Below are 57671 nucleotides of genomic sequence, written 5' to 3' on the forward strand. Positions count from 1 at the left end.
CGGCGGAGGCTCGTCTGATAAAGATACATCGCCCAACCCCGATCAAGGTAATCGCGTGCCAACCGTTACTATTAATGGTGACAACAGCGCACAAGAATCGAGCGTTGTAACACTTAATGCTGCGGCTAGCGATAGCGATGGCTCGATCAGCAAATATGCGTGGTCTATCACATCGGGTGAGAACGTTACTTTAAACAATAGCGAACAAGCCTCAGTTGATCTAACGTTGCCAGACGTAAATGGCGACACTCAAATCACTATTAGCGTAACGGTAACCGATAATGATGGCGCAACCGCGCGCGATGAACACACACTTACTATTGTCGATAACGCAGATAACCAAGCGCCGAGTGTGGTAATTAATGGGGTTGCTGAGGTTAATGAGCAAAGCGAGCTTAACCTTACCGCCAACGCCAGCGATAACGATGGCGAAATTGTCAGTTATTTTTGGCAACTAATAAGTGGTGAAGGAGTCACGTTAAGCGATACCGATAAAGCACAAGTAACAGTCACCACAGCAGATATCGATGAAGATCAGCAAGTTACTATTGCCGTTATGGTAACCGATGATGGTGGTGCGATTGCAATGACGCAGCATCACTTGCTAGTAAAAGCCAGCGCGCAAACGCAAGTATTTACTTTGAAAGGTCGCGTTAATAATGGCGTTAATTCAGCCGTAAATTTAACGGTTGGCGATAAAACTGTTACAGCAACTACCAATGGAAGCGGTGAATTCAGCTTACCCGTTGAACTTGAAGAAAGCTATGACTCGCATTTAGTTAAGTTATCTGCGCCTAGTAATTCGGTATTTTTCCCGGAGTTTAATTTTGTTTCACAATTGCTGACATTAGGCGAGTTAAAGCAACGTGCAGGCAACGATAATATATTAACTGAGGATGAGTACTCTGGCGTTAGCGTTGGTGCTATATCAACGGCGCTATATTACATGCTTGATGATAGAGAAAACATTACAACCACAGAGCAGCTAGAAAACAATTATGGCAGGATCTATTCAGGGGAATTAGCAATCAACGCTAATGTATTGCATATGTTACTTAACGGTAACCAGGGTGAAACCTATCCCTTACCTACAGGGGTTACAACACTTGGGCAGCTGTTTGGAAATGAACTATTAATCAGTGAGTTTAGAGAGCGTATGCTGGATAGCTATCTATCAGATACGGATGATAATCAAAAGCTAATTGCTGAAACAACTACTTATCCTGCAATTAATGAAACTCAGCAGTTAGTTTTTGCACCTGGGTTTAATTTGTTCACCATAGGCCGCCACTACACGCTAAATCCAGATGGTACTGGCAGCACAGTGCTAGAAAATGGTAATAGCGGCGAACTTACATGGTCTATTGATGCGGCAGGAATATTAATTCTGGAATATAAAGTGCCTATTACCCTGCGCATGGGGGTTCACAATATCAATGAAAAAACGGACGCTTATGAAGAGCAATTATTGACGTCTGCGTTTTATACTGTTTTTCAGCGTGGTAACACTATCGAAGGGGTTCTAAATGAAAGTATTCGCCTTGTCGATAAGAGTGGCACGGTTGTAGAGGGTACTTATGACAATGTGGTGCACGGCGGTTTTACCGAAAAACAAAATGCGGCCAAATTATCTGAAGCGGATTTTCTGGGAACGTGGTTTATTGACGATGTATTTACGCCAGAGGGGCTCTATTTCACCGAACCAGCAATTGCTAATCTAATGGCTGACGGCTCTGCCAGCATTGAAGTGCCAAGTGTTGATTTTTATACTAATAATGCCAAGTGGCAAGTGACTAATGGTAATTTAGAGATAATCTCTGGTAGTGGTGATAATGAGACTCGCTTTACTTACTATGTGACACATAAAGACGAAATCGGTTATGCGTTTGTTGCAAGTGTAACCAACGGCGGCCAGCAATTCGCACGTAACGGCATTATGGTGAAGCAACAAACAACAACAGGCTTTAACGAAAATGATATTGTAGGCCATTTTAAACAGGTGACAGGACAGCGCATTCATTATACGGGAAACTTAATTATATATGATGACCTAATTGCACGAGAGGATATCGACAGGGAAGATAAGGTTGCCCGTGTAGATGAAAACGGTATTTTACAATTAGAAACGTATTTAGATAGAGATACACTTGAACTATGTCGAACAAATGACGATGGGCGTTGCTTCTTGTCGAAGCAAACGTCTTACCGTTTATTTACTAACGATACGAATCAGTATGTTGTCATGCTCACAGAGTCAGGGTTCGGTAGTAATGGTGAACGAGCTTACGGAATTAGCAGAATTACGCGCCTAGTAAAGCAAGATGGTATTAATATTACGCAGTTTGATTATGGTATGTTGAACAGCTTGCGTGTAAGAGAGCACTTACCGAATGGTCAAAAAAATGATTATTTCTTCAGTGAGCTCTATATCAGTGATGAAGAAAGCGAACCTAGGTATGCATTGAGTGTTAGCTATGCAAATGATGAGCATGAGGTAGCGCCATTCTATCTTGACAACGGCATTGCTTATTTCACATTGGCGGGCAAATCGATGCAAATGTCGCTTGAGCAGTTTGAGCGAGATACACTGACTGTTTGTTTACATGAAGCGGGCGCCACATGTACCGACGCAGATAAAAAGCAGTTAGATATGCGTTGGAATGTCGCAGAAATGCCGCCAGCACAATAAGTTAAAAGAGAAAGAAGCTAAGCTTTAAAAAATAACAAAGACACTGACTCAATCAGCGTCGTTAATTTTTTAAACTTCTCTCACTAAAAGCTAGCCGTTGGGCTAGCTTTTTTTTTTAGCCTTACTTTATTGTATTTGAACAGGCGTTTTAAATTAGGTAGTCTGCTTACTCAATGGACTGCTAAAGTAACTAGAATTATAATAATAAAGGATTGAATATTAATGAAAAAACTTGCCTTTTTAACTCTTCTTTTGCCATTTACCGCGATTGCAAACCCGTTTGACTGTAAATCTGAGTTTGAGTGGCTCAAAACCACGTTTGAAAATAATGATGCTGGCTTTGAATATGCAGTTTCCACAAAGGGTGAAAGCAGCTATAAAAGTCACAATGCTGAATACCTAAACACTGTTAAAAAGAGTGGTTCAGTAACTGAATGCCATCAACATCTAAAGGGCTGGTTGTCATTTTTTCGAGATGGCCATATTCACATTGGGTTTAATACCGATGGTGAAGAAATACAAAACAAAACGTCTAAAATTCATGAGTTTAATGAATTAGCTTTTAGCCAGTATCTTGATACCAAACCAGTTGAAGACTGGGAGGGGGTTTGGACATTTTCAGGCTATACACTTGCGTTGAAAAAAGAAGGTTCGAACTATAACGCTTACGTTATTGAGTCGAGCAACGCAAGTTGGAAAAAAGGGCAAATTAAATTCACAATTCATGATAGTGGCAACGGCACACACACAGTGAGCTACTACATGTCAGATCACTCTTTACGTTCTATCGATGCGGTAAGTAGCCTAGATAAAAACCATTTAGAGATAGGTAAAAATTGGTTAACGTTGTCACGTCAGAATGCAAAAACTGTGAGCGCACCATCCGTTACTCAATACGTGAAGCTTATGGCGGCGCGCAAACCACTATTTAAGGTGTTATCAAATAAAACTGTATTACTCAGAATTCCGTCATTTGATCATAGTTATAAAAAAGAGATTGATACGGTTATCAAAGATAACTTAGATACCATTTTGCAGACGGAAAATTTGATTATCGATATACGTGGTAACGGCGGTGGTAGTGATGTTAGCTATGAAGAGATATTGCCAATTATTTATACCAACCCTATCCGTACTATTGGCCTAGAGTTTTTGTCTACAACACTTAATAACTCGCGTATGCTGCAGTTTATGGAAGACGATAACTTTAGCGACGAAGATAAAGAGTGGGCAAAGGAAAGTTATAAAAAGTTAGAAAATCGCTTGGGTGAGTTTGTTAACTTGGAAGACGATACCGTCACTGTTAAGACATTCGATCGTGTTCATCCACTGCCTAAAAATGTTGGTGTATTAATTGATAATGGCAATGGCAGCACGGCAGAGAAATTCTTACTGGCGGCCAAACAAAGCAAGAAAGTGAAATTATTTGGTGTGACAACCCGCGGCGTTTTAGACATTTCTAATATGTATCAAGTTCAGTCGCCAAGTAAACACTTTACACTCTATTACAGCTTGTCAAAGAGCTTTAGAATTCCAGAGATGGCGATAGACAGTAAAGGCATTCAACCCGACTATTACATTGATGCGAGCGTGCCTGCTTTCCTATGGATTGATCACACACAACAGATCTTAGAAGCGCGTTAATTCATTACTGACTAAATCAAATGAGGTAAGTTCTTGCATTGTGCGCTGAACTTACCGCATTCACTCTTTATGAATTTAGGCTTTGTAGAGCCTACAAAACTTGTTTACGCAACTCTTTGACCAATTTTGCAATATCCAATGATGTATCGTTACAAAATACAATGGATGAATACTGCTTTTCAGGAATACGCTCATAATTGGTGATAGTGCCAAGCCAGCCACCGCTATGATGAATGATTTTTACACCGTCTTTTTCAGTAATAAATTGGCCATTGGCGTACTGTTTACCCTCGGCTGTAATCGTTGGATTGTTAGGACGCATAAACTGGCTAAGTAATTGCTCTGGCTTTTTACCCAAAGTAGGCTTGTAGAAATAGGCATCCCATTTTGCCATATCTTCAATGGTGGTATGCAAACCGCCATCGCCTACCCAAAATAAGTTGGTCATATTAGTGAAGTAGTTGTCTTCCTTATCTTTGCTGTAACCATCTGCACGATTTTTAACGATTTCAGTCGGTTCATCACTGAAAAAGGTATTGTTCATACCTAATGGCTTAAATATGCGTTTATCGCTATATTCACGAAGGCTTTCTCCTGATACACGTTCAACGAGCATCGACAATAAGAAATAAGCATAGTTACTGTAGCTAAAGCGTTCGTTGGGTTGGTTTCTTAACGGTACTGTTTTTACGTAATCGTAGAATTCTTGAATTGTTAAATAGTCTTCATTACCTAAACGAAAATTGCCTGCCATGGTGGATTTAAGTTTTAATGTATCTTTATCGAGCTCAGTGTTTACAAAGTCATAATCCCCTATGCCTGAATAATGGCCTAACATGGCATTGATAGAGACAGGTACCTTGTAGTCTCTTAATTCTGGTAAGTAGGTGCGAATATCTTCGTTTAAGTCAATTTTGCCTTCATCGGCAAGTAGCAGCACGGCAAAGCCCGTAAACTGCTTTGAAACCGAAGCGATACGGTGAACATGTGTGCCATCGAGTGGCACATTAAGCTCCATATTTGCTAAGCCATAACCTGCTTGATGAATAAGCTTGCCATTTTTTATAACACCGACACTACAGCCTGGATTTTGCGTTTTTATCTCGGCAAATACACTGTCAATTTGTGCTTTATTAGGTGTCGCTGCTTGTAACAAGGCACTTGTCACTAATCCTGATAACAATAATGCAGTACGTGTTTTATTTTTCATAATTACCTGAATATTTTGATATTTAATGGAACTTAATGTACCTATAATCTCTAGTTGAGCAATCGATACTTTGTAACAAAGCATTGATTTAAATATTAAAACTGGTTTTTCTAACTTTTCGTTTAGGAAAGTGAAGAATCATTGTTTGGGGTTACTCTGTGCTTTAAAAACTCACCAACGGGTTTTGATAACTAAATGGTGAATTATTTTATGTAGCACAAGGTGCTGATAACGACAGCTCATCAAGAAGTATCGCATACATATCTTTTGGCTAATGCATAAAACTTGCTCTTAACTCTATTCAGTTTAAAAATTGTATGCAATATTGGGAAGTACAAGCAAAACACCAACATGAGAAAATTATGAGAAAATGCGCTTTTCTATCTATGGATTGTTTAGATGAGTTTGAAGTTTACGATGAGTTGGTTGAACCTTATTTAAATGAATTGGGATTTTCGGTAGATACCGTTTCATGGCGCAATACTGGTGTAGATTGGAACCTGTATGAAATGGTGGTTATGCGCACCCCTTGGGATTACCAAGATGCACCAGAGGCCTTTTTATCTGTATTAGAGCAAATAGAATCCAGTCAGGCACAGCTGCAAAATACGCTGGACATCGTACGTTGGAATATCGACAAAATTTATCTTCAGGAATTAGGCGAGTTAGGTGTAAGGTTAATCCCCACCAAGTGGCATAATAGACTCGGCGATACAAATATAACAAAAGTGCAGATAGACTCATTTTTTAGTGCATTTGATACCCAAGAAATTATTGTTAAACCACGTATAAGTGCTAATGCTGATAACACCTTTTGGTTGAAAGCAGAGCAAGACGTTGACCTTGCTAGTTTAAATAACGCATTTAAAGATCGCGATTTTATGGTGCAGCCATTTGTACCAGAAGTTGTAGAGAATGGTGAGTACTCACTGTTTTATTTTAACGGTGAATATAGCCATGCCATACTCAAAACCCCCAAACATAATGACTTTAGGGTACAAGAGGAACATGGTGGTAGTTTGACCACGGTAACGCCAGATGCATCACTACTTGATGCCGCAAACACATGCATGCTAGCCATTCAAAGCGTGCATACTATGCCCCTTTATGCGCGCCTTGATTTAGTTAAATTTAATGGGGAGTTTTGCCTGATGGAGGCAGAGCTAATAGAGCCCTCATTGTATTTTAATATGGACGCACAATCGCCAAAACGATTCGCAAATGCCATTAAAGCTAGATTAACGTAAGGTGGTATTGATAGGGAGAGGTTGACATTAATTGACGCTAGGACCTGGAAGCTGAGTCATGCGGTTACAGAGAAGTTAGTTGATAGACTAGAAATCTATATGTTTGATTTTAAAAAGTTAGTTATATTCTAGCTAACCTTTTTATCCATTAGGGTCTACAACTAGGTATAGCTGACCACTAACGCTAGAGTTGAATGTGTAACTCTATGACCTTCAATATCAGATGTTGGTTTAATTCGAAAACTGTGGCCAGTATAACGTAACTTTTACATTTCAAGACAAGATAAACTAATTGAAAAGATTAAAACGAAAAGTTTATTGAGTTAGTTGAATTTATAGCTTTCCTAAACAATTATTATCTGAACATTTTAAAAGTTAAATGGAGTTAATAATGAGCAAAGCCCTACAATTAACCTGTCTTTACTTAGTTTCATTGATACTTAGTGCTTGTGGTGGAAGTTCCAACAATGACGACAGTGATATTGTCACACCAATAATTAATATTTCGCCGACAGCTAACGCGGGTCCAGATCAGCAAGTCGCTGATCTTGCCGTAGTAGTCCTTGATGGTAGTGCAAGTGCGGATTCAGACGGTTCAATAACTTCTTATAGATGGACTCAAGTGAGTGGAATGTCGGTTAGCCTAGATGACGCAGATTCAATTTCCCCTCGTTTTAATGCACCTAATATTCAAATTGATGAGACGCTAGTTTTTAAATTGGATGTGACTGATGATGATAATGCTACCAGTTCCGATAATGTGTCAATTCAAGTTAAAGATTCTAACTTGGCACCTGATATTTCGATTCAAGGTATTAGTGAAGTCAATGAGCAGGAAACTGTTGAGCTTAGTGCCGAAGTATCTGATGAAAGAATAGAGACTTTACATATCGATTGGCAGCAAATTTCAGGCCCAACTGTTGAGTTGGAATATGTGAATAGCTTAAAGGTTGGATTTAAAGCGCCAGCAACAAATAAAGATGAAGTCTTAGAATTTGAACTTAAGGTAACGGATGACGAAGGTAAGCAAGGAACGGTAATACACACCCTAAATATTGCTGACCTACCATTCACGCTTATATCTGACTCATCAAGCTCCATTAATCCGGCAGAGCGAACGCAATTCCTAAATTTAACCTTTAGTGAGAATGTCATTGCAAATGATGTGGTTGTGAACTTATTTGAGAATGAGGAACCGACTACAGCAGAGATATTGGTAAATGATGCTGAGATACTCATCTTCCCTGACGGTGGATTTAAATTTAACACAAGTTATAAAGTTTTATTATCTGAGCTCAAAAGTTTTAGTCAGTCTCAATTCGAAGGACAGGACTTTGAATTTAACACGATAGAACGCGCGGAAAAAATATTTGTGGGTGCCGTGGTTACTGATGGTGTACTGAATGCGATGAACGTTAACGATAACTCTTGGACACCTGAGTCTTTGTTTAGAATGTTTAATGATAACGGAATTGCTAATTTTCGATTAGGTATTCGCCGAGGCACTAATCCAGAGTTAGAAAATGAGCCTCTTGATAACTGGCCTAATATTTTGAGTTCTAACGATTTAGTTAATAGCTGGAGTTCACGTGAACTTGCGCGTTATACGATTGAAAAAGGAGGGCTCGGGGGTACAAATCATTCTGTATTTTTGTTTTTAAGTGACGACGCGACTCATGCATCAAAGTATTTCCCAGGAGAAGATTGGCAAAGCTTAAGTTTTGAAAACAGGTTATTACAAATTGAACTACATGCGGCCGAAGTAATGCAATATTACATCGATCATGGAATCGCAATTAGCCAAATAGAAATTGGCAATGAAGTTGATTTTGGTATTGCAGGAGTTCAAATAGGGGATAGTTTAGTTGGTTCCGACATCGATATAAACTTGAATGATAACAGTGCAGAAACAAAGTTATGGCCTTATCATTTAGCTGTGTTTGAGGCAGCTGCAAGAGGAATTCGGTCAAAAAGTAAAGATGTAAAAATAGCTGTTCATCTTGCCGGTATGGCATATAGTCAAAACAACCGTTATACAATTGGTTTTTATGACTTCTTAGTTGCAAACAATGTTGACTTTGATGTTATCGGGTTGTCTTACCCTTACTTAATTTTTCCATATAACGATGATGTAACATTTCCTTATTTCAAAGATCCTAATTTTAAACTTCTTTTAAATTCGCTATCCAAACTAGGAAAAGAAGTCCAGATTAGCGAGTTTTCTTACTTTTCTGATCCTCGTAACATTAAAGTCACTGTTAGTGACGAGTACTCGAATAATGAAGTTGGACAGGCGAATTTTTTAAGAGATTTCCTTAAAGAATTGAATAGATATCCAGCCGTTACTGGGGCTTACTATTTTTATGCGGATTATAATGACCAGATGCAAGATAACGAGGAGCTTATTGGAATTGGCCTGTTGAAAGATCAAGCAACTCCGAAAATGGCTTTATCTGAAAGCATAAGGAATTTTGTTTTAGAACAGAAATGACATAGGTGTGTTGAGGCGTTGCCAGACTATACATAAAAAAGACACCCGTTCTAATTTGATCTAGTTTGGGTGTTTTCGATGCCTAGATTATTTAACACTTCTTAAGTATGAGAAGTGACATCGTTGCACCAAAAAATTAGATTGGAGGTTGATGCCTTACGCTTGTGATTCGATTTATTTTTTCTTTTAAGGGGACTTGAAGGCTAGCTTTCTTTTCCGCAATTTCTTTCGCTGAACGTAAAACAAGTAAATAATAATCTAAGGGTTGAAGAATATTGCTACATAGTAAAACACCAAGGTAAATACCCCCGATAAATGCAAGCCCAATAATATAACCAACCCCCATTATTTGGGTTTCAATAAATTTCAGAATACTAAAATAAAGCGCTACTGCGAAAGGTATTATTCCAAGTCGCTCTACCGCTCCGACTATAATACCAATTCTAAATTTCATTCGCTTAATGTCATACGAGATTCGATTTATCGCAAGCTCAAGCTCAGTAACATGGAAGTTAACTAATTTTTCAGTTAATTGTTGTTGCTCTTTTGCAGCTTCTGCAATCGGCTCTAACATACTCTTTGTCGGATTTCTAATAACTACAAATAGATCAATAGCTTGCTTTTTCACTATTACATAAAATATGCCAATCATTAAAGATATAAAGCTTAGGTATGCAAAACTATTGATACTAAACTTAAACTCGCTTTGATAATGAAGTATGCCCAAAATATTTAAGCAGATTATTACTGCAAAAATCACAGCTTCAATTAAATGTTTTTTGAGAGATGAGCAGTAATAGCTGTTTCTATTGGTTTCAGAGTTCTGAATTAATAGTTTAAAGATGTCTTCCATTTTAATAAATTAGGAGTTTTGATTGCACAGATACATACCATAAAAGGTACAAAATAAAAAATCACAATTCCACTTACGTGAACCTCTTAAAGTCAATATATGTAACTTTCATTGAGCATAACGAGTTGCTATGGTAACCGAAATTTGCAAATCCCTTCGACTGCTAATACAAAGAAAATGGCATTCTGCCAATCTTCGCTAAGCACACTTACACTTCGTCTTCTATCTCTTTTGCCATGGTAAGAATTTCAGACAAAATGTCCCCTTTTACATTTAGTACTTCAAGAATGATAAGAAATAGGCTTGTTGGCATTAGTCGGTTAGACACCTTGTTGCGCAGGTTGCCGGCGGTAAGAACAATACCTTTTTGTTCAAGCAGCTCTGCTAGCTGTGGATACGTTACCTTTTTTTGTTTTAGCTTCATGCTTAAAAAGCGTGAAAATGCCTCACCGTAAGGGGCGAGGGCTAGATTATTTTGAATACTCGTTTGTTGATCCATAAAAAATACCTAAGTAGTTTACATTCACGCCAATGTATTAGATAAATAGCCTATATTGCGCACCGGTATTGCTACAGCGTAATACTGAATGCAAACAGGGCTAGGCATATTAAATGCTAAAAGTTACCTGTATTGATATAACACAAATACATTTTAAGTGTAACAAAATAATAATTAGTGCAATATAAAACTTGCAAGTGTTAGTTATATGTGACATTAATTTAATACCAATAGAAATATGGAGATCAAAATGGCTTTTAATACCGAACAACTGAAAACGGTGTTTTCAACACATCCAGATTGGGTTGTTGAACAAGAAGGTGACTGTGTAAGCATTTCAAACGATGAAGGAATTGACGTGTTTGTTTATGCAGGTGAAACACAGGTAGTGGCTGAAAGTGTGTTGTTTCCGGTAAGTAGCGTTACAGATGCTTCAGGACTGAATGAACTGATTTTAAAAAGTCATCAGTTGGTTCCACTTTCTACTGTAGGTATTAGTTCGATATCTGGGCAAGAATATTACGTGGCGTTTGGTGCGTTGTCTGTTGACAGTAAAGATTCAGTGCTTGTTGAGGAAATTGAGTCTTTGTTTGCCAATATTCCAGAATTCCTTGAACTGTATGAAGATTATATCAATTAGGAGCAAGTCACATGAGTCTTAAAAAGTTATGGACTGCGCTAGTAGGCGCAACAAATGAAGGGCTTGAAGCGGCCGCAGATACGCAAGCCATCCGAATTTTAGAGCAAGAACTTCGCGAAGCGAAAGAAGAGTTAAGACGTTCAGATCAAAGCCTAACTAGCATCATGGCAAAACGTAAATTAACCTCGAACAAGGTTGCTGCGTTTCAGGCAGATATCGATAAATACTCAGAGCATGCGGTGTCTGCAAGTGAATCAGGTAATATGGAACTTGCGGTAGAATGTGCAGAACGCGTTGCTGATTTAGAAAGCCAAATGGCAACTGAACAATCGATTCTTGATGGTTTCGAAAAGTCAGAGAAAACCCTGAAGGACAACATTGCTAAAGCGAAAACAAATGTACGACGCATGGAGCAGCAAATCGATCAGGTAAAAGCGACTGAGTCAGTGCAAAAGGCGCAAGCAGCAGCATCTACCCATCATGTTGGTGCTAATAGCAAAGTTAAAACTGCACTAGATAGCCTTGAACGTGTTAAGCAAAAGCAAGCGATGCGAGCAGCTGAATTAGAAGCCGCTGAAGAACGTGCGGCTGATGAATCTGGCAGCAGTCTTGACGAAAAATTAAAAGCAGCAGGTGTAACGCCAGGTGGTCAAACATCGGGTCAGGACAAACTTGCACAGCTGCTAGCGAAGAAAAACGCAGGTTAGTGAGTAACCAATTTGAAAAGAGATAACTTAGTTATCTCTTTTTTAGTTTTTAAACAGTAAACATCACTGTAGACAACTGGTTAGCCCACATGTAACGTTAGCAACCTATGAAGCAAAGTTAAGGAACATTGATGTTCAATTTCTTCAAAAAAGACAAACCAAAAGCGACCATCTCAACGCCAGAAATAATGGGCTTGCGACTCGGAGCAAGTTTTGAAATAGATAAACTCGCGATTAAGCTGATACTTGATGAGCTCGTAATAGGTGATTTTGCCGCCACCCAGATTATTCAGGCCGTTGGCAAAGTCGATATGGATGGCACCTATCTTTTTCGGTTTTACACAGATGATGAAGCATGGCTTCAAGTAATTTGTGAGGGCCAACCAACAGCCGAGAATGTGGTTGATGTGAAGTTGTTTTACTACTTTGATACCTTGGATATTCAAAACCAAGCACAGTGGGAAAAACTACTTAACCAACAAATTGGCACGCCTACCTATACATTGGATGGGCATGAATACAATCGCGTATGGACCTCAATGGGCGATTATCACAACCCTGTTCATATGGCCGAAAAAACCTTCGATGGTAAATCTCAACCCAGTGAAACAGACCAATTCACCATGCTGTTTGAACGTGAATTAAGCGATGGCACAACCGAGTCGCTATTTCTTTCAGCAGAAGAATCGCTTGAATCGTCAGGCAATCTCTCACGGTGTTTGGTAATTAGCACTGGCATAACATTAAGTTCTTCTCAAATAACAATACATGGATAAAGGAGTCCAATAATGGAAAACGGTTATGATCTGATCACCGGTGTCACTAACTTTGCAATGTCGTTTGGCATAAGCTTGGTATTACTTTTTGTGTTCAAAATACTGTTTGCTTTTGTAACGCCACACGATGAATGGAAACTCATCAAAGAAGATAAAAACGCAGCGGCTGCAATTGGCTTTGGTGGTGCGGTAGTGGGTTTTGCATTGGCACTCGCTGGCGCGGTAAGCAACTCTGGTGGCATTTTAGACTTTGCAATTTGGGGCGGTATTGCGCTAATTGCGCAATTACTCGCGTTTGCAATTGTTCGTTTTGCCTTTATGCCAAAAATCGTCAAACGTATTGAAGATAACGAAATCAGTGCTGGTGTTATTCTCGCTTCGACCAATATTGCCGTAGGCTTATTAAACGCTGCAAGCATGACATATTAATAGGGAGGTCATGATGAAAAAGACCAGACATATTGACTTATCATTGCTGCGCAAAAAAGTACGAAAATTCAGCCTTGCACCACTTTCTGTTGGTGTTGCAGCGGCGCTTGCAGGATGCTCAGGTGAACCACAGGAACGTGTTAAAGTAGTGTCATCGGTTGATGATTGTGTTAGCCAAACTGAATTGTCGGTTGAACAATGTCAAGCTGCTTACCAAGAAGCCTTGGCAGAAGCGGAGCGCACCGGGCCGCGTTACCAGCACCAATATTTATGTGAAGCTGACTTTGGTCAGTGTCAGCAATCCAGCTCAGGGTTTTTTACGCCGTTTATTACCGGTTACATTGTAGCTGAGATAGTTGATGAAGTAGGCGATGCGTTTGAGCGTAAACATCGACGCCGTTATAACCCAGTATACACCTATCAAAAAAGTGGCTCTAAACACCGTCAAAAAATAATGACAGCGGATGGCACCATTTTAGGTAGTGCTGGCAAAAGCAGCTATAAAGTGCCTAGCTCTGTAACTAAACCAAAACCGGCGGTAACACGCACGATATCGCGAGGTGGGTTCGGTGCTCAGGCTTCTGCTAAGTCTAACTGGGGCGGTGGTAAGTCTTCTTCGCGCGGTTGGGGCGGCTAATATGCTACGACTCCCAATAGCGCAACGACCAAACTGGCAGCGAAAAGCCGAAGAATTTGGCTTTAAATTTCACACCATGTATGGGGAAACCTATTGGGATGAGTCTGCTTATTATCAATTTAATCTTAAGCAAATAGAAGACGACCTGGAAAAGCCGACTGAAGAGATACATCAAATGTGCTTGGAAGTTGTTAGCCAGGTCATTAACGACGAAACGCTACTTAAGCGTTTTTGTATTCCCGAGCAGCACTGGGATTTTATTCGCCAATCATGGGTCAATGGTGACCCAAGTTTGTATTCCCGATTAGACTTTGCTTATGCAGGCAATGGTTCGGCAAAACTATACGAAAATAACGCAGATACCCCAACGTCAGTCTACGAAACCGCTTTTTGGCAGTGGTTATGGTTGGCTGATAACGTTGATAATGGCGTAATTGTAAAAAAAGCAGACCAATTTAATTCGCTGCAAGAAAAGCTCGTAAATCGTTTTAAAGAGGTTGAATATTTAACGCCCGACAGGACTTTACACTTTGCCTGCTGTAAAGATTCGGAAGAAGATCGCGGCAAAGTACAGTACATGGAAGATTGCGCAATCGCCGCCGGATTAAACACCAAATTCGTCTACATCGAAGAAATAGGTGTAGATGCAGATAACCGCTTCACAGATTCAGATGATCAGGTTATCGATTGGATGTTTAAACTGTACCCTTGGGAATTTATGTTTCAAGAAGAGTTTGGCAACCTGTTAGGCAAACAAAACATGCGCTGGATGGAACCGCCATGGAAAGCGATTTTATCTAATAAAGCATTGTTGCCAATGTTATGGCGCTTGTTCCCAAATCATCCAAATTTATTGCCCGCATTCTTTGATGATGAACTGCACTTAGCGCAAGAATGTGATGTGTTGGTTAAAAAACCAATATTCTCTCGCGAAGGCGCTAACATTTCATTTGTTGATAGTCGAGGCAATCCTATTAGCGGCTCATCAGGTTCTGATGGCCCTTACGGTGAAGAGGGGTTTATCTTTCAAGCCAAGCATGCGCTACCGAAATTCGGCCAAAACCACACACTTATTGGTAGTTGGCTGGTGTATGACCAAGCCGCTGGGATTTCAATTCGAGAAGATGACAGCGCAATTACACAGGATATGAGCCGTTACTTACCGCATGTTATTGTCGACTAATGTCCGTTTATTGCTAATAACACTGTAAACCATATTGTGGATCAATAGTTTAATTTATTGATCCTCTCCAACTTCTATTATTCAGCTTTAAGATTTTATTTGCTGTCTTATTTCCTGATAGACACTTTAGTGGTGGTCTAATTCGCGCTAACTCGTAGTCAACGGTTTATGTGTTTCGAAAACCCGTTTGAATTCCCACTCTAAGTATCTTTGTTTTATTTTTTAGTGAGTTATCTAAGTTAGTAAAATAGGGTTGTAATAATTCTGTGATTTTATATTTGCTTTAAATAAGAAAATGAACTTGAGTTAAAAGGTACTAGCAACTAATTCAAAAGGAATTTGAAATGGTTAGAATACTGCTTTTAGCGTGTTTGGTTTTTTGTGCTCACACTTACGCTACGAATCTAATACGGTTAGCTTCTGATAAGGAAAACATTGATTTAGCTAACATCGCTCCCAAACATAATCCATGGAATGCAAGCTCAGTTTATATTGCAGGTGATGTGGTTTCTCATAACGAAAATCTATTTGTTGCAATGCACTGGGTCAAAGGCATCGAACCAGTTAAAAATACTGTTAATTGGGATGGGTGGATCTGGGTGCAAAACTCAGTCATAGAAAAATGGCAACCTGCTAAGGTTTACCAGGGAGGCGATTTAGTTAAATCTGGTACCGATTATTTTCTTGCCCGTTATTGGAATGAAAATCACGAACCTAAGACTAATAATAGTTGGCAGCGCATACGTGATCTTTTTTATGTTGATCCAAAGTTACCACCAGTACATCCTGAAGACTATAAAACATTAGACGGCGTCGATCAAAACTCAAACGGTATTCGAGATGACTATGAGCGAGTTGTTTATGAAAAATTTGACTCACCAGAGCTTATCACCTTTAGTTTAGCAGCCGCACCAACCTTGCAATTAGTGATTGATGTTGAACAAAATAGATTCTCACATTTAGATGAAGATATAGGCAAAAAAATTATCTTAGATTTTGTGAATATTAGTATGTGTACCAGAGTGTTACAGACTAATTTTCCACACTTTAGAAACCCAAAATTACTCTATTTCAACACTTTAGAGAGAGCGTTTGCTAATCGAACGGGGCAAAATAAAATACATGATCTTATTCCATGGGATGATGATTTTCATTTAGCTGCTGATAAAGATTGTGTTGCTTTACAAGGAGTAAAGTAATGATACGGTTAATAGTATTTATGCTTTTTCTGAATTCAAATTGGGTATTTGCAGATATTCAATTATTAGATAGATACTGTACTAAACAAATTGATCAATTAAGACTCTTTTATGTAAATGGTATGTTTACAACATATGACGCATTTCGTAAAAATTTATTCTGGTTAGATAACTTTCAAGATATCTATTTGAATAATTTTCAAAAGGGTAGAGGGCCCACAGGCAGTTATAATAAAGATGAATTATTGCATCTGCAAATATTTGAAGTTGCGCAGCATAAATATGCAGATTTATCTCTAACATCTGAGAAGTATCGAATTATAACTGCGATTATTGGTGGCACGATAGATGCGCTTTCAGCAGATGAAACTGTATTAGTAGAGTCCGTCATTAGAGATGTATTTAATGATGTAAATTATTCAAGATTAAACGATACGGATTACAGAAATGCATATCAAAAGCTACTATTTCAAATGCATTCTTGTAATCGCATTATCTTAGTAGGTCATTCTCAAGGGAACTTCTATACAAATGCGCTGTTTGATGAGGTTATCTCTAGCTACCAATACTCAGATGGTTACTTTGCATCAGAATACCCACTTGTAAGCTTAGCGTCGATTGCAACACCAACAAGTTCTTTAGGTGGGAGCTTGGGTGATCAATACTCTCAATTAATTTCTCACTTAACATTAGATCAAGATGCAATTATGCGAGCTGTAAGAATTTTGTTTGGAAGTCTGCCATCTAATTTTTCAATGGCATCAGTGTTTGATTCTACAGGACATGGTTTAATCGACTCTTATATTCGCTCATCAAATGTAGCTGCAAAGATTAGTGAAGGAATAAACGACTCTGTTTTGAATCAAATACCATTCCCACTATTTGAGCAACATCCGGTGAGCTCCAATGCTTTCTCACACATTGGCTACTCATCTATAAATAAAGTGCTTGATTTGAAACTTGAATCTGGAGAAGTCTATCGATACTTTGATATACCTATTCTACTGTGGGACGACTTTTATTATTCAACATCAATGGGAAGGTTTTTCAATGAACATATCAGGGGACGATACTCATTTGAGAAACTAGATATTGAGAGCAATACTTATTCGATAGTTTCAGGAGATGAACCCTTAGCTCTTGTGAAAGAATAATGACGTTAATAAAAAACACCCACCTAATTATTGGTGGGTGTTTTGTTTTTAACAGTTTGAAATCAAAGTAATAGTATTGCCCTTATGATTTACTCTACAATAACGCTGTCTTCAGCTACATCATAAAAGTTTGAATTAGCAAGTAATACTGAAATAAGGTGATCACCTGCATCACTGGGTATTTGCCAAATAATCTTAGCTGTTTTGCTAGCGGTATCTTGTTCAACCGAGCAACTACCACCTGTTACTATACAAACTAATTTTACCGGACCGTCTAATTGCCATGTTGCGTCATAAGATAAATTTGAATCTGTATTAACTAGCGAATATGACTGTTTAAGCTTTATTGACTTTGTAAAGTCAACTAAAGAAAAAGTTTCTTTTAGAGGCCAAAATGTCCAATCATGATGATTTGTTCGTACTCGCTCTAAGTTGTAAACTTTTTCACTGTCAATTGCGACTTTATAGATAGAGTTGCGAGTTAAGTAGCTTGATAATTGACGTGGCTCAGTAGGATCGTTTAAGCCGTAAATAGACACTCCGCTAAAAGGGTCAATTACAAACAGTTTATTATCAATTAACTTTAATTGACTTCCCGATATGTCTGAAATTGATTTAACCGATTTAGGAGATTTTGGGTTGGAAATATCAAGAATGCGAAGGCCATAGTATTTTGCTAAAAGATACGCATAATTTTTATATATAACAACAGAGTTATATTCCCATCCATCTTCATCTGGAGCTAAGTCAAAAGAAATATTGGCAATTGATTCTAATTCGCCGCTGGAATTTAATTGAACTATTGAAGAGTTATCTTTAGTTGCTGTGATAATTGATAAGCCATCTGAATCAATATCTCCGATTGTTTGGCCTGAATTCAGAATTAATTCTGAGATTGGTTTGATAACCTCGGCTTTTGAAACATCGAGTAATTGGAGCTTACTATTACCTTCACTAATCAATACATTATTACCATGAGGGATTATTGCTGAAATAGCCTCATCAACTTGCAATTGAGATGTTAATGTTAGTTTATTTCCATCAGCCACATCGACTAGTTTCAATGAATTATCATTTGCTGCTAAGAAGAGCTGATTATCCATCAGTGTAATATTGTTTGCTTGAGAAACATCTAACGAGGCTTGTATAGCTAGGTTATTATTATTCGTTATACTCGCCGATACTAACCGGTTATCGTCACTTGAAAAAAATAACTTGTTATTACTCGCAGCAATACTACTAATTTTTGTTCCTGCGCTAGGCATGATTTCAACACCAGCTAATCCAGATAAATTAGATACATCTTGGCTAATTAATGCTGCTAAGCTGCTATCTAAATAGAATAAAGTATCATTCTGTAAGAAAAGCCCTACACCTCTAAATGCTTCAGTTTTTTTACCAATTAAAATTGGTGAATTTAAATTACTAACATCAAAAAACATGATTTCATTAAAGCTAGTACTGGCAACACTCAGCACATTCGCATTTTGAGATAGGTTGTATGCTCCTTGAGGGGCCGTAATGTTTGTTGCGATAATCGGATTACTTGTTTCAGTTATATCAACTAGCACAACACCTTTAGTTGTAGCAGCGACAGACAAGCTTGTTCCTGTTACAGCTATTTCACCAAGGGGAACCTCTAAATCTAATGTAGCTATAAGGCTAGTCGCTGTGATATTTGAGATATCAAAAATCCTTAACATTCCATCATTTGCTGCGGTGAAAAGGGTTTTACCTTTGATTGCAAGACCAGATACCCAGGCTTCGTTAGCATTAAAAACGTTGTTTATTGTCGAAATATCTAGAAAAAGGACATTGTTCAAGTTTGAAATATCTAGAGCAACAATACGGTCTGTTTGGTTAGAGCCAACATTTCTTGGAGCTGATGCTAGTAGAAGGTTTCCTGACAATTCAAAATTGTTAAATGAGGTATTTGTTCTAACTGTGCTAACCAATTGAATGTTATTTAAATCAGAAATATCAAAAAAGCGAAGCTCGTCAACACAACTTGCAACCAAAAAATTACCTTGGCTAAAACTGGATTGGCAGGTTCCTGAAGTACCTTGCCAAGTGTGAGGTTTTAAAGCAAACGGTTCTGAAACATCGACTGCAGTTAATATATTGCTATCAGAGACAAAAGCGATGCCTTTTTCAGGATTTAATGAAAGGTGATAAATACCATTTGAGTTTAATTTACTCTGTAAAATTACTTTATCTTGCCCAATTTCATTTAAATTACCTTGATATTCTCGCGCTGTAATTCTCACTGTATCTTGCGATGCTAATCCTAGTTCGTTTGTAACAGTTAACATCACATCTATTTGAGAAGGTTGGTTAGGTAAAGTAAAACTCGGATTACAGCTAGTTGCCTGTTCTATTAAAATTTCATCCCCTTGTGTTTGTTGCCAGTTATATGAAAGCTGGTAATTATTAGGATCTGAACTCAAAGAACAATCAAGGTGGATCAACTCACTTAATAAATAAGTTTTGTCAGCTCCAGCATTGGCAATTGGTGCACGACTTAAAGGATTAACGGTAACAACAATGTCATCTTCTGCTGTTAAGCCTAACTCATCTGTTACCATTACTTGGAAAACGAGTTTATCTTGCTGCTGAGATAATGGAATGCTAGGCACAACAAAGGAAAGTTTTAAACTATTAATGTCATCAATTAACGCAGGTGTTCCTGAAATTTGCTGCCATAAGATAGATTTTATTTTATTATCATCGTCACTTGCGGTAGCTGTAATTTCAACCAATTGTTTTTCATTGACTTCAATATCTTCACCTGCATTAACAATCGGTGCTTCATTTACAGCGTTGATTGTAATAGTGATATTATCGGAGGACGAAGCTCCTTGATTATCCGTTGCGGTTATTTGAAGGGTTATTTGAGTTTGCTGTTCACCTACAGCAACTGTAGGCGCGACAAAAGATGGTGTTAAGCTATTACTGTTTAATAGGTCTACTTGAAGTCCAGCGGTTTGTTGCCAATTAATTGTGGTAATCGATCCGTCAGGATCAGAAGCTGTTGCAAGTAGATTTACCTCATTGGCTTCATTAACATGAAAATCAGCACCTGCATTAACAATCGGTGAGTTATTTACCTGTGGTTTTGGTTTTTTACTACTTCCGCCACAAGCGACTAAACCGAATAGAGTTGTAAATAAGAAAAACTTAATCAAAGTCCTTTGATACATTGTAAAACCTTGTAATTGTTTTTAAAACATGTGGTTATCCATTAACCTGTTAAATTTACAGGAATCAAACTATCAGTCAATATGAAGCTGTTTTTGACACTTTTTTGATTTGTAACATTTAGTTTATCCTCTTAGCAAAACACGTAAAGGTTACAAAGTATTGGCTGGTTTTATAGTTTTTCTTTGTGATTATGTATAAAAATAAACCAGCCTCTAAGGTATTCTTTGTTCCAAAGAGAACCAATATGATTTGACACGCCATAAAAAAGTGAAAAGTGGCGGATAGACCTCTAAGACAGTACGAACAAAAATCTTAAAAATAATTCACCCCCAAATTCATCGTCGTCCGTTTATAGCGTTAAACCATCTATAAAAGAGACAGATTATGAAAACAAATAAAACCTTAATCGCATTAACAATCGGCACACTATTTATTTCTGGTTGTTCGAATCAAGAGTCGGAAACAACAATTGCAAAGCAGCCTGAAAATGAAAAACAAGCCCAAACTGCTCTAGAAAATAAAGAGGTTGAAAAAATTACTGTGACGGGTAGTCGATTGGCTGATGTGCAAACTGATGGGGGAGCTGTGGAGTACATGAAGGCCAGTCAGCCACAAGTGTTAATGGCAGCACCTGCAATAAGAAATCGTATCGCGCCACCGCCACCACCTGAATATTTTACGCAGCCTCAAAATCAAGATAACTACCTATCGAGTGATAGCAACGGTGTATTTCAAGCTGCAACCACACCGCTTTCTACGTTTTCGGTTGATGTTGATACCGGAAGTTATGCAAATGTGCGTAGCTATTTAAGCATGGGGCAAAAGCCACCAAAAGATGCCATACGCGAAGAAGCATTTATTAATTATTTTGACTACAACTACCGCGTACCAGAAGATAAATCACAACCGTTTGCTACTTATACTGAATTAGCGCCAGCACCTTGGAGTGATGAGCGCCATATTTTGCGTATTGGTTTGCAAGGTTATGATTTACCAGTGAGTGAACGCAAGCCTTCTAATTTGGTGTTTTTAGTGGATGTATCGGGCTCGATGCATGATAAAAACAAGCTGCCTTTATTGGTGCAAAGCTTAACCATGATGGTGAAACAGTTATCGGCAAGAGATACGGTGAGTTTGGTGACCTATGCAGGCAATACTGAGCTAGTACTTAGCCCAACGAAAGGCAATGAAAAGCAAACCATTATCGATGCGCTGCAAAAACTACAAGCAGGCGGCGGTACACATGGTGAAAGTGGTATCAAAATGGCTTACCAAGCCGCGAAAAAGGCGTTTATTAAAGGCGGAGTGAACCGCATAATTTTAGCGACTGATGGTGACTTTAATGTTGGCGCAACCAATATTGATGCACTCAAAGAGATGATTGCTGACAAGCGCAAACAAGGCATTTCGTTAAGCACACTTGGCTTTGGTCGCGGTAACTACAACGATGCCATGATGGAACAATTAGCAAATATTGGTGATGGCAATCACGCCTATATTGATACCCTGCACGAGGCGCAAAAAGTACTTTTAAGGCAAATGAGCGGCACACTGCAAAGTATTGCGAATGATGTCAAAATTCAGCTCGAATTTAACCCAGCAGAAGTTAAAGAGTACCGCTTGATTGGTTATCAAAATCGTTTACTGAAAGATGAAGACTTTAATAATGATAATGTCGATGCAGGCGAAATTGGCGCAGGTCATACCGTGACGGCGCTATATGAATTAACGCTTGCTGGCCATAAAGGGCAAGTTGATGCGTTGCGTTATCAGCAAAAACAAGTGGTAAGTGCTAGTAATGAACTGTTACAGGTGAAAATTCGCTATAAATTACCGGGCGATACAGAAAGTAAATTAATTAGCCAAGTGGTTAATAAACGACAGGTGTTAAATGATTTCGATAGCGCCAGTTTGGATTTTAAATTTGCGACTTCAGTCGCGGCATTTGCGCAAAAGTTAAAGCAGAGTCAGTACTTAGGCAGTATGAATTACCAAGATATCGCCACAATTGCACGAGCAAATAGGGGAGATGACCCATTTAACTATCGCGGTGAATTTGTTAACTTGGTTGAACTTGCCAGTGCTTTATAGCTGAATCACTATAGCCTATATGACTACAAACATTGAACCACACATGGAAACGGACGAGGCACTTATGCTTGATTATGGTAAAGGTAATCAAGCTGCCTTTCGTGCTCTTTATGCCCGACACAAAGGGCCCTTGTATCGTTATGTGTGTCGCCAATTAGGCACAAAGCAGAAAAATAAAGCACAAGAATTATTTCAAGAAGTGTGGCTGCGGGTAATCGATAATCGCACCCGTTATAAAGTAGAGGCAAAATTTAGCACTTGGCTTTATCGCATCGCTCATAACTTGTTGGTTGATGAACACCGAAAATTAACAGCGCGAGGTGAGCACTTGTCTTTAGTTGATGACGAACAACATGAAGGCAATCACCTTACTCTTGCCTCAAACCAAACGCATCAGGAAAACACTCTGCATAATGAATATTTACAAAAGGCCATTAAGCATTGTGTTGAGTTACTTGTACCTCAGCAACGCGAAGCGTTTTTGCTGCGTCACGAAGCAGGGTTTGAGCCCGCACAAGTGTGCGACATTGTTGAGGCAAAACCAGAAACCGTTAAAACCAGATTACGCTATGCCATGTCGCAACTTCGCGAATGTTTAAAGCGTAAAGCGGGTACAACCGAATTTGGAGGCGAAAGGCAGGTATGAGTAAGCAATTCAACGATGAAGAGATCATTAAGCTTTATCAACAAGATAATGACGAGATGCCGCCAAAAGCCCTGGATGAGGCCATTTTAGCCCACGCGTCCGATGCAATTAGCAAAGAGCAGCCCGTTATCATAAAGCCAAACCGCTGGTGGCATTATTCAGGCATCGCAGCTGCAATGGTTGCTATCGCCGTGTTTGCACCTTGGCAGTATTATCAAGAACCAGATTTTGAGTCAGAATTAAAGTCTGTAGAATCAATTGATAAGCCTGCGTTACCGCAAGCCAAGAAAACAGCCAAACGTGAACCGCAAGTTGAAATGATGGAACTATTAGCAGATGACGTGCAGTTAGAAAAAATAGAAGTAACGGGCTCAAGAGTTGAACAAGTAGCCTCAGGGCAAAAAGCGCGCTCCGTTCCAGCGCCACCGCCCGCGATGCCGAATTTAAAAGGCATTGAACCACGTTCAGAGTTCAACGTTGTTTTAGCAAAACTTGAAGAAGGTGACAAAAATGGCGCAGAACAAGCGCTAATTGAATTGCTGAAAGCAAAACCAAAACTTCACGATAAGGTCCCTATACCTCTGAAGGGGTTATATCAAGAACTACTTAAAAATGGCAAATTGACCAAATCAGAGTAGTTAGAGGGTGTAAGTGCGGGCTTAAATCACACATTAGTGAAAAAGTAGCATCGTGTTAAACGCAAGGTTGGGACAAAACGTAACTCAATTTCCTCATTCGCTTTTAAACGTTAATGGCGTGCTGCAGCTCTATTTATAACTGATGTTTTGAAAGTTATGCATAAAACGCAGTCAATAGGCTGCGTTTTACACTTTTATTGATAATGCTTTTGATAGGTTATTCTGGTTTTAACGCTCGCATATCTTTTATTAGCTCTTCTAATTTTTTAAATTGTCGTCCGTAGATCATATTTAAGTCTAGGCGATAGAGCGCTGCTGAATATTTTATCACCACTAGTAATAGCACAGTGATTACAGCCCAAACATAACCAGGAATACCTAGAAAAATATAGTCAGTTGGGTAAGCTTTTAGGAGCCGTGCCATTACGCGAGTACCTGCTTCACTGGCAAGCCCTTGTGACACCATTCCGACGTAAAATAATGGGTAGAAAAACTTGTAGTAAATAGCGTATCGCGTGATTGAGTCATGAAGCCACGCATTAAAGCTTTCTAAATACTCTAAACTACTTTGCCCTTTCGATAAGTTGTACGATTTATCTAACTCTTTTCTCGCCATCAGCACCAACGGAGCCAGTAATACACAAATATATAGGCCAAGCCAAGGTGCGCCGATTATGCTCATCACTACGAGTAACAGCAAAGCCCCAATCACGATTGCTTTAATGTTCACAGCAAACATATGTTGCAGTTTATCAACTAAGTTTTGAGACTTTCTGTTATATAAGTCGTTAACTTTAGGCACTACTAGTTCGCCTTCGCTAATAAAGCCTTGTTTCCACATTGTTTCAATTGATTTGTTCATGTGTTCACTCCTGCGCGTTTATAAACTTGTTCAATCTTTCTTTAATGCGCGTAATGCGCACGCCAATACTGTTAGTGTTAGCACCGATTATTTCTGCAATCTCGCTGTAAGATTTTTCTTCTAAATAAAGTAAAATTACTGCTCGGTCTATCTCAGATAGATGTTTTATGGCGTTGTAAAGCACGTTAATGTCGTCTGAGTTAAATGCTTTTAAATTATCTTGTACCTCGTCGGGTAACGCATCAGACACAAAGTGTTTTTCGCCCTGTTTACGCTGTTTTAAATTGGTTAAACATACATTTAAGGCCACTTTGTAAACCCAAGTGGACCATTGTGAACCCGCGTTAAAGCTGTCTTTGCTTCGCCATATTTGCAGGCATACCTCTTGGTAATAGTCATCAAAATCTTCTTGGCTATGTGTGTATGCCCGACATATTTTGATGATGATTCCCGCATAGGGCAGTATCGATTGCTGATAAAAATCGCTTCCCATTCACCTTGTTCCGTTTTGTATTTTCTTTAGTTAGTGGATTAAAGACGCTGTTTATTACAGCTTATGGGAATTTTTTTTCTGAAGGAAAGTATTTGAAGAAAAACATTAAGAGCAAAGGTCAGCTAAAGTTAACGTTTATCAATAGCCTAGTAAGCAAATCACCAAGTAAATTTGCTACGTTTACTCAAATTACCTTACTTTAAATACTTATTTGTATTTATTAGCCGCTTAGGTAACGTTTTACCTAAAAAGAATAAGGCGACTACCGTGGGTTTAGAACATAACGCGACTCAAGTTTCAGCGCATTTAAGCGCGTGTGCAAATTGTGATACGCCATTACAAGATAAATTTTGCCCTTCATGCGGGCAACGCTATCGCTCAGAGCGATTATCGTTAAAAATGCTGTTGATAGATATTCCATCGCAATGGCTTAACCTCGACAAGGGATTTTTTTACACGTTCTTTCAACATTTTAAATCGCCGGGTTCCGTTGCAAAGCGTCATGTAGAAGGGCAAAGGGTTATTTTTACTAATCCGTTAACCTATTATTTGATTGGCGCAGCAGCGCAATTACTAATGTTGTTTGTGTTTAAAGACGTTTTATCTGAAAAAATGATTGCGCAAGTACAGCAATCTCCCGAAATGCTCGAAAGTTTAAAAGGTCTATTGGGAGAAAATGCTCCTAAAAAGTATGCTGATTTGTATTTGTCGGTTATCAATCAGGGTTATACCTACTTAGGGTTTATTTTCTTATGTATTCCGTTTGCACTTTTTCTACGCTTATTTTCCAAGAAGCATCGGCAGGTTTATAACACCGCAGAAACACTGGTGTTCTCTTTTTATACTATGGGGCATTTTGTGTTATGCACTGGATTATTGGGCTTTATCAGTATGATGATTAACCCAGACGTTCATGCACCGATCTCAGTTTTAATTTGCTTTGTATTTGGTTGGCTCTCTTGTCGCGGTTTTTATGGCAAAGCGCATCACAATGGTTTCGCATCTTTTTTTGCGCTTGTGCTAACGTTTGTAACCTTTCTGTCCACTCTCGTAATTATGATGGGAATTGCACTGCATACGCGATAAAACCATATTTTCTATAGAGAGTTTTAAGTGGTGATGCTTGGTAAGGCGAATTAGCCTACCAAGTATCATTATCGTCGCGCTTGCTAGCCTTATTTTTACCTGTAAAACTCACTTCGTTAAAAAATCCGATAAACGTAAATAATGCTACCCACAGCACCCATAAATGATTTGGTGCTGTAAACAGGTTAATTAATGTTAACCCGATAAGCAGTGGTAAATGTCTTAAGCTGTATTCAATAAAATGTTTAATTACGTTGTTCATGATGTCTCTCCTTGCTTAGTTGATGTAATCATTGCGGCAAATGACCGCACGCAGCACAGCTGCCAATTGTCATCAATGTAAGATGACAATTGTCATTAATTGCCTTTTACATCGTTTTTTTTGAAGGGCGCTTTTTTTGGATTGTGCAGCTTTGGCTGCGTTAATGGTTTTTGCGATAAAGTGTTGTAGTAAAGGGCGTATTTATTAACAAAGGAAAAGTGTGAAAATGCAGCTTCTTATTTGATTTAATGTGTTTAACAATCGGTACAGCGTAACAATACGCTGTACCGGTTGGGTTTAATTGATTATCGGTTGTGTGCTTGTTTCGAAATCATCTCAGCAACACTATCGACCTGTACCGACATGCTTTCTTGGCTGGGCGGAAACGCTTTAAAGGTTTTTACAAAATCTGCAATTTGCTTACCTGCAGGGCCTAAAATCCAACTACGGTTTTCTGCCCACTCATCATAACCTCTGGCGTGAATGAAACGCTCAAATGGGTCCATTTTTAAGTTAATAATGTACGGCGAAGTTAGCGCTTGCTGTGTTGACCTAAACCAGTGCTCTTGCTCCGTGAAGATTAATTTCCAATCGCCGTAGCGCATACCGTGGAATGTGGTTTCGGTAAAGTAGTAAAACTCTTTGCGCTTTGTTTTACCATTGTTTAGCAAGATATCACTCTGATCAAAGCCGTCTAAATGCACTTTATATTTTTGACCATTAATTTTGGTGCCTTTGAGTAGATTAGATTTTAAATTTTTGTCGCCAACCCACGACATAATTGTTGGCATCCAATCTTCCATGGTCATAAATTCACCAGTGCTTACACCTTTTGGAATATGCCCAGGCCATTTAACAAGCATAGGTACTCTAAAGCCACCTTCCCAACCACCAACACCTTTTTCGCCGTGAAATGGCTGGTTACCGCCATCAGGCCAAGAGTTAGATGCTGCGCCGTTATCGGTAGAGAACATCACAATTGTGTTATCTGCTACATTAAGTTCGTCGAGTAAACCAAGCAACTCACCAACATCATCATCCAACTCAGCCATGCCATCGGCATATAATCCATAGCCAGTTTTACCGTCATAGGCTTTGTTTAAATTGGTTTGGTAGTGCATACGCGTTGTGTTATGCCAAACAAAGAAGGGTTTATTTTGTTTTACTGCATCACGAATAAAGCGTTTTGACTCAACCAACACTTCTTGGTCTAAATTACGTTGGCGCTCTTTCCCAAACGGGCCAAGATCTTTAATCTCTTGCTTGCCATTTTTAAGTGCTTTTGAATGAATAACGCCACGCATGTTTAAGCCAAACTTTTCTTGTGTTTTGGCATCTTGCGGGTAGTCATGTTGCTCTGGATACTCACCAGCATTAAGGTGGTATAAAATACCAAAGAACTCATCAAAACCGTGGTTTGTTGGCAAGTGTTCATCAAGGTCGCCTAAATGGTTTTTACCAAATTGACCTGTGACATACCCTTTCGATTTAAGCATAGTGGCGAGCGTAGGATCTTTCTTTTGCAGACCTTGTGGTGCACCTGGCAAACCAACGGTGCTAAGCCCAGTTCGCATCGGGTATTGACCTGTAATAAACGCAGCACGTCCTGCAGTGCATGAAGCTTGTGCGTAGTGATCCATAAATATCATGCCATTGTTGGCTATGCTATCTATGTTAGGTGTTTTACCTCCCATCATACCGCGGTGGTATGCACTGATATTCCACATGCCAACATCATCGCCCCAAATAACAAGCACATTGGGTTTATCTGCCCCATAGCTGGGTAAACTAAAACCTAAAATGGTCATAAAGACCAATAGATACTTGAACATATTTTTCTCCTTGAAAACAAGCCAAGACATAGACCTCGGCTGAAAAATCCCTCGCTTGCAGGCACCTTATACTGCGTTATTACGATATGCCCGCAAGTGACAGGGTGTGCGTTTTCTATACTATTTGAATACATTCTAATTACAAGCTAATTCCACCGTCACTTTGATTTAAATAGGATAAAAAGGTTATAAATATCAACGTTAAATAGCCGTTTTACTCTGTTATAAAAGTGTTGTTGCTTAGAAATAGGTTAAGGTTGTTTTGACGATATTGGTGTTTTTAAATATTTGCCTACACCGAAATAAAAGATTACGTAAGTTGTAAGTTTTTGATGCTTGGCACTTGTTAGCAAACGCAATGAATATGTTTGATTTGATGTAAACCCAGCAGTTTAATTTGAGCCGTAGCGTGTTGCTTATGATAGTAATGACGTTTGTGCATTAGCTGATTGGTGATTTTATTTGATTGGGTACACCTTGACCTCGGTTTTGGTGTTTAAAAAGTTGGTGATGCGCAGCTGTAACTTACTATTTTTCAGGGTTAAATCTAGCGTTGAAAAAATGTCTTTAAAATCATCGGGTAGCAACGCCGTATTTTGCATCAGCATCTGGTATTCGTTATCGTCGCCAATCACAAAATCATATGCGCCAATGTAGCGAAAAGGCGTGGTGTGGGTATTCACATATAAATATGCAAGTTCACGAATTAACTCTAATCCAGATTCGAAATACCTTGCTCTAACGATGATAATTTCAATTTTTTCGCAATGATTTTTGTACTTTTCCACTGAAACCATTGCATCAATATCATCTAACATACCTTGTTCGGTTTGGAATTTTTGTCCGTTTGAAACTAATACAACTTTTCGAGATGGACTGTTTGGTAAATAGAAAAGATCTGAATAGCCATAGAATCCCTCAAGTGAATTGTCTGTGAGGGAATTTGGCTCGGCACTAAATCCAAGATTTTTAGCGCTACAGGTAGTGTGCAAGTTATCACTTACACTCGTTTCTGACTGGCAAAAGAATGAAAATAATATTAAAACTGAAGCCACTAAATATCGGTAAACGCTTGGTTTTTTTGTTCGCATTGTATTGTCATCCGTTACTAATACATAGGCTTTTGTAACACGCATATCAATAGCAGAAGTACGCATTTTATACTGAGAGGATATTGCCTTTTTGAAAAGAAAAGTTCAACAGCGCCAATTTATTACGTGATAAGAGCAGAATAACGAGCGGTGTTTTAGTCGGCGCTATCCTTTTGGATAAAACGTAATACAATTTCACTTTGTACCCGCTTACTATGACTTCGCTGGTGTGCCAGTTTTATGTCTATGATTACATAACTTCAGTAAATAATTATACCCACATCGTCATTGTCGTTTCAGTTATCGCCGCCTATTTTCATAACTTGCCAGCAGATAGATGACGTACATAGCGGGTAAAAAATCAGGTATTGGTAGTTGCAAAGGATGAGATTACCCCGCTACTTACGGCGAAAAGTGTGGATCTTTAGCTCGCGTAATAAAAAGTAGCGATACGAGTTTGATTGTTTAGCTTCAGTTGTATTGTGTTTGAGAACACGGCCTAATACAGAAACTCATATTTCGCGACAAGATTTTTGTACTCTTTGGTTTGTTTATAGGTACTCATTGCACTATTGAAAGCAAGCATAAGTTTTTCATCAGTAAAGGCAATGTGATAGGTCGTTTTTGGAAATAATCGATGAATGACCACGTTTGCCATATGTGAACTGCCAATTAGCTCATTGCTTAAATAGTTAAAAATATTGATGTCCATAACGACAAAATCGACTTTGCCTTTTAACAGCATCTCAACTTGTTTTCGCTGATTGGGTAATTCTAAGTACAGAGGGCTTTTTTTGGCGGCTTTTCGATATTCATCACCAAGAACCACCGACGCGTTTTGAAATGCAACAATAGAATGGTTTTTTAGATCGGATATTGAGTCGATTTCAATACTGCGTCCCTTCAAACTGATGGCAGCATTTTGATATGAAATATAGGGCTCGCTAAGCACTAAGCCTTCTATATCCATGTGCTCGTTCATTGTTAATGCGGCATCTACTTTTTTTACTTTAATCAGTGTGTTTGAGCGGCCAAATGGCACATACACGTAGCTGACAGAATAACCCATATTAGCAAATATTGCTGAAACCATATCGAGTTCAAAGCCAGAGTTTCTCTCTTCAATCACATAAGGCGGCTTATTCCAGCCAACAGAAATAGAAAGAGAATTAGCGATAGCATTGCTTGAAAACCCACTTACTGTTAGCAGTATAAGGTAGATAAAAACAACATAGTTTTTCGTTAGTTTTGCGCGTTTTATATCCATAAATCTCGCCTTTTTATCCACATTATTTGAGCTTAGGACAAAGTATCTCGGTTTGATAATTAATTGTAACAGATCAGCGTAATTTAAGCGGGCAAAAGACCGATACGGGCAGGGATTCGATGCTTGCTTTGTGCCATTGCTTCTTGTTTTGGCCTGTATTCGTGTATTATTACGCTATCAATAGCGCAGTAATATTAAAAGTGAGAATTAAGCACAATGGCAAGTACAGCACATGCTCTACACATTTTGGTAAAACATAAAGAGCAAGCGGGAGATATTCTCAAGCAGTTAAAAAAAGGGGCAAAGTTTCAAACTTTGGCAAAGAAGTATTCTAATTGCCCGTCGGGTAAAAAGGGTGGTGATTTAGGAGAGTTTAAACGCGGCACTATGGTGCCTCAATTTGATAAAGTGTGTTTCTCTTGCGAAGTGCTCACTCCACAATTAGTTAAAACCAAGTTTGGTTGGCATATCATTAAAGTGCTGTACCGCACGTAAAAGACACCTGTAGGTGAATAAACCTTTATTGTTGCCTTAAATGAATATAACTATTGCTTAATTAACAGAAAAAGCGGCATTTAAGCCGCTTTTTAAATGGTTATTTAAGCTCGCTTGGGCACTGCCAAGAAGAGGTTTTTTGGTGAGTATATTGGTAGCACAAACCGCTGCTTTTAATCTTAATGTCTTTAATAAAGCCTGTTAAATCATTAAAGCTTTGCTCGCCAACTTGATTAAAACAATGTAAAAAGCCATCAGCTACTAAACAGGTATTCTGTTTATGTTGTGTAATCGTATACACATGAGAAAAAGCGTTTGTTACTGAAGTAATATTAGCTGCATTTTGACCCCAACATTGCCACTGAGCGTTTTTAAATTGCACGCACGCTGCGTTATTTCCAACCATATTTAGGCGTTCAATTTCGCCCGATAGCGTAGGAGTGTCGCTAATAATTGGATTTGCCGAATTACCAATACATTCCACAGCACTATTTTGTGTGAGTAAACAGGCAACTTCGTCATTCAATTTTAGTTGTCGGAGTTGGGCGGTATCAAGGGTAACCTAATAGTACGGCCATCATAAACACACACAGTACTGCGGCCGCTCAAGGAGCAACTAATATCGTCCTTATCAATTCTTAGTGTGCGATACATATTAATGAGTTTGTCGCTTTGCGTTGTTGACTCATTTTGATTAAATGATGCGTTAAGGCTGATTTCACCGTGAAACGACGGTGAACTTGCGTAGCTAAATTTGCCACTATCTGATTGCACAATATCACCAATCGATGTGTGAGTTTGCCATTGGGCGGTTTCTTCGCGCAAGGTATCATCATGGTAAATTTGGTTGAATAATGTTATTTGAGAGCCCGCGTAAAACTGCTCGGTTAACCCAGGGTAAATGGTAAAGTGGGATGGTTTTAGTCTTAGCTTAAAGTAATCATTTACTTGGTAGTCGCCCACAAACGCAGTAACTTGCAACGTGGTTTCTGCTTCTGTGGTGATGCTATCTGATAGCAGTACCAGCTGAATTGCGTTGCTAACTAACTCGGCATTTTTTGTTGTGAAAGGCGTTACGGTGAACGGTAAATCAATGGCTACTGAATCAATCAAATCATACGCATTTGATACACTCAATGTGAAATTACCTGTTTCGCCGTTATATACAGGCAATGGGCGGTCGATATTATGCCCGATGTTTAGCTCAGTATCTAACGTGTAGGGATTTAATACGCGGATAGATTGAGTTAAGGTTTGCTGGCTACCATTGGTTAGAGTGAGCGTTGCCTGTGCATCTAAATCAATAAAAAAGCCACTGCTTACTTCAGGTACAGTAATGTTTAGGCGATGGTCTTTGGCGTTATAATCTTGTTCAGTAAGGTTATTTACAGTCCAATTAATGCTAGAAATTTGTTCTGGATTTTCAGTTATTACATCAACAAAAACTGCATGCCCTTTTACTGCTAAAGTACGATTTGCCGCCAAGCTAATGTTTGAATAGACAGTAACATCTTTGATTGTTACTGGTATCTCTGCAATGTGTGTTTGGTTTGCACTTGTTACGCTTACTTCCAGTATCAGCGTTTGGTCGCTATCAACTTGAGGCGCGTTAAACGATACCGTTTTTGAATCGTCACCAGTAAGCGCAATTTCACTATTGTGCCAGCGCCACTGTATTTCAGATTGGCTGTCACTTGAATTTATCGTCACGCTTATGCTGGCGTCTTTGCCTTCATCAACAACGTAGCGTTCGGGTAGTGATATCGACAGAAAGTCTGAGGTGTCTGGGTTGATTGTAATACGTGTGTGCTTTTGTGAGAGCTGACCATTGGCGGTAACCGATATAATGGCATTAAACGATTGTGTTTGAGTTACGTCAGGCGTTAATAGTGTTAATGAGGATGTGGCCAAAGTACCATTTAATGAATTTTGTACATTTACATCTGCATTAAGTGGTTCATCTAGCTGCCACGAAATGTCTGAAATAACATGATTCGCTTCGATTTGTGTCGTTAGCTCAAAATAACTGTTTTCTTTAGCAGAATATGCATCAAGTAAGTCAAACGTTACTTGTGCAGATTTAGGCTTTATTGTGACCGTAACATCCTGACTAGTTGTTGCATTTTTATCGTCTCGCGCTGTTAAAGTTAACGTTAGCGTGGTTTCTGTTGTTACTGTTGGTAATTGAACGCTGGTTATTGCAAGTGTTGATTGGGTGATAGTAACTTGGTTAATGTCGTTCGACCAAGTTAATGAAACCGTGTCGTTTTCAGGATCAGTTACTTGATGTTCAATAGTAAGTATTGCACCGCTTTGTGCAGTATAGGCAGATTCAAGTGTCAGTTGAGGGGCACTGTTAACAACCTGAGGTAGTTTTTTACTTGATGAGCCGCCACAGCCGACTAACAGCATTATGGTTAATAAAATAATTGCGTCACGCATCCTTGTTCCTATTTAAAGTATTAACTCTAGCCCGCAAATGTACTTACATAGCCCACAAGTTAATAGGGGGTTGGGACGATAGGCATTTAACTGATGACCAATGCATTTATTCTTTTGATTAGATTAGAACGTAAAGGTCAACATGCGCTAAAGGACAATAAGTGTTTAGGGGGGCTTGGTTGGATTAATTACTTATTGTTTAACATGGTAGTCGCTGTAAATTACGTGTAATGTGCACCTTGCGGCTATGTAAAACCCATATCAAATAGTCTTAATAACTTGTGGTCCGACAAGTGAGTTGTTAATCTCGAAATACTAATAACTATAAAGGCAACACCATGCAGGAATTTTTCGAAAAGTATCCAATTCACACTAAAATTAACGTTGTATGGGGCGAAATGGATGCGTTAGGGCATGTAAATAATGTGTCTTATTTTCGTTATTTTGAAACAGCACGAATCGACTTTTTAACACAAACTGGTTTGCTTTCTGTGTTGTCGGACCCTACCTGCAGCCCGGTATTACGAGACACCTATGCGCAATACAAACGCCCAGTCACCTTTCCTGATACCTTGTATATTGGTTCATATATTACCGATATTAAAAGTGACCGTTTTACCATGCGCTATGAAGCGTTCAGTGAATCGCAGCAGGCTATTTGCACTACGGGCTATGCCAATGTGGTGATGTTTAATATGAAAACAGGGCAAAAATCACCTATTTCAGAAGACATGTTAGCGGTACTAAAACAGTACGAAAAAGACGAGTAACTAAACAAATTTTGGCTTTTAATAAGCGTTACTTTTAAAACGTAAAAGGGGTCAAACTAGACCCCAACACCGTTATCTAATTAATTTTGATTAGGTGTGTTTTCAGCAAAATATTCGTGGCTATCGGCGTTTTCAATAGCCTGTTCAGGGTTTGAATTCGCTAAATTTTGTGCGCCAGATTGGCCATAAACAATATCATCCGTGCCCGCTACCGCAGTAAAGTGACTTAGTTCATGCACAATTGTACCTGCGCGTGAATCTGTACCTAATACATTGGCACTCCAAAACGCTCTACATAAATAAACTTTGTAAGGCTGATTTGGATAAACATAGGCAAAATAGGTTTTTTTACAGCTACAGTCGAATGTAAGCGGTTGATTATCAATTGCGTCGTTAATTGCATTGAAATTGGCGCTAACTGTGTTGTAGCGAGATGATGTCGCTGCACCAAACCAAGTTTGGTAACGTGCTGATGTGTTCGAAGCGTTATGGCTGTTTAGGTACGAGACTGAGTCATTTGTGATTTGGTCTGCTGCCGAAAGTGCTGTCATAATGTCGTTCTTTTGGCTGTTATCACAGCGGCCGGTAAAGCATGTGCCATCAATACAATCACCAGTAGAACCGCCACCACCTGGTTTTCCTTTGTTAGATGACCCTTTTTGTGCGATACCTTCAGACCAAAGCGATACTGTATTTGACTTTAGTTGCTCCACTTGGTGCTTAGCTTGTTTATCTTTTCCTGTTGCACGGCCAAATAAGTCGAACGATTTCACTTGATAAGTTATGTCATAATTACCTGCTTGAGAAAAGTCGTACAAGCCAGAAAGCTCAAAGGTTTTACTTAAACTTTGACCCGATTTTAGCATTATAAAATCTTTATCCGTTGGGGCGTGACGCTTGTAGTGCGGTCCCATAAATTCGATCGCTTGACCATCGCGGGTAATAGCGAATAGATTCTCTTCTTCAAGGTCGGTATACCAACTTAATATTTTTTGCACACCTTTACCGCTATTCGTAATTGTCAGTTCTGCTTGCACGTTGCCGTTATCTAAATGGGTAACATTTAAATTTACGTCTAACGCTCGGTTGCTCGCATTTGCAAAGGCCGATAGCGTTAAGCCGATCACGAGCGATATTGTTATGAGTATGCGTGAGAGTGTTGTCATAATTTTTCCTGTTAAGTTATTTTATTTGTACCCTTTATGGGTAGTTAACCTTAGCAGGTTTATTGTGAAATATGAATTATTTAAATTGTTGAATTGTTAATAAAATCAAAATAATGTGATAAAAAGTGCCGCCTTTGACGGCGGCACTGCTTCAGGGAGGATTGTTTAGTACAATTTAGAAAAAGGTGTAATCGATACGAACAGCAATATTGCGTTCTGGCAAGAAATCAATATAGGTTTGTGCTGTTGTTGTATTGGTACGAGAACGTTGACGCTGATATGAAATGTCTTCGCTATCGAGTAAGTTGTTAATATGTACGCTTAACTTAACATCATCAGACACTTCGTAGCGGCCACTTAAATTAAGTGTGGTATATCCTGGCACTTCATCGCCATCTTTTGTATTGAAGTGGGTAAAGTATGACCCATACGTAGCAACATCTAAGCGAACAAAAGCAGGTTTACCATTTAGCTCAAAGCCTTTATCAAGCGCTAAGTAGCCATTATATTTTGGTACCATGGTCATTTCGTCACCAGCTTTACCACTAATTGCATCATTATCTTCAGTTAGTTCTGAGTTTGTGTAAGATGCATTAAATACAAGCGTTGTGTCATAGCCAAGGTCTGCTGTCGATTCAAACTCAATACCGCGTGATCGAGCACCACCGCCGTTCGCAGTATAGCTGAAGCCGCAGGTGTCCATATAAATTGAGGTTTTTACATCTGTCCAATCAATATGATACACAGCTGTTGCGAAGTTGAATCTACCGCCAAATGCAGAGCCTTTGAAACCAACTTCATAGTTGTCGATAGAATCAGACGTGTAGCGATCTTTTCTATCTTTCGCTTTTGGATCTGCAGCACATGATTGAGCTAATGGCGCATTGTTACCACCTGGGCGATAACCTTCAGAATACAATGTATAAACCGAATAATTGTCACTTGGCATGTATGACACACTGATTTTCTTACGGTAACCGTCTTCTTCACCACCTGTAATTACATTATCTTCTGACCAAATACCTGCCGAAGTAGTATGGCTGTAGTCTTCTAGTTCAAAGCGGCGAAGACCTACGTTCAATTCAAGATCGCCCATATCACCAAGGTCGAAGTTGTATGCTGCATCTGCAAATAGGGCAAATTCTTCGCTCCAAGCGCTAACACGTGCCGAGTTCCAGTTGCGACTTGGTGTACCAAAATTATCTAATCCTGTTTGGGTTGCATCTACACCCCACCAATAAAGGGTTGACGCTGAAACTCTGTCGCCCGCTTCATGATATTGCCATTGAACATTTGGATTTTTAGGTTGGTTCACTTTGTCGTAGAACATACCAACGGTCCAAGAAAGGTCAGAGTTTACATCGATATTTTGGAAGCGTAATTCGTGAGTCGTTCTATCATAAAAATCGTCGTTGATAATCCAAGTGCGGAATAAATCGGAAGCATCTAAACGCGACCAATCATCTAATCCACCATCTTTGAATTCACGATACGAGCCAGCATAGGTCATACTCGCGATATCGAAGATGTTGTCCTGCTCAACTGTAAGTGTAACAAGGTCAGTTTCTGAACGGTAACTGCCATCAATCAGGTTGTAAACCATGTATTTTTCTGGGGCATCAGCAATATTTTGATCACCTAAAATACATTTCGGACGAATTAAGTTTTCGTCACACTCAACCCAAGCGTGATCAACCTCATAGCCATAAGGTGCATTTTCATCTGGCGTGTAATCGTGGCGCCAATAACCACCAGGTTTTGAGGTATCACCTAATGTTGAACCTTTCGAACGGTATTCTGTTTTTACATACCCTAAAATAACGTCTGTTTGTTCTGTTGGTGTCCAAAGCAGTTGTGTACGAATAAAGTTACCTTGAGCTTCGCTTTGGTTACCGTTGTACATGTTAACGTATGGGCGCTGATCGTTGTATAAGTTGCCTGTTGCACGAAGCGCAAGAGTGTCTTCGATTAGCGGTAAATTAACACCAATAGACAGTGAATCATCGTAACCTTCTACGTTTTTTTCACTTTTAATTTGCATTGAACCAAACAATTCAAACTCATTCATGCGAGGCTTATTGGTAATAACACGCACCGTACCGCCAATCGCGTTTGAACCATAAAGCGTGCCTTGCGGACCGCGTAGTACTTCTACGCGTTCAACATCGGCAAGGTTGGTAAACGCAAATGGCACATCGTCAGTAAAGGTGGTTGTAGTGCCAGGCGCTGCGCTGTTGCCACCACTTAAACCACGTAAAATCAGTTGTCCGCGAGGCATTGCTGCGCCTGCTAACGTGCGGTAGAGGTCTTGTGCGTCTAGGTAGTTGCGGTTTTCGATTTCAGTTGATGAAACTGACGAAACACTCATAGGTATTTCAATAATTGTTTCTTCTTTCTTTCGTGAAGTTACTGTGATGCGTTCCACCGCTTTTTCTTCGGCACCATTTTCGGCTGGGGTGTTGTCGGCAGCCATGCCATTAAATGAGCAAAGAATCGCTGCGCACAGTAACGATTTTTTTATTGTTTTAGGTTTTTTCATTTTTAGTATCCCGATTGTTGTCCCGAAAAAGAATAAACAAATTGTTACATGTGTCAATATAATGTTAACCATTGGTTTTGGCGCAGAAATAATGTGTATTTTGCATTATTAAATGAAAGTAAAATCATGAAGTTTATAAAAGTGTTTGATTTAATTGTGAATTTAATTTCACTTATTTCATTTGGTTAATTTATATTCGGTTTTATTATAACTAATTTAGGTACTATTAGTGATTTTTCCAAACAATTATTTCTTAAAAAGCAATTATTATTTTACATTTAAGACATGTTTTCATGTGATGAGCGGCATTAGCTATGTTTTTGTGGTTGTTTTTTGAACGGTTTATTTGGTCTTGTACAGCAACATTTTTTACTTTTTTGCGTTCATAAAAAATTTTTAGGTGTTTAAACCTTTTCAAAAAAAGCTTCGTCTAATACAAGGTCTCAAATAAAAACAATAATGGAAGAAGATGATTATTAAGCGCTTAATTTTAGTATTACTATGTGTTTTTGCTTTTATGGCTAACAGTGGGTCGGCCAGTGAACACACGCAAAACTTGCAAAATATGTTAACGCCAGCGCAGATGAAAGAGGATATAAATGCTTGGCAAGAGTTTGTAAATAACACTCACCCCGATTTAAGTATTCGAATTAAAAACACAACGGCATTTGAAAATTCCCTCAATACCTTTAAACAATCAATTACCAAACCAATGCGTGTAAACGACTTTTTGTCACAAATTGCACAATTTAATAGTCAGTTTAACGATGCGCATATGTTGGTTTTTACGCGTAGCCAAAAAGGACTCGCTAAAGAAGTGATTAAAAAAGAAGGGTTATTTCCTTTCGAAGTGACAGTTAACAAAGGCAAAGTGTATTTAGCAAGCTTACTTGGCGGCAGTGAATCTCCGTATGCTCAATCTGAGCTTATTAGCATTAATGATCAGCCAATTAATGCTATTTATAATACTTTAATTACGCGTATGTATGGCGATACCGTAAAACACCGTGAGCGTTTATTATCAGACAAATTTGCACTTTTTTACTGGTTGTTCGTCAATAAAACTGAGCATTTTAAGCTTGAAATTAAAGAAGGTAACTCTTCTCAAGTGATTGAGATGCAAGCTGCTAAAGTCTTACCTAAATCATTCAACAGTAAAACATTTGAACAAACGTTTAAGTTTGAAATTTTAAATCAGCAACAAGCACTTTTAACAATTGATGAGTTTTGGTGGCAAGACAAAACACGCTTTTACAGTTTTACTGAAAGTGTTTTTAAACAGCTAAAAGAGCGACAGATTCAGCACCTTATTATTGATGTTCGCAATAATGGTGGCGGCGATGACGATATGTGGAAACAAGGAATTGTAAAATACATCGCAAACAAGCCGTATCAACACACCAGTAAATATACTAAAAAAATCATTGCAAAATATATGGATGAAGGCGAAACCGAAGGCGAGGTGGTAACTAAAGTGTTTGACCGTTTTGAGCAACCAGTAAAAGATGAGCCGTTAAAGTTTAACGGTAAAGTTTCGGTTGTTGTTGGTGGTTATACATATTCATCGGCCATTTTATTTGCTAACACCATGCAAGATTTTGGTTTTGCTGAAATTGTGGGAGAAGAGTCTGCGGGCTATTCGTGGCAAACTGGTGGCATTCAATTTTTTACGCTCCCGCATTCAAAACTAAAAGCTGTAACACCTCGTTTTTATTTAGAAAGACCCAGTGGCTCACAAAAAGGGTTACCGGTCACTCCGGATAAAGAATTGAAAGACGATGTACTAAAGCCAACGCAGTTAATTGACAAAATTGTGGATGAATTTAATACATTAGCCAATTAAACAAAAAGCCTTTCCACAGTTATTTGGAAAGGCTTATTTTAATTGTTTTTTATAATGGTAAAACAGTTTTATTGTTTGCTTCATAGGCTGTCCTAAAGGTTACTTTGTTAGCATATAAATGCCGCCAATTGCTGCGCCAGTTACGATTGCACTTGCCATACCCGCAGTAATTAAGCCTGCAATAACAAAGGTGCTAAGTGACGCGACCATTAAAATATCTAAAGTGTTTGCATTGTTCATTTGAATTATCTCTTAATTTTAATTGGTTATTTAGTTAATAAATAAGCGCTGCCAATTGCTGCACCAGTTACGATTGCGGTTGTCATACCAGCAGTTACTAAACCTGCAACTACAAATGTTGTTAAACCAGCTGCCATTAAAATTTCGATTGCGTTTGACGTGTTCATACTATGTTTCCTATTCAGTTTTGTTTGAGTAAAGTGTTTTGCTTGAGTTAAAGAATAGGCGAATCAGCACTGCGATCCTGCCCTTTGTGATGTTTGGTCAAATAAGGTGATGTTTGGAAAATATCGGTGATAAAGTGTTTTTGAAAGGCTAAAAATTTAAATTGTTCTGATAAGCCAAACTTGGCGGGCGATTTAAATCATCTATATCAAAGAAGGGCGGATGTTAATAGTTTTTTACAATATTGATAAAGCAATTAAAACTAAAATCAATTAAAGTCACGCCGAATTTGAAATGCTTAAAACATGCAAAGCTATTTGTTTTAATTAAAAAAATACAGGAAGAGCAATGTTTAACAAAAATAATAAGTTTGCACTTTATTTATCTATATCTGTAATGGTTATTACCACTACATTAATGCCTTTTACGGCGAATGCAAAACAAACACTTAATGAGTTCATTCATACCGTGATGGCTGAACGGAATATTCCTGGTTTGCAGCTTGCCGTCGTTAAAGACAACAAAATAGTTAAGCTAGAAGGTTATGGCTTTGCTGATCTACAACACAAAGTACCAGTAACAAATAAAACACTATTCCCAATTAATTCAATGACCAAAGGCTTTACTGGCGTTGCAATAGTACAACTTGCTGAAAGAGGCTTGTTAGATTTGAATGACACAATTGGTACACATTTACCTGATTTACCGAAAGCTTGGCATTCGCTAACCATCAAACAGCTAATGGCACACACCAGTGGACTGCCAGAAATTTTAGCCTCTACCAGTACGCTTGAGCTTATCGTCCCTTACGATATTGAATCCTCGTGGCAAGAAGTACAAAAGCGCCCGCTTTTATTTAAAACAAATGAATACTTTAAATATAACCAAACAGGTTATGTGATACTTGGCAAACTTATTGATAAATATGAACCAGCTGGCTTTCCAGCATTTATTTCTGAAAATCAGCTTAAACCTGTTGGCATGACGCAAACCGCCCTTGCAGGTTTTGATAATCTAGAAACCGTGGTACCCAATCAAGCAAGACAATACATTTACCAAGGTGTTGGCGTTTATAAGAATTTTTACGGTGAGTTTGCTTATATTTTAAGAACCGCAGCAGGTATGAGCTCAACGGCAGCCGAGCTGGCCAATTATATGATTGCATTACAAAATGGAAAGTTAGTAAAGAATTTAGACACACTGTGGGAGCCTGTTAAACATAATAACGGCCGTACCGAAGGCTTTGGAAATAAAGAAAACGGCTATGCTATGGGTTGGCAAATTGGTCAGCGCAAATATCACCCTACAGTGAGCGCAAGTGGAGGCAATGCAACGACCCTGATCACATATCCGGAAGATAATGTCTCTGTTGTTGTGCTTACAAATTTACTCGGCGGCTTGCCAATTAGTTTTGTCGATGAAATTGCAGCTTATTACATTCCAGGTTTTAACAATTCTGAAAAATTAAAAGCATATAAACCAATGGAATACCTAAATGAACTAGCAGAAAAGCGTAACTTTAAAGACTTCCCACGTATATTCGCAAAAGCAGAACAAGATACGGGCGTTATGTATGATCTGGACATTCTAGGAGAGTGGGGGTTTGCTTTATTGGATAAGAATCAAAATGAATATGCTGCAGAAGTTTTTAACTTCTTAGTTTCGCAATCAGACCAAAAATCGTATTTTAATTATGGTTTAGCGAGAGCTTACGATAGCTTAGGGCGTTACCCTCAAGCACTTGAAAGCTATAAAGCTGTATTAGCAATCAACCCAAATGCCCAATTAACTAAAAGGCGCATTGCTGAGTTAGAGAAACATTTAAACTAAAACAATAACAACCAAAGAAAAGCGCTCGGTCTAAGTTTTGACGGGTGCTTTTTTGTAGAGATACTCTAACGACTTTGTCGTTTTTTCTGTGCTTATAAGACTAACTTTGAAATGTTAGCTGTAGAGCAAGTGTTATACAGCATTTAAAACTGCTTATTGAACGCAAATTAATAGGCATTTCTGTGTTATTAAACGTATGATTAAACCGTAGTAACTAAAAGGTATTCCATGCGACGTTTAATCACATTATTTATTGTTATCGCTTTTTTGAGCGGCTGTAGCAATTCTAATTGGCGAACAGCTAGTCGAGAGCCTGCCGGTATCGCGCCTAATCCAATGCTAGTTAATGATGCGGTTATTGAATTTTATGGTGCCGATGCGTTTAGTTGGCGCGGCTGGTTTGCGGTGCATACTTGGGTCGCGATAAAGCCTGAGAATGCGAAAGAATACACCGTTTATGAAGTGGTAGGTTGGCGTGTAAAGCGTGGCTTACCAGCACTTAAAAAGTACACAACTCAAACACCTGACCGTTATTGGTACGGTGCAAAACCCGAGAAAATTCTATCAATCACCGGCGATAAAGCTAAAAAATTGATCCCAGAAATTATTGCTGCAACAGAGCGTTATCCATGGGCAAACGAATATACTTTGCTACCGGGCCCTAACAGCAATACGTTTCCTGCATGGCTCGGTTTACAAGTGGAAGAACTTGAACTCGACATGCCATTTAGTGCAATTGGCAGCGGTTACGCTGATACCGAAGTGGAAAAGTAACTCGGTTCCTATGTGTTGAGAATCAGCACTTATAAGTTGCATGAGTTATCACGTTTATCCGAACGTAATTGCAATAAAAAGCCAATTGAATGATTCTATTGGCTTTTTAACGTTTTTCACTAAATGTATTTACTACAAATAAACTACTTTGTACCACCTATAACTCGTTACTATCCCCAGATTATTTACGCCGTTGCTTTTACACTTTTGTTTATTAAAGGAATACGTTTGCCATTAAGTAAAACACCAATGGCTGTGTTTCTAACAAGAAAATGATAGGTAATTAGCCCAATAATCATAGTGAGCGAAATAGACACTAAAAACTTTACCAAAGCCGGGATCGCAAGGTTGATAAGCGCAAACTGAATGTATACCAAAACTGGTACATGAATCAGGTAAAGCCAATACGACGCGTCAGACAAATAACGGCTTGTACTGTTTTCAACATTTAACCACTTGTAACCTGCAATAAAACCTACCGCAGTTAAGCTTAAAATGGCTATGGTTTGCGCAATAACAGGCACAAATGCAATCACTTTGGGTGCTGAGCTACCCGTTTTGGCGGCGTCAATAACTTGCTCTATGGTGAACGCAGGCGGCAATACATAAAAATAGGCAACGGTAGATACGGTTGCTAACAATAACAGCCAGTGAAATTGCTTTACGATTTGTGCAATTTTATCTTTATGCTCAAAAAGTCCTGCACCCACTAAAAATAGCAGGCCATAAAAGCCAAATGACCAAAGTTCTGGGTAAAGTTTATCTGGCGGTGGAAACGGCACCGTCACGTTAAGCATTGATATTGTAATTATTGTTGGCAATAAAGCACACAAAAACAGTGGCTTCACAACCCACGAAAGTACTAAGTTATACGCCTTTTGACTTTTAGTCAGTAGCCAAAACAGCACGCAAAACTGCATTAAATTCCACAAAAACCATAAATGGCCTGTCGAAATTGGCAGATCTTTTACTTGTTCAAATACCACATATACGGCGGGTGTGGTTTTTGCAAAGCCCAATCCCCACGTAATGGCGTGAAATGTTAAGCCAAATACAAGTGGAATAAAGATGAAAAAAGGCAGTAACACGCGTTTAAAGCGGTTTTTTATAAAATGACTACTACCACGTTTACTTATCAGTAACGCGGCGCAAAAACCAGCGATAACAAAGAACAACGGCATGCGAAATAAGTGAGACCAATTAGCAAAGTAGTTAAATAACACATGATTAGTCGTGTCGGCGGTAAACCACACATTTCGAAAGTAAGGACCATACGCTAGCGCTGCATGAAAGGCGATACCGAGCAATAGCGCGATACAACGCAGGTTATCTATATAATGAAAGCGGCTTTGAGTGTGCATTCGTTCTTCCTTTAAACGTTAGCCAGTAAGTAAATAATTAAAACCGAGAATCACTCTCAACAAAGGTGCCGTTGTTATCGCCACTCATTTTTGAGTCTTTGGCTTATATAGTTGAACGCTGCGAGTAACGAAGTCTAAAAACAGTTTAGTTATTTCGCTCGTTATCAGTTCGCTCAATGGGCGAAATACACGGTCATCCTTGCATGATGTATACGCGTTAATATTACCAATAAAAGCAATAAAATCTAAGTGTTAGATTAAGGCGATTACCTCATTACCGCCGCTTTTCAATACAACAAGCATGACAAGGGATGGCGCTTATTCAGGTGTGTTACGGCGCTGGTTTTAGTTAAGAAATAAATACTTTCTTACAATATCAACCACGTAATTAAAACTAAGAGCATTTAAAGTAAAGAGCAATATTGATGAACACTAACCATTAGGAACATGTATGCGCGTTAGTCACAAGGTAAAATTCGGATTAAGCTTTTTAGTTACGGTAATGATGGGCCACGTACATGCTAATCAGCAGCAACTGCTCGCGTACGATGGCAAACACGGTGATAATTTTGCTTACGGCGTGGCGATTGATGGCAACACCATTTTAGTCGGTGCACATAAGGCGGATAGTAAAAACGCGCAAGATAGTGGTGCAGGATATATTTATTCACTGGGCTCAAATGGTTGGCAGTTTCAACAAAAGCTTATTGCACGCCCTGCGTTTTCCAACGATACCATGGGTGGTAAGGTTGCATTAAAAGGTAATATGGCGCTTTTGGGAGCAATTGGTCGAAGCGATAAAGGCGAAAATGCGGGCGCGGTAATAAGTTTCGAGCGCGCATCTAATAACTGGCAACAAACACAAGTGCTGGGCGCATTTGACGCAAAGCCTGGTGACTCGTTTGGGCAAAGTATCGCGCTTACAGAAAAAATATTAGTAATCGGCGCACCAAAAAGTGATGCCATCGGCAAAGATGCGGGGGCGGTTTACGTATACCAGCGAGTTAATAATGCATGGCAATATCAGGAAAAACTTACCGCAAGTGATGGGGCTGCAGGCGATCTGTTTGGTATTAGCCTTGCCATAGATGGTAATACAGTGCTTGTGGGCGCAGATTTAAATGACCAGCAAAACAACAATGCTGGCGCCGTTTATGTGTTTGAGTTTAATGGTGCGTCATGGCAGCAACAGGCTAAATTAATGGCATCTGATGGCGGCAATACCGACATTTTCGGTGTGCGTGTCGCGATATCAGGGGATACCGCGCTTATTTCTGCGCGTCGCGATGACATTGAGGGAGTTGGCAAAGACGCAGGCTCTGCGTATATTTTCGTTCGAAAAAATGGCAACTGGCGCCAACATCAAAAGTTACGCTCGCCCGATTTAAAAGCCGATGATAGATTTGGCCGAGGCGTTGCACTACAAGGTAACACCGCACTTGTTAGCGCAATGCACCATGACGCCAGTGGTGAAAACGCCGGTGCAGTTTACGTTTTCAACAAAGCGGGCGATACATGGCAATATTCATCGAAAATAGTGGCGGAAAACGCTGCTCCTCACGATAAATTCGGCTGGAACATTGCAATGTCCGATAAGCATGCCGTTATTGCAACGCCTAATCGCGATGATAACGGTGAGCAATCGGGCGCTGCGTACGTTCACACATTGCAAACGACTAAACCGTAATGCCAATAAGTTAATTTAGTAGTGCTCAGGCCTTGGGAATAGGGCACTTTTTTAGTGTAAATTCAGCTTAGTTAATGCCACCGCATTTAAATTAACGTAAAATAAGCCATAATCTTTGTTTATAGGTGCAGGTTTGTCGCACTTTATAAATACACCCATATATTTTGTAGGCAAAGCCCTGCAGAGTATTTCTGTCTGAAGGCAATCATGAAAAAAACATTTGAATTAACGCACCCAAAAATTAAGTTAGCAAGACGTGTTGACGCGGTTAAACATGAAATCAAAAAATACATTAAGCGCGAGCGTAATAAAAAGCTACCAACTGGCGCGGACTATTGGGATTTTGATTGTCAATTTGGCAACACAGAAGCAGAAGCAAAGCCAATTCACTTATCGCAAATTAATAAGCTAATTGACCAAACGCAAGTTGAAAACTTAACGTCGTTTTACGTTGAGATTTTAGCAAAGCCAGCGGTAAGAAAATCTCGCATTGAACAAGATGACGACTTTGATCTTGATGATGAATTTGATCTTGATGACGAAGACTAAGCACTTCAGCTAAGTCATTCGGCTTGGTGGCTAAAACCACTAAGCTACTCACTCAAAAAACCGAAGCACAATGCTTCGGTTTTTTGTTGTGTTGTGATGGGCAATTGAGCACTAAACGCACTGAGGCTATTAATTAGAAGCTTTAATTTATTTGATAGTCACAAAGCGCTTGGCATAGTCATTAGTTGCATTTTGTTTGGTTTCTCTTCGCTAAAATGGAAGAAAGCCAAGTAAATAGTAAAATGCCCAGCATATCAGCGGTGTAATCAAATATATCTAACGTTCTTGTTGGTAAAAAATGCTGACTTAATTCTTCAAACGTCACAAATACAAAAACAATCGCCGAGCCCCAAAATATTTTGATTTTACCTAACTTGAACACCTTAAACTTAGTCGCAAGGTTAGCAAGTAATGTGAGCACGCCAAATAACCCGAGATGCCCGACCTTATCACCATATGGAATTAAGCGAACAAGCTCAAAGAAAATGCTGTGTTGCCCTGTATTGGCTAGGTAAATAATCCAGATAATAAATGCAAAGAACAAACTGGATAGGGTTATTGTTAATTTATACATAGATTTTTCTTTTTGTGCTTCTTCGGTAATCGATTTGTTATATGTTTCTTTCGCGATTTTTGATGCTGAACGTATAAATTAAATAAACAACAATGTGAATGAACAAAACCGGTACTACTAATAAAAGATCTATTCTAATATTTGTTTCCGGAGTTAAGGACAACTCGGCTAAAAAAGCTAACGCAACAATTAACATTAATGAAATATTAAGCTTATTTTGAAGCCTTTGTTTATATTCTACTCCCATACTCCTGCTTTTTAGAACCAACAGAATAGCTGAGCAGGGTATTAAGAGCTGGCTTACAACGCAAAATAAATAAAGATATTTCCAAGGTTCATTTTCATAGGATGCTTGACCTATGGATGCATTGCTCGCGATAAGAAAAGATAAAGTAAGAACATACAAAAATGAATAAAATAAATATTTCAAATTAAACTCCTTCCATGAAAACGCCTTGCTTAAGCGGCGCAGCATAGCAGGCTAAAATTAGCGAAAAGATGCGCAAGCCTGCTGTTTTGCGTTCTTTTGGTTAAAACGTTTGTTAGCTTTTGTTTTGCTCTAAATTTTCACGACTAGAATATAGTAATGTAAGAAAGAATAGTGAAAGTAAATCTATCCCGACTCCAAACCCTAAGCCACTTCCATAAAGAATATTGTAGGAAGGATTGAAAATATTAGCTTTGAGAGCAATACCATCTTGAATAACTATCATTAAATAGCCTAAGCCTGAATAGCTATAATAAATAAAGCCTAAGTTGACGGTCAATAATTGTAAAATTTGATTTATTATAGATAAATTGAACCCCAGCTTTTCTCGTTTGAAAAGATAATAACCTGCCACTCCGTTAAAAATAGCAATACAAAAAGGTACTATATTTACCCAAGCTTGTTGGTCCGAATTAAAATTTATAAAACCCGCATAAATGAATGCAATAGCTGTAATTGCCTGAAGCCAAGTTACAATTTTCAGGCGGTTTTCAGTTTTTATGATAAAGCTTTCAGTCTGTTCTTTTTCGTAATTTTGAACTTCATCCTTTCTTGAATTCAATTCTTCAATTAGTTTTTTATAATTATCAGGATAAGCATCCTTATCAATTGTTTCTAAACTCTCTTTTAATTCACTTATTGAATAGCTTGAATAGTTCACAAATACTCCTAGAAAGCTTACAGCTTATTAGTATGCATTTCGATTTAAAGACGTTATCTACAACCTTAAACTCGCAGGCTAATAAAACTTTTGTTTAATATTTTCAGAAGGTTATCAGTAGTTTTTGACGCTGGCAACGTGAAAATGGTTTGGTAAATATGTGCCATTTTGGCGCGCTGGTGACTAATTCTCCTTAAACCTGCATTTTTGCAAAGGTGAAAAGCCAGCACTAATTTTTGATAAAGCAAAATTGAACGTCTGTTATTTGCTTTAAGAAGCAGACTTTAATATTGACTCAATGACGCGGCTAATCATCATAACAGCATCTTTATTTATCCATGCTTAGTCATATTATAAGAAAACGAGAGCCTAATTAGCACTCGTTTATGAAGAGATATATCTGATCACAGATTTAGCAGATGTAACGTTTGTTTTAAAAGCCTACGTCAGTGATGTTCGCATCTTAAAGGCGGTTTAGTTTATGCAGTTTATCGGCGCTTACGTTTATTTGATTTCTTTTTGCTTGATGTATCTGGCATAGGTTCAAAATTGCCATATTCATCGTCATCAAACTTATTCGTTTTTGACTTTTTACCTGCCGTTTTGCCTTTTTTAGGCTTGCTAATGCCTTGCCCGCCCCATAATTGTTCGGCACGTTGAATACTTGGTATAAACCCGGCGACCACCTGTTGTTCAAACTTACGATTGATAAGGCGTTCAATGGCATTCAATTGTTTGCTTTCATCGCTGCTAAATAACGAAATAGACACGCCTTTTTTGCCAGCACGTCCGGTGCGGCCAATGCGATGCACATAATCTTCCGCCACATAAGGTAAATCGTAGTTAATTACGCAAGGTAAGTGGTTAATATCAATACCACGTGCGGCAATGTCGGTAGCAACAAGTACGTTTATATCGTTATTTTTAAATGCTGCAAGCGCCTCAGTACGGGCGTGCTGTGTACGATTAGCGTGAATTGATTCTGCGCTTATACCGGCTTCTTTTAATGTGGTTACGAGTGTATCGGCACCTTGTTTGGTGCGGTTAAACACCAATACTTGCTGCCAGTTATGTTTTGACAATAAGTGAATTAACACATTACTTTTCTGATTTTTATCAACGTGATAAAGCGTTTGCTTAATGTTATCAACCGTTGTGTTGGCGGCTTCAACTTCAATCAATTGTGGCTCGTGTAGCATGGTATTTGCGAGCGTTTTAATCTGATCAGTAAAGGTTGCTGAAAACATTAACGTTTGGCGTTTATTCGGTAATAACTCGCTGATTTTTTTTATGTCATCAATAAAGCCCAAGTCCAGCATGCGGTCGGCTTCATCGAGCACTAGGGTGTGTAACTGGTCAAAACAAACGGCGTTTTGTTGATGTAAATCGCGCAAGCGCCCGGGCGTTGCAATTAACACATCAACGCCTTGCTCAAGTGCGGCTATTTGCGGCTCAATTCGCACACCACCGAACACCGCTAATGAACTTACCTTTAAGTGTGCACTGTAATTGCTCACACTGGTGGCTACTTGTGCAGCGAGCTCGCGGGTTGGCGTAATTATTAACGCTTGTACATTTTTTTTTGTTGTTTTTTCGGTAATTAATTGCAATACCGGAAGAACAAATCCGGCTGTTTTTCCGGTACCCGTTTGGGCAATGGCTATTACATCTTGGCGTTTTAAAATAGTTGGAATTGCTTCACGTTGAATAGCTGAAGGCGTATCGTAACCTTGCTCTGCAATTGCGGTTAGAAGTGCGTTGTTAAGACCAAGGGTTTTAAAACTCATGTAATATGTTCTCAAAAGAATAAATAAGAAAAGGGTGCATATTAAGAAGCTAAGCAATAGCACACTTCATTGCGAGCGGTATTCTATCACCTTTTGGCATTTTAGTAATTTTGAGAATGGAGTGTGTAAATGAAATGCTCGCGCAATTGTTTAACTGCGCGAGAATAAATAGTCTGAGTGTTTAAGCTTAATTTAGCAACATGTTTGCCGCCATGATCACTAATAGCACGGCAAAAATCTTTTTAATGGTGCTAACGGGTAAGTGGTGGGTTGCTTTAGCGCCAAGCGGGGCGGTGAACCACGAAGTACATACAATGCCAAAGAGTGCAGGCAAATACACAAAGCCGGCGAAACCTTGCGCTAAACTTAGCTGTTCACTACCCGACACAATATAGCCAACCGAGCCAAACAGTGCGATTACAATGCCACACGCTGACGCGCAACCAATCGCTTTTTTCATATTCACTGAAAAAAATGTCAGTAGCGGCACAAGCACGGCGCCACCACCTATACCAATCATTGCCGATAAGCCGCCAGTAAGTGTGGTAAGCACAGTGAGTAGCCCTTTATTAGGCAGCTTACGCGTTGTGTCATCAGTTTGAGTGTTACCAAACATCATTTTTATGGCAATAAATACAACGCTGATAACGAATACTAAACGTACGGCCTTTTCTGGTAGCAGTGCAGCCATAAAGCCACTTAGTAACGCACCTAAGGCAACGCCTGTCATAATCCAAGGCGCGAGCTGCCAAGGCACATTGCCATTTTTATGGTGGGCAATGGCAGAGGAGGTTGATGTAAACAAAATAGATGCAAGGGATGTGGCAACCGCGGTGATCACAATTTGCTCTTGGGGCAGCACGGCAAAGTGCAACAAAATCATACTTAAAATTGGCACTATCACTAAGCCGCCGCCAATTCCTAGTAAGCCTGCAAGAAAGCCAACGCCACCGCCTAACACTGCACAATAAACAAATAGTTCGATTAGTTCACTCATTCCATCGCCTCGTTTTTTTAGTTGATTTGTCGTCGCTGGCGTTGGAGCAGAAACTTTTAGATTCGCTTATGCCTACAACAAAGGCGCAAAAGTATAGCAATATTATTTGTAATTACAGATAGATAAACTGCAGCTACGCCGTGAGCAATATTCACATTCAACATGAAGTAAATTTGATTTAGCTATTTGGATGTCTGGATATCTTAACTTCTTTTATCTGGTGTATGGTTTTTTGTTGTAAAAAGTGCGAAGCGAAGTTCTAAGAAATGAATATGCTTCACGTTTTAAGTGAAAGAAAACCGTTTTTCTTCATGGTACTGAGCGCGTATAAATTACTCATCTTTTAACGTGAACTTATTTTCAGTCACCGCAAGTGAGCCGTAATACAGATTTAAAGCGGCAGTAAGTGAAATGGAAATACACTGAATTTACACATTGGACACACGTACACCATGAATAACGAATTTACTTTTACTGTTAAGCGTTTTCCGTTAGACGAAAACTATCACCCATCAAACAGCACACGTATTACAACCAACTTTGCAAACTTGGCGCGAGGTGAAAACCGCCAACAGAACTTACGCAACGCATTAACCATGATTAATACAAGCTTTAATGCGCGCGCTAAATGGGATAACAAAAATGGCCAGCGTTACTCAGTTGAGCTGGATATTATTTCGGTAGATATGGAAATAGCGGGCAGTAGCGAGACGTTTCCGTCAATTGAAGTATTAAAAACCAATATTATTGATCATGAAACAAATCAGCGCTTTGAAGGCATTGTTGGCAATAACTTTTCTTCGTATGTGCGCGATTATGATTTTAGCGTGTTACTGCTTGAGCATAACAAAGACAAGCCATCGTTTAGTATTCCTGATAATTTTGGCGAATTACACGGCAAACTGTTTAAAAGCTTCATTAATTCAGAGGTATACAAAAACAACTTTAACAAGCCACCAGTTATTTGCTTAAGCGTTTCGGATAACAAAACTTATTTCCAAAGTGATAATCAGCACCCCGTGTTAGGCACCGAATATGTGCCAAATGAATCGTCATTAACGGAGCAGTATTTCAAAAAAATGGGCCTACAGGTACGTTACTTTATGCCGCCAAATAGCCAAGCGCCGCTAGCATTTTATTTTGTTGGCGACCTGCTAAACGATTACACCAATTTAGAACTAATCAGTACGATAAGCACAATGGAAACATTCCAAAAAATCTATCGTCCAGAAATTTATAACGCTAACGCAGCGGCAGGAAGCTGTTATCAACCGAGCTTAAAAAATCAAGATCACTCGTTAACGCAAATTGTTTACGACCGTGAAGAGCGCAGCCAACTGGCAATTAAACAAGGTAAATTTGCACAAACGCACTTTATTGAACCTTATCAATCGCTACTTGAAAAGTGGTCGGCAAACTTTGCTGCTTAAAAAACGGAATTAGCATTAACTATGAAAACATTATTACCGACATCGACCGCGGGCAGCTTGCCAAAACCAAGCTGGCTTGCAGAGCCAGAAGTGCTTTGGTCACCATGGAAATTAAGCGGCGACGCACTTATTGATGGCAAACACGATGCACTAAAAGTATCACTTCATGAACAGCAACAAGCTGGCGTAGATATCGTCAGCGATGGTGAGCAAACCCGTCAGCACTTTGTAACTACCTTTATTGAACACCTCGACGGTGTTGATTTTGAAAATCGCAAAACCGTGCGCATTCGTAACCGTTATGATGCAAGCGTACCAACGGTAGTCGGCCCCGTGGCACGAAAAGCCCCGGTGTTTGTTGAAGATGCAAAATTTTTACGCGCGCAAACCGACAAACCAATTAAGTGGGCTCTGCCTGGCCCAATGACAATGATTGATACCTTGTTTGACGATCATTATAAAAGCCGTGAAAAACTTGCGTGGGAATTTGCCAAAATTCTTAACCAAGAAGCAAAAGAGCTCGAAGCTGCGGGTGTTAATATTATTCAGTTTGACGAGCCAGCGTTTAACGTGTTTTTTGATGAAGTAAATGACTGGGGTATTGCGTGTTTAGAGCGCGCGATTGAGGGCTTAAAGTGCGAAACGGCAGTGCATATTTGCTACGGTTACGGCATTAAAGCAAATACAGATTGGAAGAAAACCTTAGGCTCTGAATGGCGTCAATACGAAGAAGTATTTCCTAAATTACAGCAATCGAATATTGATATCATCTCTCTTGAATGCCATAACTCGCGTGTGCCAATTGAGTTACTTGCACTTATTCGTGGCAAAAAGGTAATGGTAGGGGCTATTGATGTAGCAACCGATGATATTGAAACGCCAGAAGAAGTCGCCAATACGCTGCGCGAAGCGCTGAAATACGTGGATGCAGATAAGCTTTATCCATCAACTAACTGCGGCTTAGCGCCGTTGTCGCGTGATGTTGCACGAGCAAAACTTAATGCCCTTGCCCAAGGCGCAGCCATTGTGCGTGCAGAGTTAAACGCTTAGGAGGTTGACTGCTACATAAGTAAAAGAAAAGCGTACGGTTAATACTGTACGCTTTTTTATCGTTAGCCTGCTTGTTGGCGCTGTTTTTTATATTCAGATGCGGTTTGCCCCATAATTTCTTTGAATGCTTTGCTGAAGGTAACACGGTTCGCAAAGCCTGATTCAAATGCAATTCGTTCCAAAGGCCAATGAATACTTGGGTTATCAATAAGCGAAATAGCGTGTTGAATACGGTATCCATTAATAAGACGATAAAAGTTTGTTTGCATGCTTTGGTTGATCACTTGTGATAAGGTATGCGCTTTTATATCGGTTTCGTGTGCGAGCGTGGTTAAAGTGAGTTTGTCATTTAAATACAGTTGTTTCGCCTTAATTTGTTGTTCTAAGTGCTTGGCAACTTGATTACTTTGTTGCTCACTTAAGGCGGAGTGAAAGTACTTAATATTGCTGCTCTCATCTTTATTTTCCGAATAATTTTGCTGTATTAAAGCATGCTCTTCTTTGCTCATAAGCAAATCGGTTTTTTGCAGTGCGATATAACCGATTGCTAAAATGATAACAGCAATAAATAGCAGCCAAATATCACTTACCAATGCAAGTGTACCAATTTCGAAAAATTGCTGACCAATAAAGAGACCTACCCACACGAGTTCTAGCAAAAAGAGTGATACCACTAAAAACGTAAGCTGTTTTAATACCGCTTTACTGTTATCTGCACGTAAGGCGTTACATACTTTTTCGAATTTTTGAATATGCTGCCAACTCAAAAATAAATAGAGGCTTAAATGTGTTTTGATTGCTAGAAACAATAGAATAAACTTGAGCGGAATTACGCGGGCTTCGGTTTGTGACAAAACAAATTGCCACATGGTGACTTTAGCATCGAGCGATTGAAACACCGATGGTGCGTTATAACACCATAACGAAATTGCAGGAATAAAGTGAAGTATGAGTTGATATGTCTTTGGTTTCTCTTCGCCTACCACTAAGCTGACATAGATAAACACCAACGGACCAATGAGCAATACTTCGCCAGGAAGCAAATCCATAAAATGGGCTAAATGCGGGTATAACCCAAGGTAAAGCGCACCTGCTTCAAATAGTTTGTAGCTGATTATTAAACATACCAAGGCGAGCCATTTTGCGGTAGTAATATTAGTTAGTTTAGTTTTTCGCCATAAGCTAATCGCCAACATTAATGCGTGGCTAAAAGCGATAAAGTAAATAACACCTAAAACTGTTTGTGGCATACTTTTTCCAAATCTTGAAGTTATGCTTCTCAGCTTAACTATAAATTTTTTGACAGTGTAAAGTTCAAGCTATTCTTACAGCTTTTTAAATCGTTTACATGCTTAAATTGCCAACGTGTTTAACCTAGAAATGGTTGAAGGGAGGTAGAAACGCCATCTAATTTAAGTTTGCATAGGGAAAAGTACAGAAATTTTAAGTGTTTTTAATGATCTAAAAATCAGTAACTTATAGTCTAAATTGTTAACCTCAAGCTAGTTTTACACATGTTTTTTCATAATAAGTAAGCTTATTTATCGAATTAAGTTGTTAAGGATAAATAATGTTTTCTTGGAATAAAAAACACGTGCTTTTCTTAAGTGCCATCATGGTGTTGGTACACATTTTATCTGTGCCATTAATGGCACAAGCAGCACCTAAAAGTGCGTCTAGCAACAAGTATTTTCGCCATATTATGTTTCGTGAATCGCCTTATGCGCCTTATCGTGGCATTCACTCAATTTCTGAAAAAGCATCTCAAAATAACGCGCATTACCAATTTAGTTATGATGAAAATGGACGTATTAGCGAGATACGATACCAAATGAATAATCAGCTGATTAACGGCAATGAAGTGTGGGATTCGTTTATCTGGTTTTCGCCAAAAGTGGCTATTAGCTATCATAAAGATAAAGAAATACACACTTATTATGACGCGCAAAATAAACAAATCTCTGCGCATGGCAAGGTATATCGAGCCGTGTATGCTTTAGATAAAAAGGGGAAGCGTGTTGCCCTGAGTTTTTTTGATGAACATGCGAAACCAGTAGAAAGTGCGTGGCATATTCACCGCTATGAGTGGCGACACGAAAATGGCAAAGTATATGAGAAACGCTTTAATTTAAATAATGAGCAGCAGCCACTTCGACCCGAATTTACGTTTTATGAGGTTGAGCTCACATACGACCATGACAACAAACTTAGTTTTGTAAAAAACTTAGGGTTGGCGGGAAAGCCGACAAATAATGACAGTGGTGCAGGCATCGATCGTATTATTTATGATCAACATGGCAACTTTACGCGCTGGCAAGTTTACGATAAAGACGGTAATCCGGTAGAAGGCAATCGACCTATGGTGCATATGGGCGAACATCTTTACGATGAATTTGGCAATAAAGTAGGGCTTAGAGGGTATGACAAGTTTGGTCAGCGTAAAGCATTTAGCTGGGGCGCGTTTGAACACAAAAGCACTTATTACCCAAATGGTAACCAAAAAAGCCATAAAATCTTTGATGAAAATGCCCGTTTAAGTCGTTACTTAGTAATCGAGTATAACCAAACTAATTCACATATTTTGTGGTTGAAGTCGCTGGATGAAGAGGAGCAATTATCACCTAGCCCAATGTTAGGCGGCGCGGCAGCATTAAAGTTCGACTATCAAGCCGATGGCGGTGCAAAACGTACTTTGTTTAATCCTGATTTAACAAAGTACATACCAAAACAAACAGAGTCGGCTGAATAACCATGTTGTTACGTTATTCTTTACTACTTTGCCTTTGGTTACAAAGTTCCTCTGTGATTCATGCCAATGAGCATAACTTTAATCAACATTATCAAGCGTTGGTTGATGACGTATTAAGTAAGCCATATTTGCAACCGCAACTTGATTTCGCTAATGCGATAGAAAGATTAAAAAAACAACCCAAAATTGCAGAAAATACCGTAAGTGAATGGCAGGCGAAATTACAAAAGTTAACGCCACACACCACTTGCCAGAAAATTGCATTTCAGAGTTTAGAAAATCACCTGCGACGCATACAAGTACGTGAATCGTTAAAGAGCCAATTGTCTAAAAAGAGCCAATACTCGGGCGATTTTAGTGCATTACCAAACGGTAGGTTATGGTATTTACACTGGCTCGAAACCTGGCTAATGGATGATGTAACACCCTCTGAATTACAAGAAATCGCATTTAATGAGCTTCACGTTGCGTTTGCGCAGTATCAAAAAATGAACGCCCAAGCACGTGCGAGCGCAGCAGCTATTTCAGCAGTTGAACATCAAAAAATCGTGGCAGCGTTTATAACCAGAGAGCAGAAAGTGAGAGCAAATTTGCAGACAATGCTAAATTTACCTGAGTTTGATGCGCCTTTAACTATTGCACCTTCAGGGTTGCCAGAGAGTTTTCCTGCGCCTGGTATTTATGATAATCGAACCCAACGTTTTCTTTATCATCCCCAAAATGGCGAAATGCACTTATCGCATTTTGATTGGCTTTATTTACACGAGGGGATCCCGGGCCACCATCTTCAGTTTAACGTGGTGAGTACTGAGAGCTTATGTCCAACTAGTGCAATTGTGCCTATTCCTTTTGTCAGTAGTGAAGGGTGGGCGGCCTATGTTGAAACACTCGGAAAAGAAATGGGGCTTTATGAAATGCCTTCATCTGAGGCGTATGCGTTAAAGTGGCGTGTATTGCGCGCGCTTAGAGTGTTGATTGATATCGGCATTCATTACCAAGGCTGGCCGGATGAAAAAGCCAAAGTGCTTTGGCAAACATATCTGCCAGAGCACCCAGAAATCATGGTTCGTGAAATCAATCGTATTAAAAACTGGCCGGCACAAGTTATTACGTATGTGTATGGCAAATATCGAATTGAAAAGGCGATTGAACCATATAGAAATAATCGAACCAGAGCGCTTAATCGAGTATTGCGCTTGAGTAATCAACCGCTATTGGCATTAGAACAGTTAGCAGATTTTATGCCGC

Annotated in this window: 50 protein-coding genes (1 of these 50 only partly in view); 27 read left to right on the top strand and 23 right to left on the bottom strand. The window is 39.1% G+C overall.

The window, feature by feature from the left end; genetic code table 11:
* Together C2M30_RS16955 and C2M30_RS16960 are read left to right on the top strand one after the other, a co-directional pair.
* The coding region (locus tag C2M30_RS16955; RefSeq protein WP_234004769.1) for a YidC/Oxa1 family insertase periplasmic domain-containing protein at window positions 1–2689 on the top strand (2689 nt) is incomplete at its 5' end.
* A gap of 222 nt (window positions 2690–2911) precedes the next feature.
* Window positions 2912–4333 carry a S41 family peptidase gene (locus C2M30_RS16960; protein WP_105172556.1) on the top strand — a complete coding sequence of 474 codons (1422 nt, stop codon included), beginning with the start codon at window positions 2912–2914 and terminating at the stop codon, window positions 4331–4333.
* 91 nt (window positions 4334–4424) lie between these two features.
* Here C2M30_RS16960 and C2M30_RS16965 read toward each other — a convergent pair whose 3' ends face one another.
* Window positions 4425–5543: a serine hydrolase domain-containing protein gene (locus C2M30_RS16965; protein WP_105172994.1), complete on the bottom strand. Its 1119-nt coding sequence runs from the start codon at window positions 5541–5543 to the stop codon at window positions 4425–4427.
* Between the two features lie 362 nt (window positions 5544–5905).
* Here C2M30_RS16965 and C2M30_RS16970 point away from each other — a divergent pair, with 362 nt between their 5' ends.
* Complete coding sequence (locus tag C2M30_RS16970) at window positions 5906–6790, top strand: ATP-grasp domain-containing protein (protein ID WP_105172995.1); 885 nt, start codon at window positions 5906–5908, stop codon at window positions 6788–6790.
* Window positions 6791–7181: 391 nt separating this feature from the next.
* Window positions 7182–9281, top strand: a complete 2100-nt coding sequence (locus C2M30_RS16975; protein WP_158683517.1) for a PKD domain-containing protein — start codon at window positions 7182–7184, stop codon at window positions 9279–9281.
* Window positions 9282–9417: 136 nt separating this feature from the next.
* On the opposite strand, the gene C2M30_RS16980 is transcribed toward C2M30_RS16975, so the two are convergent.
* The gene (locus C2M30_RS16980; protein ID WP_105172558.1) at window positions 9418–10134 is read right to left on the bottom strand and encodes a hypothetical protein; all 717 of its coding nucleotides are present in this window, start codon (window positions 10132–10134) and stop codon (window positions 9418–9420) included.
* Window positions 10135–10342: 208 nt separating this feature from the next.
* Entirely contained in the window at window positions 10343–10633 is a 291-nt protein-coding gene (locus C2M30_RS16985; RefSeq protein ID WP_105172559.1) for a DUF6471 domain-containing protein, read from the bottom strand.
* A 250-nt stretch (window positions 10634–10883) separates the two neighbouring features.
* Here C2M30_RS16985 and C2M30_RS16990 point away from each other — a divergent pair, with 250 nt between their 5' ends.
* From C2M30_RS16990 to C2M30_RS17025, 8 genes are all read left to right on the top strand, one after another.
* Entirely contained in the window at window positions 10884–11273 is a 390-nt protein-coding gene (locus tag C2M30_RS16990; RefSeq protein ID WP_105172560.1) for a DUF2170 family protein, read from the top strand.
* A gap of 11 nt (window positions 11274–11284) precedes the next feature.
* Window positions 11285–11980, top strand: a complete 696-nt coding sequence (locus C2M30_RS16995; protein WP_010558715.1) for a PspA/IM30 family protein — start codon at window positions 11285–11287, stop codon at window positions 11978–11980.
* A gap of 131 nt (window positions 11981–12111) precedes the next feature.
* On the top strand, window positions 12112–12756 hold the full coding sequence (locus C2M30_RS17000; RefSeq protein ID WP_010558716.1) for a YjfK family protein: 645 nt from the start codon (window positions 12112–12114) through the stop codon (window positions 12754–12756).
* A 12-nt stretch (window positions 12757–12768) separates the two neighbouring features.
* Window positions 12769–13185 (top strand): DUF350 domain-containing protein, encoded by a 417-nt coding sequence (locus C2M30_RS17005; protein ID WP_105172561.1) that lies wholly within the window; start codon window positions 12769–12771, stop codon window positions 13183–13185.
* 13 nt (window positions 13186–13198) lie between these two features.
* Entirely contained in the window at window positions 13199–13822 is a 624-nt protein-coding gene (locus tag C2M30_RS17010; RefSeq protein WP_105172562.1) for a DUF1190 domain-containing protein, read from the top strand.
* Between the two features lies 1 nt (window position 13823).
* On the top strand, window positions 13824–15005 hold the full coding sequence (locus C2M30_RS17015) for a glutathionylspermidine synthase family protein (RefSeq protein WP_105172563.1): 1182 nt from the start codon (window positions 13824–13826) through the stop codon (window positions 15003–15005).
* Window positions 15006–15349: 344 nt separating this feature from the next.
* Complete coding sequence (locus tag C2M30_RS17020; protein ID WP_105172564.1) at window positions 15350–16204, top strand: chitodextrinase; 855 nt, start codon at window positions 15350–15352, stop codon at window positions 16202–16204.
* Window positions 16204–17358, top strand: a complete 1155-nt coding sequence (locus C2M30_RS17025) for a KTSC domain-containing protein (protein WP_105172565.1) — start codon at window positions 16204–16206, stop codon at window positions 17356–17358. The genes C2M30_RS17020 and C2M30_RS17025 overlap by 1 nt, the downstream gene beginning before the upstream one ends.
* A gap of 89 nt (window positions 17359–17447) precedes the next feature.
* Here C2M30_RS17025 and C2M30_RS17030 read toward each other — a convergent pair whose 3' ends face one another.
* Window positions 17448–20558, bottom strand: a complete 3111-nt coding sequence (locus C2M30_RS17030) for a PKD domain-containing protein (RefSeq protein ID WP_105172566.1) — start codon at window positions 20556–20558, stop codon at window positions 17448–17450.
* 385 nt (window positions 20559–20943) lie between these two features.
* Between C2M30_RS17030 and C2M30_RS17035 the strand changes: the two genes are divergently transcribed.
* Genes C2M30_RS17035 through C2M30_RS17045 form a run of 3 tightly spaced genes read left to right on the top strand, consistent with a single transcriptional unit; the run spans window position 20944 to window position 23934 of the window.
* A complete protein-coding gene (locus tag C2M30_RS17035; protein WP_105172567.1) occupies window positions 20944–22650 on the top strand; it encodes a vWA domain-containing protein in 1707 nt (568 codons plus the stop codon).
* 43 nt (window positions 22651–22693) lie between these two features.
* Window positions 22694–23296 carry a sigma-70 family RNA polymerase sigma factor gene (locus C2M30_RS17040; RefSeq protein WP_105172996.1) on the top strand — a complete coding sequence of 201 codons (603 nt, stop codon included), beginning with the start codon at window positions 22694–22696 and terminating at the stop codon, window positions 23294–23296.
* Window positions 23293–23934 carry a hypothetical protein gene (locus tag C2M30_RS17045; protein ID WP_105172568.1) on the top strand — a complete coding sequence of 214 codons (642 nt, stop codon included), beginning with the start codon at window positions 23293–23295 and terminating at the stop codon, window positions 23932–23934. The genes C2M30_RS17040 and C2M30_RS17045 overlap by 4 nt, the downstream gene beginning before the upstream one ends.
* A gap of 217 nt (window positions 23935–24151) precedes the next feature.
* On the opposite strand, the gene C2M30_RS17050 is transcribed toward C2M30_RS17045, so the two are convergent.
* Both C2M30_RS17050 and C2M30_RS17055 read right to left on the bottom strand, forming a co-directional pair.
* Complete coding sequence (locus C2M30_RS17050; RefSeq protein WP_105172569.1) at window positions 24152–24796, bottom strand: hypothetical protein; 645 nt, start codon at window positions 24794–24796, stop codon at window positions 24152–24154.
* Between the two features lie 4 nt (window positions 24797–24800).
* Window positions 24801–25289: an RNA polymerase sigma factor gene (locus C2M30_RS17055; RefSeq protein ID WP_105172570.1), complete on the bottom strand. Its 489-nt coding sequence runs from the start codon at window positions 25287–25289 to the stop codon at window positions 24801–24803.
* Between the two features lie 267 nt (window positions 25290–25556).
* Here C2M30_RS17055 and C2M30_RS17060 point away from each other — a divergent pair, with 267 nt between their 5' ends.
* Entirely contained in the window at window positions 25557–26375 is an 819-nt protein-coding gene (locus C2M30_RS17060) for a DUF3667 domain-containing protein (protein ID WP_158683519.1), read from the top strand.
* A gap of 55 nt (window positions 26376–26430) precedes the next feature.
* On the opposite strand, the gene C2M30_RS17065 is transcribed toward C2M30_RS17060, so the two are convergent.
* The 4 genes from C2M30_RS17065 to C2M30_RS17080 form a co-directional block, all read right to left on the bottom strand.
* On the bottom strand, window positions 26431–26637 hold the full coding sequence (locus C2M30_RS17065) for a hypothetical protein (protein ID WP_054979605.1): 207 nt from the start codon (window positions 26635–26637) through the stop codon (window positions 26431–26433).
* A 305-nt stretch (window positions 26638–26942) separates the two neighbouring features.
* Window positions 26943–28469: an arylsulfatase gene (locus C2M30_RS17070; protein WP_199775903.1), complete on the bottom strand. Its 1527-nt coding sequence runs from the start codon at window positions 28467–28469 to the stop codon at window positions 26943–26945.
* A gap of 458 nt (window positions 28470–28927) precedes the next feature.
* Window positions 28928–29626, bottom strand: coding sequence for a hypothetical protein (locus C2M30_RS17075; RefSeq protein WP_105172573.1), 699 nt, complete (start codon window positions 29624–29626; stop codon window positions 28928–28930).
* 433 nt (window positions 29627–30059) lie between these two features.
* A complete protein-coding gene (locus C2M30_RS17080; RefSeq protein WP_105172574.1) occupies window positions 30060–30827 on the bottom strand; it encodes a substrate-binding periplasmic protein in 768 nt (255 codons plus the stop codon).
* A gap of 216 nt (window positions 30828–31043) precedes the next feature.
* Between C2M30_RS17080 and ppiC the strand changes: the two genes are divergently transcribed.
* On the top strand, window positions 31044–31322 hold the full coding sequence (ppiC, locus tag C2M30_RS17085) for a peptidylprolyl isomerase PpiC (protein WP_105172575.1): 279 nt from the start codon (window positions 31044–31046) through the stop codon (window positions 31320–31322).
* Window positions 31323–31422: 100 nt separating this feature from the next.
* On the opposite strand, the gene C2M30_RS17090 is transcribed toward ppiC, so the two are convergent.
* Both C2M30_RS17090 and C2M30_RS17095 read right to left on the bottom strand, forming a co-directional pair.
* Entirely contained in the window at window positions 31423–31848 is a 426-nt protein-coding gene (locus C2M30_RS17090) for a hypothetical protein (RefSeq protein WP_105172576.1), read from the bottom strand.
* A 2-nt stretch (window positions 31849–31850) separates the two neighbouring features.
* Window positions 31851–33764, bottom strand: a complete 1914-nt coding sequence (locus C2M30_RS17095; RefSeq protein WP_105172577.1) for a hypothetical protein — start codon at window positions 33762–33764, stop codon at window positions 31851–31853.
* Window positions 33765–34102: 338 nt separating this feature from the next.
* On the opposite strand from C2M30_RS17095, the gene C2M30_RS17100 reads away from it, so the two are divergent.
* Window positions 34103–34534 carry an acyl-CoA thioesterase gene (locus tag C2M30_RS17100; protein WP_105172578.1) on the top strand — a complete coding sequence of 144 codons (432 nt, stop codon included), beginning with the start codon at window positions 34103–34105 and terminating at the stop codon, window positions 34532–34534.
* A gap of 80 nt (window positions 34535–34614) precedes the next feature.
* Here the strand turns inward: C2M30_RS17100 and C2M30_RS17105 are convergent, their stop codons facing one another.
* A complete protein-coding gene (locus tag C2M30_RS17105; RefSeq protein ID WP_105172579.1) occupies window positions 34615–35700 on the bottom strand; it encodes a M35 family metallo-endopeptidase in 1086 nt (361 codons plus the stop codon).
* Between the two features lie 175 nt (window positions 35701–35875).
* A complete protein-coding gene (locus C2M30_RS17110) occupies window positions 35876–38239 on the bottom strand; it encodes a TonB-dependent receptor (protein ID WP_158683521.1) in 2364 nt (787 codons plus the stop codon).
* A 469-nt stretch (window positions 38240–38708) separates the two neighbouring features.
* Here C2M30_RS17110 and C2M30_RS17115 point away from each other — a divergent pair, with 469 nt between their 5' ends.
* Window positions 38709–40082 carry a S41 family peptidase gene (locus tag C2M30_RS17115; protein WP_105172581.1) on the top strand — a complete coding sequence of 458 codons (1374 nt, stop codon included), beginning with the start codon at window positions 38709–38711 and terminating at the stop codon, window positions 40080–40082.
* A gap of 99 nt (window positions 40083–40181) precedes the next feature.
* Here C2M30_RS17115 and C2M30_RS21525 read toward each other — a convergent pair whose 3' ends face one another.
* Both C2M30_RS21525 and C2M30_RS21530 read right to left on the bottom strand, forming a co-directional pair.
* Window positions 40182–40322 carry a hypothetical protein gene (locus C2M30_RS21525; protein ID WP_158683523.1) on the bottom strand — a complete coding sequence of 47 codons (141 nt, stop codon included), beginning with the start codon at window positions 40320–40322 and terminating at the stop codon, window positions 40182–40184.
* Between the two features lie 26 nt (window positions 40323–40348).
* Window positions 40349–40489, bottom strand: a complete 141-nt coding sequence (locus tag C2M30_RS21530) for a hypothetical protein (RefSeq protein ID WP_158683525.1) — start codon at window positions 40487–40489, stop codon at window positions 40349–40351.
* 346 nt (window positions 40490–40835) lie between these two features.
* Here C2M30_RS21530 and C2M30_RS17120 point away from each other — a divergent pair, with 346 nt between their 5' ends.
* Both C2M30_RS17120 and C2M30_RS17125 read left to right on the top strand, forming a co-directional pair.
* A complete protein-coding gene (locus C2M30_RS17120; RefSeq protein WP_234004770.1) occupies window positions 40836–42317 on the top strand; it encodes a serine hydrolase in 1482 nt (493 codons plus the stop codon).
* A 228-nt stretch (window positions 42318–42545) separates the two neighbouring features.
* Window positions 42546–43091 (top strand): DUF3750 domain-containing protein, encoded by a 546-nt coding sequence (locus tag C2M30_RS17125; protein ID WP_100915586.1) that lies wholly within the window; start codon window positions 42546–42548, stop codon window positions 43089–43091.
* Between the two features lie 185 nt (window positions 43092–43276).
* Here the strand turns inward: C2M30_RS17125 and C2M30_RS17130 are convergent, their stop codons facing one another.
* Window positions 43277–44452, bottom strand: coding sequence for an acyltransferase family protein (locus C2M30_RS17130; protein ID WP_105172582.1), 1176 nt, complete (start codon window positions 44450–44452; stop codon window positions 43277–43279).
* Between the two features lie 451 nt (window positions 44453–44903).
* On the opposite strand from C2M30_RS17130, the gene C2M30_RS17135 reads away from it, so the two are divergent.
* Complete coding sequence (locus tag C2M30_RS17135; protein ID WP_105172583.1) at window positions 44904–46139, top strand: FG-GAP repeat protein; 1236 nt, start codon at window positions 44904–44906, stop codon at window positions 46137–46139.
* 207 nt (window positions 46140–46346) lie between these two features.
* The gene (locus C2M30_RS17140) at window positions 46347–46688 is read left to right on the top strand and encodes a DUF6172 family protein (RefSeq protein ID WP_105172584.1); all 342 of its coding nucleotides are present in this window, start codon (window positions 46347–46349) and stop codon (window positions 46686–46688) included.
* 181 nt (window positions 46689–46869) lie between these two features.
* Here the strand turns inward: C2M30_RS17140 and C2M30_RS17145 are convergent, their stop codons facing one another.
* From C2M30_RS17145 to C2M30_RS17165, 5 genes are all read right to left on the bottom strand, one after another.
* Window positions 46870–47262, bottom strand: a complete 393-nt coding sequence (locus tag C2M30_RS17145) for a VanZ family protein (RefSeq protein ID WP_105172585.1) — start codon at window positions 47260–47262, stop codon at window positions 46870–46872.
* A 37-nt stretch (window positions 47263–47299) separates the two neighbouring features.
* Entirely contained in the window at window positions 47300–47692 is a 393-nt protein-coding gene (locus C2M30_RS17150) for a hypothetical protein (RefSeq protein ID WP_158683527.1), read from the bottom strand.
* Between the two features lie 112 nt (window positions 47693–47804).
* On the bottom strand, window positions 47805–48410 hold the full coding sequence (locus C2M30_RS17155) for a hypothetical protein (RefSeq protein ID WP_105172587.1): 606 nt from the start codon (window positions 48408–48410) through the stop codon (window positions 47805–47807).
* 488 nt (window positions 48411–48898) lie between these two features.
* Complete coding sequence (locus tag C2M30_RS17160) at window positions 48899–50197, bottom strand: DEAD/DEAH box helicase (protein ID WP_105172588.1); 1299 nt, start codon at window positions 50195–50197, stop codon at window positions 48899–48901.
* Window positions 50198–50384: 187 nt separating this feature from the next.
* Window positions 50385–51194 (bottom strand): sulfite exporter TauE/SafE family protein, encoded by an 810-nt coding sequence (locus tag C2M30_RS17165; RefSeq protein ID WP_105172589.1) that lies wholly within the window; start codon window positions 51192–51194, stop codon window positions 50385–50387.
* A 452-nt stretch (window positions 51195–51646) separates the two neighbouring features.
* Here C2M30_RS17165 and C2M30_RS17170 point away from each other — a divergent pair, with 452 nt between their 5' ends.
* Window positions 51647–52624, top strand: coding sequence for a DUF1852 domain-containing protein (locus C2M30_RS17170; RefSeq protein ID WP_105172590.1), 978 nt, complete (start codon window positions 51647–51649; stop codon window positions 52622–52624).
* Window positions 52625–52645: 21 nt separating this feature from the next.
* On the top strand, window positions 52646–53674 hold the full coding sequence (locus tag C2M30_RS17175; RefSeq protein WP_105172591.1) for a methionine synthase: 1029 nt from the start codon (window positions 52646–52648) through the stop codon (window positions 53672–53674).
* Window positions 53675–53736: 62 nt separating this feature from the next.
* On the opposite strand, the gene C2M30_RS17180 is transcribed toward C2M30_RS17175, so the two are convergent.
* Window positions 53737–54924, bottom strand: a complete 1188-nt coding sequence (locus tag C2M30_RS17180) for a helix-turn-helix domain-containing protein (protein WP_105172592.1) — start codon at window positions 54922–54924, stop codon at window positions 53737–53739.
* Window positions 54925–55244: 320 nt separating this feature from the next.
* Here C2M30_RS17180 and C2M30_RS17185 point away from each other — a divergent pair, with 320 nt between their 5' ends.
* Together C2M30_RS17185 and C2M30_RS17190 are read left to right on the top strand one after the other, a co-directional pair.
* Complete coding sequence (locus tag C2M30_RS17185; RefSeq protein ID WP_105172593.1) at window positions 55245–56423, top strand: hypothetical protein; 1179 nt, start codon at window positions 55245–55247, stop codon at window positions 56421–56423.
* 2 nt (window positions 56424–56425) lie between these two features.
* A protein-coding gene (locus C2M30_RS17190; RefSeq protein WP_105172594.1) for a DUF885 family protein crosses the window boundary here: on the top strand, window positions 56426–57671 show its 5' portion. 17 nt of this gene lie beyond the right edge of the window; the window shows 1246 of its 1263 coding nt (coding positions 1–1246); the start codon lies at window positions 56426–56428; its stop codon lies off the right edge, out of view.

The organism is Pseudoalteromonas sp. T1lg24, from assembly GCF_002964745.1.
Classification (GTDB): domain Bacteria; phylum Pseudomonadota; class Gammaproteobacteria; order Enterobacterales; family Alteromonadaceae; genus Pseudoalteromonas; species Pseudoalteromonas spongiae.

Coding starts and splice junctions, on each gene's coding strand:
- C2M30_RS16960 (WP_105172556.1), top strand. CDS start 2,912: ATGAAAAAACTTGCCTTTTTAACTCTTCTTTTGCCATTTACCGCGATT.
- C2M30_RS16965 (WP_105172994.1), bottom strand. CDS start 5,543: ATGAAAAATAAAACACGTACTGCATTATTGTTATCAGGATTAGTGACA.
- C2M30_RS16970 (WP_105172995.1), top strand. CDS start 5,906: ATGAGAAAATGCGCTTTTCTATCTATGGATTGTTTAGATGAGTTTGAA.
- C2M30_RS16975 (WP_158683517.1), top strand. CDS start 7,182: ATGAGCAAAGCCCTACAATTAACCTGTCTTTACTTAGTTTCATTGATA.
- C2M30_RS16980 (WP_105172558.1), bottom strand. CDS start 10,134: ATGGAAGACATCTTTAAACTATTAATTCAGAACTCTGAAACCAATAGA.
- C2M30_RS16985 (WP_105172559.1), bottom strand. CDS start 10,633: ATGGATCAACAAACGAGTATTCAAAATAATCTAGCCCTCGCCCCTTAC.
- C2M30_RS16990 (WP_105172560.1), top strand. CDS start 10,884: ATGGCTTTTAATACCGAACAACTGAAAACGGTGTTTTCAACACATCCA.
- C2M30_RS16995 (WP_010558715.1), top strand. CDS start 11,285: ATGAGTCTTAAAAAGTTATGGACTGCGCTAGTAGGCGCAACAAATGAA.
- C2M30_RS17000 (WP_010558716.1), top strand. CDS start 12,112: ATGTTCAATTTCTTCAAAAAAGACAAACCAAAAGCGACCATCTCAACG.
- C2M30_RS17005 (WP_105172561.1), top strand. CDS start 12,769: ATGGAAAACGGTTATGATCTGATCACCGGTGTCACTAACTTTGCAATG.
- C2M30_RS17010 (WP_105172562.1), top strand. CDS start 13,199: ATGAAAAAGACCAGACATATTGACTTATCATTGCTGCGCAAAAAAGTA.
- C2M30_RS17015 (WP_105172563.1), top strand. CDS start 13,824: ATGCTACGACTCCCAATAGCGCAACGACCAAACTGGCAGCGAAAAGCC.
- C2M30_RS17020 (WP_105172564.1), top strand. CDS start 15,350: ATGGTTAGAATACTGCTTTTAGCGTGTTTGGTTTTTTGTGCTCACACT.
- C2M30_RS17025 (WP_105172565.1), top strand. CDS start 16,204: ATGATACGGTTAATAGTATTTATGCTTTTTCTGAATTCAAATTGGGTA.
- C2M30_RS17030 (WP_105172566.1), bottom strand. CDS start 20,558: ATGTATCAAAGGACTTTGATTAAGTTTTTCTTATTTACAACTCTATTC.
- C2M30_RS17035 (WP_105172567.1), top strand. CDS start 20,944: ATGAAAACAAATAAAACCTTAATCGCATTAACAATCGGCACACTATTT.
- C2M30_RS17040 (WP_105172996.1), top strand. CDS start 22,694: ATGGAAACGGACGAGGCACTTATGCTTGATTATGGTAAAGGTAATCAA.
- C2M30_RS17045 (WP_105172568.1), top strand. CDS start 23,293: ATGAGTAAGCAATTCAACGATGAAGAGATCATTAAGCTTTATCAACAA.
- C2M30_RS17050 (WP_105172569.1), bottom strand. CDS start 24,796: ATGAACAAATCAATTGAAACAATGTGGAAACAAGGCTTTATTAGCGAA.
- C2M30_RS17055 (WP_105172570.1), bottom strand. CDS start 25,289: ATGGGAAGCGATTTTTATCAGCAATCGATACTGCCCTATGCGGGAATC.
- C2M30_RS17065 (WP_054979605.1), bottom strand. CDS start 26,637: ATGAACAACGTAATTAAACATTTTATTGAATACAGCTTAAGACATTTA.
- C2M30_RS17070 (WP_199775903.1), bottom strand. CDS start 28,469: ATGTTCAAGTATCTATTGGTCTTTATGACCATTTTAGGTTTTAGTTTA.
- C2M30_RS17075 (WP_105172573.1), bottom strand. CDS start 29,626: ATGCGTACTTCTGCTATTGATATGCGTGTTACAAAAGCCTATGTATTA.
- C2M30_RS17080 (WP_105172574.1), bottom strand. CDS start 30,827: ATGGATATAAAACGCGCAAAACTAACGAAAAACTATGTTGTTTTTATC.
- ppiC (WP_105172575.1), top strand. CDS start 31,044: ATGGCAAGTACAGCACATGCTCTACACATTTTGGTAAAACATAAAGAG.
- C2M30_RS17095 (WP_105172577.1), bottom strand. CDS start 33,764: ATGCGTGACGCAATTATTTTATTAACCATAATGCTGTTAGTCGGCTGT.
- C2M30_RS17100 (WP_105172578.1), top strand. CDS start 34,103: ATGCAGGAATTTTTCGAAAAGTATCCAATTCACACTAAAATTAACGTT.
- C2M30_RS17105 (WP_105172579.1), bottom strand. CDS start 35,700: ATGACAACACTCTCACGCATACTCATAACAATATCGCTCGTGATCGGC.
- C2M30_RS17110 (WP_158683521.1), bottom strand. CDS start 38,239: ATGAAAAAACCTAAAACAATAAAAAAATCGTTACTGTGCGCAGCGATT.
- C2M30_RS17115 (WP_105172581.1), top strand. CDS start 38,709: ATGATTATTAAGCGCTTAATTTTAGTATTACTATGTGTTTTTGCTTTT.
- C2M30_RS21525 (WP_158683523.1), bottom strand. CDS start 40,322: ATGAACAATGCAAACACTTTAGATATTTTAATGGTCGCGTCACTTAGC.
- C2M30_RS21530 (WP_158683525.1), bottom strand. CDS start 40,489: ATGAACACGTCAAACGCAATCGAAATTTTAATGGCAGCTGGTTTAACA.
- C2M30_RS17120 (WP_234004770.1), top strand. CDS start 40,836: ATGTTTAACAAAAATAATAAGTTTGCACTTTATTTATCTATATCTGTA.
- C2M30_RS17125 (WP_100915586.1), top strand. CDS start 42,546: ATGCGACGTTTAATCACATTATTTATTGTTATCGCTTTTTTGAGCGGC.
- C2M30_RS17130 (WP_105172582.1), bottom strand. CDS start 44,452: ATGCACACTCAAAGCCGCTTTCATTATATAGATAACCTGCGTTGTATC.
- C2M30_RS17135 (WP_105172583.1), top strand. CDS start 44,904: ATGCGCGTTAGTCACAAGGTAAAATTCGGATTAAGCTTTTTAGTTACG.
- C2M30_RS17140 (WP_105172584.1), top strand. CDS start 46,347: ATGAAAAAAACATTTGAATTAACGCACCCAAAAATTAAGTTAGCAAGA.
- C2M30_RS17145 (WP_105172585.1), bottom strand. CDS start 47,262: ATGTATAAATTAACAATAACCCTATCCAGTTTGTTCTTTGCATTTATT.
- C2M30_RS17160 (WP_105172588.1), bottom strand. CDS start 50,197: ATGAGTTTTAAAACCCTTGGTCTTAACAACGCACTTCTAACCGCAATT.
- C2M30_RS17165 (WP_105172589.1), bottom strand. CDS start 51,194: ATGAGTGAACTAATCGAACTATTTGTTTATTGTGCAGTGTTAGGCGGT.
- C2M30_RS17170 (WP_105172590.1), top strand. CDS start 51,647: ATGAATAACGAATTTACTTTTACTGTTAAGCGTTTTCCGTTAGACGAA.
- C2M30_RS17175 (WP_105172591.1), top strand. CDS start 52,646: ATGAAAACATTATTACCGACATCGACCGCGGGCAGCTTGCCAAAACCA.
- C2M30_RS17180 (WP_105172592.1), bottom strand. CDS start 54,924: ATGCCACAAACAGTTTTAGGTGTTATTTACTTTATCGCTTTTAGCCAC.
- C2M30_RS17185 (WP_105172593.1), top strand. CDS start 55,245: ATGTTTTCTTGGAATAAAAAACACGTGCTTTTCTTAAGTGCCATCATG.